Here is a 55,392-nt window from a genome sequence, read left to right as displayed (position 1 = left end):
TCCTGTTGCACGAGATCGGACACGCGCTCGGGCTCGAGCACGATCACGGGGTCGCCTTCCGAAGCGAGGAGACCGTCGTCGCGACGCCGATGCTCAGCAGCTACGCCTGGGATCCGGACTACGAACAGGATCGGTCGCGCTGTGGTACCGTCTATCCGTCGACGGCGGGACGTGATCGGGCGCTGAGTCTGACGTTCTCGACGTGTTCGAGACGGGAGCTCGAGTCCTACAGCGGCGGCTTGACGCTGTAGCTGGCCAGGAAGAGGCGAGGAGCCTACTCCTCGTCCGCTTCGTTCTCGCCGCGGGCGAAACTCCCCTGCTCGCCGGCCGACTCGTCGATATCCGGGGATGGCCCCTCGATGAGCGACTCGAAGTCGTCGGTCTCGTCGTACTGGTCGCGGTAGACCAGCGCCGCCCGCCCGAGCGACGTAATCTCGTAGAGCCCGGAGCGCTCGGCCGGACCGATCTTTTCGACGAGCCCGTAGTCCTCGAGCACCGGCAGACGGGTGTTGATGTTCTTGCGGCTCTTGCCGGTGTGGGCCGCCAGGTTGGTCGCGACGTTGCGTCCCTTGTCCTCGAGCTCCTCGAGGATCAGGAAGTCAGTTGGTTGTCGTAGTTTCACTCTCTGTCACGCTCGCATCTGCCACTATATTTCCAGTGGTGACTAATTCTTTCGACTCCGACCGATCGACCCGTCTGGAGTGACATATCGAACTTCCCAGCGTTTCTGGCCCCGCAAAAGCGGGTTCTCGGACGATTAGCTACCGACCATCAGAAGCCTGACTCGTCACAGCACTGGTCCGTTCCGAACCTGTTCGACGCCCGTCGTCGATACCCACTCGAGTAACGAAGCGACCTGTTCGGGCGAGCGGACGCGCCCCGATGCGGCCGTCGGCGCGTCGTCGCCGACGCGGACGCCGACGCCCCGGGGTTCGACGGTTCGAAACGCGGATTCGTCGGTGACGTCGTCGCCGATGTAGATCGGTACCGTCCCGTCCGAGCGGTCGGCGACGAGCATCCCGACGGCGTTTCCCTTCCCCCAGTCTATCGAGGGGCCGATCTCGAGGATCGCCTTCCCCGTCGAGAGCTCGAGGCCCTCACCGCCGAACCGGGAGACGGTCTCGCGGGTGAGTCGCTCGACCTGCGGTCTCGCGGGTTTGGGCACCGACCGGTAGTGGACCGTGGCGGTCAGGCGCTTGTTCTCGACGCGGGCGTTCGGAACCGGATCGAGGGCGATCTCGAGGGCCTCGCAGACGGCATCGACGCGCGCGGCGCGCTTTCGGGCGATCGGGTGGACCGCGACCGAATCGCCGCGCTCGAGTTCGAGGCCGTGGTTCCCCGCGTAGATCCGTGGTCCGTCGACCCGCTCGCGGACGTCGGCGAGCTCGCGCCCGCTGACGATCGCAGTCGTCACGTCCGGTTCGGCGGTGATTCTCTCGAGGACGTCGCTGACGGCTCGCGTCGGGGCGGCCTCGTCGGGATCGTCGACGATCGGCGCAAGCGTGCCGTCGAAGTCGAGACACAACAGGAGTTCCGTCGCCTCCTCGAGTCGCGTCCGGATTCGGGGTCGGAGGTCGTCGATCGGGTTCGGCTTCGTTCGCTGCTGTTGCATGTTATATCTGTGGGGTTCGCGCACCGGGATCGTCGTCGTTCGACTCGCTCGGGTCGTGCAGGCGTCGGATCGAGTCAAACTGGCTGTCCATCCACGCCTCGAGGTCGGCCTCGAACACGTCGGTCCGCATCGACCGCATCCGACGTCGTCGCTCGCTGGCCGGCATCGCCAGCGCGGTCTCGAGTTCGGCGGCGAACGCGTCGGTGTCGGTCGGATCGATCGTCACCGCGTCGGCGCCGAGGCGTTCGTGGGCGCCGGTTCGCTCGCTCAACAACAGGACGCCGTCGCCGTGGGGTGCACCCGGCGACGATTCGCTCGCGGGGCCCTCGCCGACGCAGGAGGCGACGAACTCCTGGGCGACGAGGTTCATCCCGTCCAGCAGCGGGCTGATGACCATGACGTCGGCCCGACGGTAGAGCCCGCAGAGGTTCTTCTGGGGGACGTACTCCTCGGTGTAGACGATCGGCTGCCAGTCGTCCGTTCCGAACCGACTGTTGATCCGGGTGACCTCGCTTCGAACGAGGTCGCCGAGCCGTTCGTAGGCCGGAATGCCGGTTCGGGAGAGCGTCGCCTTCTGGAGGAACGTGAACTCCTCGCGTCCATCGGGGTTGCGCTCGAAGAAGCGCTCGAGGGCGGCGAGGCGTTCGGGAATCCCCTTCGAGTAATCGAGGCGGTCGACGCCGAGTCCGAGCGTGACCTCGGGAGAGACGCCGAACTCCTCGAGCAACGCGTCCGGATCTTCGACTGCTCGGGCGTGCTCGTCGTAGGTTTCGGCGTCGATTCCCATCGCCGCGGTCGCCAGCCGGGTCGTCCCCTCGTCGTAGTCGACGAGCCACTCCTCGTGGTCGACGACCGCGCCGTCGAGGTACTGCTCGACGCACTCGAGGAACAGCCGCGCGTACCGATCGACGTGAAAGCCGAGCAGGTCGTTGCCGAGCAGCCCCTCGAGCAGCTCCTCGCCGACCGGACACTTGGCGAACGTCTCCGGCGTCGGCCACGGAATGTGCCAGAAGTGAGCGATCGTCGCGGCCTTCGGGATCCGCTCGCGGATCAGCCGCGGCGCGAGTCCGAAGTGGTAGTCCTGAATCCAGACGATCGACTCGGTGCTGGCGTGTTCGGCGACGGCGTCGGCGAACCGCTCGTTGACGGTTCGGTACCACTCGAAGTCGTTCGCCCAGTCGCTTCGTTCCTCGATCAGGTCGGGGAACTCGTGACAGAGCGGCCAGAGAACCTGGTTGCTGAACCCGTAGTAGTAGGAGTTGACCGCCTCCTCCGAGAGGTCGATTCGGTGGAGGGTGTAGGCGTCTTCCCCGGGCGGGACGGAGACGCAGTCGTTCGCGTCGGTGACCGCGAAGTCGGCCTCGCCGTCGCCCCAGGCGATCCAGGTGCCGTTGGCCTCCTGGACGACCGGGTCCAGTCCGGCGGTCAGCCCGCCGGCGGGCTCGTCGACGACGATGGATCCGTCGTCGCCCTCCGGCTGGGACTCGTACTCGTGGCGGTACGGCTGACGGTTCGAGACGACGATCAGCGACCCCGGACAGCCCGGATCGTCGTCATCGTCGTCCGTCTCGTCGGGGCGGCTCTCCCCGTCCACACGTCGCCCGTCGGTCCGTCCGTCGGGGCGGCTCTCCCCGTCCACACGTCGCCCGTCGGTCCGTCCGTCGGGCAGCCGGTGCTCCGTATTTCGCATTCGCTGAAGGGAAACAGGTCCCTAGCGGGTCGGTTCGCGGCTTGCACCTGCATGGGACTCTAATGCCCCCTAGTGTCGTTTCGGCCGGGAGACCCGTCACTACGCCGTCCGTTCGGCACCGTGACCCGAACGCTCTTTTCGGGACGCCCGAAACCCTCGAGGTATGCATTCCCCGTTCGACGCCCGCATCGAGGCCTGTCGGCGCCGGCTCGAGACTGTCGGCGCGGAGCTACTCGTCTGCTTTCCGAGCCCGAACCTCACTTATCTAACGGGGTTCGTCGAGTCGCCCTCCGAGCGTCACTTCCTGCTGTTCGTTCCACGAGACGGGGCGCCCGCGATCGTCGCCCCCGCGATGTACGAGGCACAGCTCGACTCTCTCGGCGTTCCCAACGTCAGACTCTGGGACGACGAGACGGATCCGTTGACCGTCATCGAGGACGTTCTCGAGGAGATGGTGCTCGAGAGCGCAAACAGTGCCAACGAGCCAACCGTGTTGCTTGACGACCGCATGTGGACGACGTTCAACCACGACCTGCGCTCGCTGCTCCCCGGCGCCGAGTTCGGTCTCGCGACTGTGGTCCTCGAGGAACTTCGCATCCGCAAGGACGAGACCGAGCTCGCGGCGCTTCGCCGGGCGGGCGCGATCGCTGACCGCGTCTCCCTCGAGATCAGATCCCGCGGCGATGATCTAGTCGGGACGACCGAGGCCGAACTCGCGAGCGAGATCGACTCGCTGCTGGCAGCGGAGGGCGGCGGGGAGCCCGCCTTCGAGACGATCGTGGCCGCGGGACCGAACGGCGCCCGTCCCCATCATCATCCCGGCAACCGCGAGATCGAGCGGGGAGAGCCGATCGTGCTCGATTTCGGCGCGTTCGTCGAGAGCGATCTCGAGGCGGGAACCGCTCGCTAACCGGGCGATCAGACCCGGACGATCGTCGTCGGTGAGCCCCCCGCCGAGTACGAACGGGTCCACGAGGTCGTCCGCGAGGCCCAGGGGGCAGCCGTCGAGGCTGTCGAACCCGGCGTCGAGGCCGGCGAGATCGACCGCGTCGCTCGCTCGATTATCGAAGAGGCGGGCTACGGCGATGCCTTCGTCCACCGCACGGGCCACGGCGTCGGCCTCGAGGTCCACGAGCCGCCGTACATCACCGCGGGCAACGACCGCGAACTCGAGCCCGAAATGGTCTTTTCCATCGAGCCGGGGATCTACCTCGAGGGCGAGTTTGGGGTGCGGATCGAGGACCTCGTCGCCGTCACCGACGAGGGCTGCGAGCGACTGAACGACTCGCCGCAGGGCTGGGAGAGTGGCAGGGACGTCGATCGATAGCAGTTATATTAGCACGGCTCTTCTGGCGTGAGAGTCGCGTTACGTACGGCTGAGAGACAGCGCAAGCAGTACTCACGCACCCATAATAACGAACACGACAATATAGGAAATCAGTCCGAAGACGGCGGTCGCTCCCATCCAAACAGCCACTATTAACGCTGCCTGTTTGCCAGTCATTTCCTCTCCATCGAGGAGTTCGCCAAATTGTGGTAACATCCCAGAGAAACTCAGTATGATGATTCAACGTATTGGTCGAATAGCGACGCCCAGAGGCGCTCGAGTGAACTGGCATAGAACGGTGGGGTGTTCCCGGCAGGGAGGTAGAATTTTGGTTCAGTGTCGCTGCCTCGGTCATCGGCACGGTGCTCATGTGCCATACCAACATGTACCGGTCGTACCCGCATTGGTCTCTCTCTTAATCGAATAATCCGTTTATATTGGGTCTGTAAGTGTCGTGAGCGAAAGGCACTGTATATTCAGCACAGACCAGCTATGAGTCACTTTGGTTCAACGAACTCTCCTGCGGTGGCGCGTGCTTGACGACGGCGAGCGCAGCGGGGCGTGAGCCGTCGTCCGAACCTACGCAAGGGATAAAGCGAGCGGAGCGCGGCGCTGTGCGCCGCGGCAATGCGAACGGCGGAAGCCGTGAGCAAAGCGAGCGAATCGGCTGGGGAGGGCGTGGCGAACCCCTGTGTTCGTGCGAACGGGACTGGTATCGTCGTCACTACCGCCAAAGCCCTTCCAGTCCCACCCGGCGGTGGTCAGTCAGGGCTGTAGACTCGAGTCGGTCGATCCACTCGTCGTGGTCCATAGGCGTCGCTCCGTCGAGCTGTCGGATCGGCGCTGGCCCTGGCTCAATCCGGAACCGTGGGTCGGCCGAGAAACGCTTAGGGGTATCGGGACCACACACTCGAGCGTGAGCGAAAATCGCGTCGTTCAGGGACGAATGGTCACGGCGAAGAAACTCGCGGAGCTGATCGAGGACGACTCCGTCATGGACGCCGAGGCGATCGAGGAGGCCGACAGGGAGTGTCCCGACTGCGGCGGGGACGTCCTCGAGGTCGGCTACATGCCGTCGGTGACGGAGTTCGTGACGGGGCGGAAGTGTCAGGACTGCGATTGGAGCGAGACGGATCGGGACTGAATCGACTGCATCTCGACGGGGTCGTTTCCTGACAGTGGCTATTCCAGGCCTTTCGCGACCGACTTCGATGGGTACGGTAAACGTTAAATAGAATACCTTCCGCTCGAGGGAGTTTCGAAAGGAAATGGATCGGCGACGGCGGTCCGCCCGGAGAGTTCAGGGCGTTCGAACGGTGATCGATCGTCTACGTCTTAGTGCGTCGTCTTTTTCTTTTCGTCCTTCTCGTCTTTCTTCTCCTTGTCCTTGCCGTTCTTCTTCTCGTCCTTCTTCGCTTTGTCGTCGTTCTTCTCCTTCTTCTCGTCTTTCTCCTCGCCGTCACCATCGCCGACCGCGCGCGCCTCGGTCACCTGGACGTTCTGGTTCGCCTGGTAGTTCAGCTGTTCGGCCGTCGCCTCGCCACAGCGGGTGGCGTAGGCGATGGCGCTGAACTGCTCGTTGACGTTCACCTGCTCGACGAACTGGTACTGGTCGATCCCGGCGGCAGCCTCCTCGAGATCGACGTCGCTGTCGCCGTTCCCGTAGGCTAGCGCCCAGGAACCGTCGTCGTTGGCGGCGGCGCCGTTGAGCACCGTAGACGCGCTGCAGCGTCCGTCGCTGACGCTCAGCCCCTCCGCGGTGGCCACCTGCGCGTTGAAGTTGCCCTGATAGCTCACCTGTCGGGCGGTCGCGTTGCTGTCTTTCTTGGCGAGGGCGATGGCGGCGTTCTGCAGGTTGATGTTCTCCTGGCCGACGCACTGGACCTGCGTGATCTCCGCCGATGCCTGGCCGTTCGACTGAGCCTTGCCGTCGTCGGTTCGCTCCACGGCGTCTTCCGGAAGCTCGCCCTCCATCTCGGCGCACTTGAGGATATCGTCGGGCGACCGGAAGCCGAAGCTGATCGCCGTCGCGTCGGCGGTCTGCTCGTTGACGTTGAGCTGGGAGCTCAGCTGGTAGGCCTCCGCGGTGCTGCACTCGCCGACGGCGATCGCGATGGCGACGCCCTGCTCGCTGACGTTGAGCTGGGAGACGTCCTGGATCTGCTCGACCGACGCCTCGGCTCCCTGTCGGTCACCCTCGCCGATGTTCGCCGCGACGGCCTCGGCGTGCTGGTAGTTCTCGTTTGCCTGCCAGCTACGCTGGTAGGACCGGGCGCAGCTCCCTTTCTCGGCGACCGCCATCGACGTGCTCTGGCTGTTGTAGTTGAACTGATCGACGGTCTGTTCCTGCTCGATCGTCGCGGTGGCGGACGCTCCGTTCTCGTAGGTGTCCTCCCTGGAGACCCAGCCGGAGAACGTCCGGCAGCCGGTCTCCTCGGCGAAGACGATGTGCACTCGACTGGGGTCGTAGAACGTCTCGTCTCGCGTCTCGTATGAGCTGTCTATCGACTCCGCGCTCGCATCCTGGACGTTGACGTTGTCCTGCTCGGTCTCCTGGACGGCCGTCGCGTCGGCGCCATCCATGGCGATGCTGACGGCGTTGCCCTGCTGGAGCACGTTGAGCTGGGAGACCTCCTGGTACTGGATGACGTTCGGGAGGGATTCCTCCGAGTCGCCGTTGATCTCGTCGCGGTGCTTGTCGACCCAGTCGCCGAGGTCCTTCTCGGACGAGTCGGCGCCAAAGATCAGGTACAGATCGTCGCCCTTGACGTCGTGCGTCTTCGCTTCCTCTTCCTTCTCGTCGTTCTTCTTCTCGTCGTCCTTACCCGTATCTGCATGCGTACGGGTGCTCGCGATCGAAAGCGTTCCGACGCCGAGTCCGCCCGCCGCGAGTCCTTTGAGATACCCTCTCCGCTTCATCGTGCCGCGGTTCGTGTTCTTTTCTGCCATAGCCCGGTTGGACCGATGAGCATATCACACTCTGTAATTGACCAGCTTCCGGGAATAATTGGCCATCTAACGGGTGTTGCAGCATCGAAACCGGCGAAGAATCTGGACAGGTCACGGATAATTATATACACCCATCGAGTCCGGCTCAGATCCGATCAACGGACATTGCACCGACGGAGCGACGGTGCTCGAGACGCTACATAAGCTCTCGAGCGGCCTCGAGCGCCACCGATGGCGACGCCGTCGGAGACGGAAGTCGATACGACCGGAATCCCCAGTCGAAAGGAATAATAGCTGCTGCTAGCTGTCAACAGACATGGGATACTCCGCAGTGGTGCTCGCGGCAGGGGAGGGGAGGCGACTTCGGCCGCTGACCACCCACCGGCCGAAGCCGATGCTTCCGGCGGCGACGAAGCCGATTCTCGAGCACGTCTTCGACGCATTAATCGACGCCGGCGTCACCGATATCACGGTCGTCGTCGGCTACCGCCGGACTCGGGTCCAGTCCGAGTTCGGCCCGAGCTATCGGGACGTGCCCCTGACCTACGTCACGCAGGACAAACAGCTCGGCAGCGGCCACGCGCTGCTTTCGGCCGAGCCGGCGATCGAGGGTGCAGCGCTCGTCGTCAACGGCGATCAGCTGATCGACAGCCGGATCATCGAGGACGTCATCGCGGCCCACGACCGCGAGTCGGCGACGGCGACGCTCGGGCTGGTCCGGCGGGCCGACGTCACCCGGTACGGCGGCGTCCTCCTCGAGGACGGTACGGTTACGGAGATCGTCGAGAACCCGCGGGACGATCGTGGCTATCAGCTCAACGCGGGTGTGTACGCCTTCGAGCCGGCGGTCTTCGAGGCGATTCGCCGGAGCGAACCCCGCGCCGGCGAGCAGTCGCTGGTCGACGGGATCGCGACGCTGCTCGAGGCCGACGAGGAGGTCCGAGGGGTCGTCTCCGAGGGAACCTGGATCGACGCCACCTACCCGTGGGATCTGCTTCGGATCGCCGACGACCTGCTTGAGGACGGCGAGGAGCGGCAGATCGCCGCGAGCGCGTCCGTCCACGAGGACGCAACGGTGGTCGAACCGGTCGTGATCGACGACGACTGTGTCGTCGGTCCCGGTGCGGTCGTCGGACCGAACGTCTCTCTGGGCGAGAACGTCACTATCGGCTCGAACGCGACGGTCGAGCGGTCGGTGCTCGACGCCGACACCCGCGTCGACAACGGCGCGACGATACGAGACTGCGTCACCGGACGGGGTGTCGGGATCGGTCCGAACTCGACGGTCGCCGGCGGCCCGGGTGACGTCGAGATCGGCGACCGCGTCCACCGGGAGACGATCCTCGGCGCGGTGCTGGCCGATCACGTTCGCGACATCGGTGGGGTGACCTACGAGCCAGGGACTGTCGTCGGCCACGGCGCGGTCTGTCACGGGGGGTCGACCGTCAGCGGAACCATCGTCGCCGACGCGGAGGTGTGGAGCTGATGTGCGGGATCATCGGCTACGTCGGCGCCGATCGCTCGAACGCGGCCGACGTCCTGCTCCACGGCCTCTCCCAGCTCGAGTACCGCGGCTACGACTCGGCGGGAATCGCGCTGGCCGACGGCAGACTCGACGTTCACAAGCGCCAGGGCGAGCTCTCGGCGCTCGAGAACGCGCTCGCGGGCGCCGAGATCGGCAACCAGACGACCGGGATCGGTCACACCCGCTGGAGCACCCACGGACCGCCGTCGGACCGCAACGCCCACCCCCACACGGACGCGGAGGACCGGGTCGCGGTCGTCCACAACGGGATCATCGAGAACTATCAGCGGTTGCGCGACGAGCTTTCGGCCGAGGGCGTCGAGTTCCGCAGCGAGACCGACACGGAGGTTATCCCGCACCTGATCGCCGGCTACCTCGAGGACGGGCTCGACCACGAGGCCGCGTTCCGCGCGACGATCGGTCGACTCGAGGGAAGCTACGCCGTCGCGGCCGTCTTCGCGGGCTCGGAGACGGTGTACGCCGCGCGCCACGAGTCGCCGCTGGTGCTCGGCCTCGCCGACGACGGCACCTACCTCGCCAGCGACGTCCCCGCCTTTATCGAGTTTACCGATCGAGTGATCTACCTCGAGGACGGCGAGTTCGCCCGGCTCGAGGGCGACGAGATCTCGGTCACCGATAGCGAGGGGCGGGTCGTCGAGACCTCGATCGAGACGATCGAGTGGGACCCAGAGGACGCCGGCAAGAGCGGCTACGACCACTACATGCGAAAGGAGATCAACGAGCAGCCGTCGGCGCTCCGGGAGTGTCTCCGCGGTCGGCTCGACGAGCTCAGCGGCCGGGTCACTTTGGAGGAGTTCGAGGGGTTCGAGCTGAACCCGCCCGTGACGTTCGTCGCCTGTGGAACCTCTTACCACGCGGCGCTGTTCGCCGCGCAGCTGTTCCGGGAGTGGGGCGTGCCGGCCCACGCCTACCTGGCCAGCGAGTTCGAGGCCGAGATGATGCCGATCGACACCGAGTCGGTCGTCGTCGGCGTCACCCAGAGCGGCGAGACCGCCGACACGCTGCGGGCGCTGCGAGAGGCCAACGCCGCCGGCGCGACGACCGTCGCGGTGACGAACGTCGTCGGGAGTTCGGCCGCCCGCGAGACCGATCGCGTCCTGTACATCCGTGCCGGACCGGAGATCAGCGTCGCGGCGACGAAGACGTTCGTGAGCCAGCAGGCCGCGTTGACGATGCTCGCCGCCGCGTTGAGCGACCACCGCTCCCGCGACCTGGTCCGCGAGCTGCGATCGGTTCCCGACCGAATCCAGTCCGTCCTCGACGAAGACGCCGCCCGCGAGGTCGCCTCGACGTACGCCGACGCGAGCGCCTACTTCTTCATCGGGCGAGGGTATCACTACCCAGTCGCCCTCGAGGGCGCGCTGAAGATGAAGGAGATCACGTACAAACACGCGGAGGGGTTCGCGGCCGGCGAGCTCAAACACGGGCCGCTCGCACTCGTCACCGAACAGACGCCGGTGTTTGCGATCGTCACCGGCGACGGTCGCCGCGCGGAGAAGACCATCGGGAACGTCAAGGAGGTCGAGGCTCGGGGGACACCGGTCGTCGCTATCACCGACGGCCGATCGGAGGTCGGCCGCTACGCCGACCACGTCCTCGAGGTGCCGCCGGCCGGCGAGATCACGAGCTCGATGGTCGCGAACGTCCAGCTCCAGCGAGTCGCCTACTGGACGGCCCACGAGCTGGGTCGGTCGATCGACAAGCCCCGAAATCTGGCGAAAAGCGTCACCGTGGAGTAGCAGGACCGTTTTCTCGCCCACAACGTGGGCGTTGCCAATAGAGAGGGCTAGGGTGTCATAGAACTGTTCTCATACCTCTCCTCGACTACCTGCCAGACGGCACGTATAGGCGGACCATGTATCATGTCGGACCACCCACTCGCTGCGGTGGCGCGCGCTGTCGACCGGCCGAACGTTAGTGAGGATGGTTGGCGACACTGTGCGAGGTCTTCGCGAGCCATGCGAGCGAACGGCTTGGAAGACGCAGCGCGTCTTCCAGTGGACGAACGAGCGCAGCGAGTGAGTCGGCTGGGGAGGGCGTGGCAATCCCCTGTGTTCGTGTGAGCAGGACCTGCTTCCGTAGAGATTATCACGAAAGCCCCTGTCCCCTTTCAGACCCACCCAGCGGTGGTCAGTCAGGGCTGCAGACTCGAAGCCAAACGTTCCATGTACAGACGTATGTAACGCGCGTTCATCCCCAGTACAGTTGCGTTCCATAGCGACGGACGCTCAGTACAGGCGAAGGCGGTACCACCGCGGTAGTATCACAAGCGCAGCACCCGCGAGCGACCAGCGGGAAGCGAGCGGCCCTTTTAGCGTAGATTTTTGCGCCGAGCGGTTCCGAACGCAGTGAGGAATCCCGAGGCGGAAAAAGGTACGTGGGCACCTCTACGTAACGGTTGGTTCACTGAAAGAAGGATGAGAGTATCCCCATGAGAATCGTTCTATGACACGCTTAGAGAGGGCTGTAAGGAGCCCGAGACGAACGCTCGAGCCCGACGCGACGCCGCGGGTCGGGTAAGGGGTCGACGGCACCCAGGGCGTTCGAGACCGCCGAAGCGCTCGAGTCGGGTACGCCAGTTACGCGCCCGCGAAGCGAGCCGCGGTCGAATCTGTCGGGCGAGACGACGACGAAGTACTATCGGCTCGAAAACGGTCGACGCCGTCGAGCGGGACTCGACGCGAGCGTCGAAACGGTCCGTTGGAGTCGGACATCGATCACACGGACGGTGCCGGGACCGCTCGTGCCCTAACGGTCGGTTGCCGGCAATCGTATTCCCCGCAGTTGCGTCGACCACCCATGCAGAGATAGTTCTGTCGGCGAGTTGAACGTCTTGAGAACAGGACAGAAGCGGCGTTCGACTCGGCGAGCCGTCAGTTCGAGTCGGGCGTCGAGCGATCGGGGAGGACGCGCTCGAGAAGCGTTCGGATCGCCGCGAGTCCGGGGTAGCCGTCGCGTCGCCAGACGACGAGTGCGACGGCCGCGAGGACGAACTCCGAGAGGAAGTAGGGGTCGCTCAGCGACTCGAGGAAGAGGGCGGTCACCGTCGGCGCGCCCGACTCGTAACCCTCGACCGGAAGTGCGGGCCACAGCAGGAAGCTCGGATCGGTCCCACCCCACAGCGCCGGCAGGGCGTCGACCAGCGTGTGCGAGATCGCGCCGAGTCCGAACGCGAACCCGTACTCGGGACGACCGTACCGCCGCGCGAGGAGGTAGACGCCGATCGAGACCGGGACCAGAAACAGCAGGGAGTGTGCGAGCGTTCGGCCCGTCGGGATCACGCCCAGGTACCACGCCAGGGGTTTGTCGATCAGGTCGGGGAACTGGGTGCCGACCAGGAGTGCGAGGACGGCGATCCCACCCGGGGATCGGTCGAACCGGGTCCGGGTCGCGAGCGCGTAACAGAGATAGCCGATAGCTACGTGTCCGAGCGGCCACATAGGTTCGAGCGATGGGGGCGACGCCTATAACGGACCTGATTCGGCTCAGGACTCGAGAGCTGCCACCGTCGCCGATCGACTCGCGTACCAGCCCGTGACGAGCGCGACGAGGATCCCGACGACGAGCGCAACGGCGAACCCGAGGACGAACACCTCGAGAGGCGTCCGGACGAGGCGTTCGAACCCGATGACATCCGTCGAGAGCCGGTTCAACCCCGCGGCGAGCACGGGCGTCGCGGCGACCCCGATCGATCCACCGAGGAGGCCGATGAGCGCCCCCTGCACGCCGATCGTCCCGGCCAGCAGCCCCCGAGAGAGGCCGATCGCCCGAAGCGCCGCCAGCGTCTCGCGTTGCTGGTAGGCGACCAGGGCGAACAGGTTCGCCGTCAGCACGACGCCGCCGACGGTCGCCAGCCCGACGAGCGCGATCCCGCTCGCGACGACGAGGTGTCGGTCGCCCACCATCGCGGCGAACTGGTCGTCGGCGGTGCGGACGTCGTAGGTCGGGTACTCGGCCCGAACGTCGTCGGCGAACGCCTCTCGGTCGGCGTCGTCCTCGAGGTTGAGCGTGACAAACGAGGCCCGGCTCGAGCCGGCGGTTCCGGTCATCGACTGCAGTTCGGGCAGTGGGATCGTCGCAGCCTCGGTCCCCAGGAACTGCGAGTAGTACGAGCCGACGCCGACGACGGTGTAGGCGTCGACGGCCTGGCGACTGGCGCCGACGTAGACGGTGTCACCGACCCCGACGTCGAACCGATCGGCAGTGACGGGATCGAGCACGACGACGCTCCCGCTCGAACGGCCCTCCTCGTCCGCGTCGGCGGTCATCGCGCCGTCGAACCCGTCGCCGTCCTCGAACTCGAAGTGGCCGTGGGTGCCCTCGACGCCGACGGCGGCGATCGGCTCGACGGCGTCGGGGTCGGTGCCGAGGTAGACGTCGTGCATCGCGACCGTCGAGACGTCGCCGACGCCCTCGTGCTCGCGGAGGTCGGCCGCGACGGTCGCGGCGTCGACAACCTCGTTCTCGCCGCCGGCCGCAGGGCCGCCGGTGATCCAGATATCTCGGCCGGCGTCGTCGAACTGCTCCTGGCCGGTTTCGACGACGCCGACTCCGAGGCTGGCGAGCAGCGTTACGGAGAGTACCGCGAGCACGACCCCGCCGACCGCGAGCGCGGTCCGGCCCGGGGAGTGACGAAGCTGGGCGAGTCCGAGGCCGACGACGGCACGGAGCCGGACGAGCCAGCGACGGCTCACCGTCCCACCTCCGCGAGAGCGTCGGTTCGGGCCGCGAGCGCGAGCGGGTACGGCAGGGCGACCAGCGTCGAGACGACGGCGACCGCCAACGCGTACGGAACCAACAGCGGGTGGAGGACCGCGACCGCCTCGGGAGCGACCGTCGCGGTCGCGAGCGCGTTCGTCACCTGGATACCGACGACGCCGAGGCCCACGCCAAGAACGGCGCCGGCAGTCGCGGTCGCGATCGTCGTCGTCGCGACGACCACCAGCCGGCTTTCGGTCGGGAACCCGACCGCACCCAGCATCGCGAGCGTCCGGCGATCGGCCTCGACTCGCATCCCTGCGGTGGTCGCTACCAGCAGTGAACAGACGCCAAGCGCAACGACCAGGGCGAGGGCACTCGTCGCGAGCGCGAGGCCGTCGCCGAACAACGCCCGAACGTCGGCGGCCCCATCGCTCTCGAGCGCGGCCTCGGGGTACGCCTCGGCGGCCCCCTCCTGGATCGCGTCGCCCTCGCCCCAGATCAACACCTCGTCGGCCAGCCCGCTCCCCTCGGTACCCGACAGCGACTGGAGTACCTCGAGGTGGACGAGCGCGACGGGCGGTTCGTCGTCCGGCCCGTCCTCGACGGCGCCGACCGTCGCCGACTCGCGGTACTCGGCGCCCTCGAGCACGAGTTCGTCGCCCGGTTCGACACCGAGTTCAGCGGCGGCGGCCCTCGAGAGGACGAGTTCGGCGTCGTCAGCGCCGGGAGGGTCTGGCTCGAGGCCCTCCGTCGGGAGTTCCGCCACCGTCGCCGGATCGGTACCGGGAACGGCGCCGACGAGCAGGAGATAGGTCGACCCGCCGGCTCCGGGGTGATCGGCCCGGATCGGCTCCCGGAACACGGGCGAGACGTGGTCGACACCGTCGCGGTCGGCGATCCGTTCGGCCCGGTCCGAACTCTCGCCCAGCCGTGGTGGTTCGACGCCGGTGACCGAGCCGTGAATATCGGCGTCGTCGGCCACGATCCGGGCGTCGGCGTCGTGGTCGGCCTCCCCGTCGTCGGCCAGCGCGAGCGCGACGCCGGTGACGAGCACGAGGTTCGCGACCGTCAGCGCGACGACGAGGATCGTCGCGAGCGTTCGACCACGCGCCGTCGTCAGCTGCGTCCGAACGAGCGTTACCGCGACCGCGAGCAGTCCCCACCATCGGCTCGAGCGCTGCGAACCCGTCCCGGAGTCGAGATCCCGTCCTGACATCGGTGGCGGTCGAGGGAGCCGTCGTCGCGTCGAGCGATCCGTGCGACGATCGACTCCCGTTTATACCGAGACAGCCGGGCGGGTCCCATTGTTTGGCTCTCGTTACTTTCCGGTTGTCGGAACCGACGTTCGTTCGGCTCGCGGAACGGCGATGGGTCGTTCCCTCACACGCGCTTGTTTCACCAACTCCCGGTTCGTGCGGGCCGACAACTCCCAGACGCCCGATACACTTATCGTGTCAAACGTTGACAATCACGGCGATGGTCGGAAAGCTCATCGCCCTCCTCACGCTCGCCCTCCTGTTGCTCTTTCTGGCCGGCGCACCCGCGGTCGCCGAGTTCGCGACCGCTCAGCTGTGCGGCCCGCTCGAGTCGATCGAGTGCTGAGGATCGGAGCGACGATCACGACCGCGAGGTGAAAGCCATTAGTCGGGTGCCGCCCGCGCGAGCGGGACGTCACCGGTATCGTCGAGTCTGCGCTCGAAGAACGCCCGGTTCTCGCGGATGCGTCGGTCGCTCCACTCCCACCACTCGAGCTCGAGCAGCCAGGATCTGATCTCCGGTGGAAACCGCCAGCCGATCCGGTCGGCCGGCACGCCCCCGACGATCGAGTACGGCTCGACGTCTCTCGTGACGACCGCCCCCGCGCCGACGACGGCGCCGTCCCCGATCGTCACCCCCGAGAGGACCGTCGCTCCCGTCCCGATCCAGACGTCGCTGCCGACCGAGATGGGGCCGTCGGCGGTCGGCGGGAGCTCGCTGTCGAGAACTTCCTCGTAGAGGCGGATCTGCATCGACGGCTGGTCGATCCGGTGGTTGGTCTGCTGGAAGGTGCTCTCGCGGGCGATCGCACAGAAGTTGCCGATTTCGACCTCGCCGACGAGATCGCAGTCGGGCTCGAGATTCGTCCGACGCCCGATGCTGACGTCGCCGTCGAGAATACAGCCCCGACTCAGCCGGGCATGCGGCCCGATATCCACCCGGTTGCGGAGCAGACAGCCGATCGAGATTCGGGCCGAGGGGGCGATCTCGAGCTCGGTGGCGTCGAAGTACCGATTGAGAAGCCCGTGGGTTACCGGCGGGTAGCCGAGAGCGGAGACCGATCGTTCGACAATGGTATCGAGACTCATGCGCGTAGACACCACCCGACGCGGTTCGGGATATAGTTTGTTCGAGTAGGTGGTAGAGTCAGCGATCGAGACCGTTCGCAGCCCTCGGCTACCGAGGGTAGGTGGCACCTGTCGACGTTTCGATCCGGAAACCGAGTCGGCAAAACCGGACAGACGGCGGCTACCGCGGGTCGACACCGATGCCCTCATTCAGGAGGGTGTTCCGGACGTCCGCCGTCCCCGGATCGTCCGCCTCGAGCCCGGATCCTCGGCCGAACGGTCGAAGCGAATCTGTCGAACGGTCCGGTTACCGTTACTATCGTCACAGTAACACCAGTCGGATAGCTGGGAGGTCGGTCCATAACAAACCGTGGTTCGGGGCTGGTCTCGGGTGGACCAATGGACCGACGAACCTATCTCGTGACCGCGACGGGAGCAGTCGTGGCGCTGGCCGGCTGTTCCGAAATGGGCGGGCCCGGCGAGACCGACGACGAGGACCACGACGACGGCGCGGCCAACGGCGACGACGACCATGACGAGCCGGAGACGGACGACGAGGAAACCGAGGAGGAAGAGACGGACGAGGACGACGACTACGACGACCTCGTCGGCACCTACGACGACTTCGAGGATCTCGACCCCTGGAGCGCGTTCCAGGACATCGGCTCGATCGAGGCCGACACGGAGCAGTACTACGAGGGATCGCAGTCGGCACGGCTCCTGCCCGATTCCGAGGATGGCCAGATCAGGGCGCGCCGCGAGACCGACGAGCCGATCGACATCCGGGGCGTGACCCCAGGGCTCGCCATGACCGCCTCCGACAGCGGAATGGTGTTGATCCAGCTCCAGGACGAGGACGGCGACTACGTCGAGTACAGCCAGCAGGTGATGGGAGATATGCCGCTGGCTCGGCACAACTTCGGCCTCACCCGCGTTCGCGGTGACCCCGATCTGGAGGAGATCATCGTCCTGCAGATCATTCGCTGGTTCGGCGAGCCTGCGGACGACGAGGACGAAGACGAGGACGTCGACGGCGAGGAGATGTGGGTCGACGACTTCCACTTCGTCCCTACCCCCGAGACGCCGACGGTGATGCTCCAGTTCCACGGCGGTTACGAGACCCACTACGAGGAGGCCCTGCCACGGGTCGCCCAGTACGACTTCCCAGCGACGGCGTTCGTACCGACCGACCGACTCCGGGCCGACCCCGCCGTCGAGGGCGACCGACTCACCGAGAGCCAGGTCGAGGAGCTCGCGGCGAACGGGTGGACGATCGGTTGCCAGACCGCGAACGGAGCGCAAGCGGGTTCGATCGACGAGGTCGGAGCCGAAGATGTTATCGTCGAACCCGCGGAGTGGCTCGAGGACGAAGGTTACGACGACGACGGCCGGTTCTTCGCGTTCCCCGGCTCACAGTACAACGAGGAGACGTACGAACTCGTCCAGGAAAACTACGATCTAGCCTTTGCGGGCCAGACCCAGTCCCAGGGGTACGCCGGCAACCCTCACCTCTGTTCGGTGGTCTCGAGCCCGAGCGGCGACGAGGGCGAGAGCCTCGTCGAGTGGACCGCGGAGATGGGCGGGATCACCTCGATCGGCTTCTACCAGCTCGAGGAGAGCGAAGCGATCGAGGGCCTCGAATCGACGCTGGCCGCCCTCGAGGAGTACTCGGGCGAAGTCGACGTGATCACGCCCGGCCAGATGGCCGACGACTACGTTTACTGAGCGCCTCGGCCTCGGCTTCAGGAAGATCACCGTCCCGTTCGTTCGTACTCGTCCCGCTCGAGCGTTCGCTCATTCCGGAGTGCTGGGGGCGTCGAGTGTTGACGCCACCGCGACGGCGACCGCGAGCGCGTACCCGCCGAGCTCGAGGCTCCAGTGGAACCCCCGCGTCGTCGACAGCAGCCGAACGGCGACCACCGCGAGCGCCGCGAGACCGAACGCCGCGTGGCTTCCCTCGAACCGAGTCGAACGACGCTCGAGCGCATACCACGCGCCGACGGCACCCAGCGCCGCGCCGACGGTCGAACTCAGCGTGAACGAAAGCGATTCGAAGGTCGAACCGTGATTTTCTGCGAAGCGAGCGCGGGTAAGGAAACTACTCCCGTGGCATCCGCAGCGTCAACAGCGTTCCGAGCGCGATGATCAGCGCCAGCAGGAGGTAGCCGGCGTCGAAGTAGCCCCGCTCGGCGACGACGCCGAACACGAGCGGTCCCGAGGCGCCGAGCACCGAAGCGCTCGAGCGAACCACACCCAGTCCCGTCCCCTGGATCTCCGGTGGGATGATCTCGGCGAGGTACGACTGCGTGATCGCGCCGGAGCCGAGCATCGTACTCGAGAGGACGGTGACGAAGACGAGTCCGACGAGCCCGTCGACGAACGGTAACAGCGCGAGACCGACGATCGACCCCAGCAGAACGAGCGGGAGCGAACCCCGAAGCCCGATGCGATCGTAGGCCACCCCGGCAACCGGCTTGACGACGACGCCGACCGCGAAGAAGAGACCGAACAGCCCTCCAGCCATCGTCGAGGACAGCCCCTTCTGCTCGACGAGGTAGGTCGGATAAAAGGCTGAGAACGTCTGCCAGACGAAAATAAAGAGAAAGAGGATCACGCCGATAATTGCGAGGACGGGGCTGCGGAGTTCGCCGATCACGTACCGCAGGCTCTCGCTCGAGCCGTCGTTGCCGTCCTCGAGGTCGGGATCGGGCGCCGGCAGCGTCAGCCAGATAACGACCGCGGTGATACAGAGCAGCGGCAGGACGAAGCCCAGGCCGAGCCGCCAGGCGACTGCGACCGCCAGCACGCTCGCGATCGGCGGCAGCACGGTCTGGCCGATATCGCCGGCTGCCATCGTGACGCCGAGCGCCCGCCCGATCCGATCTGGGTAGAGATCCGACAGCGCGGTGATCCGCGCGATCGGGTACTGCGAGAGCCCCAGCCCGACCAGCGCCGTCGCCCCGAACAGGGTCGCGGCGGTCGGCGAGAGGAGGACGACCGTTACCCCGACGACGACCATCGAGACGCTCGCGGTCAGCACGGACCGTTCACCGTGTCGATCTGCGAGCATCCCGCCGGGAACCTGCCCGATCGCGTAGCCCAGCCAGATCAGCGTGACGAGCAGGCCGGCCGTCGAGAGCGTGAGATCGAACTCGGCGCTGAAGTAGGGCAGCAAGACGGGATAGATCATGCGGGTGCCGTTCAGCAACCCCCAACCGAGCGCGATGGCCAGCAGCGTCTTTCCGGTGCCGCCGGCCCACAGCCCGACCAGTTCGCGTCGAATCGAATCCAGGCGACTCATTCGGCGTGTGCGTGGCAAGGCCGGTCCCGTTGAAACCGTTTTAGTTCGAGGCGGCGGTTGCTGATTCCGGGTTTGGCTTCGCGTGGTCGAGGACCGAAGACTGATCGATCGGCCCACTCGAGCCGAGACTCCCCGTGTGCGAAGTGAAACGGTACCACGACTGACTCCGGACACCCCCCGTGTGCGAGATGAATTTTCGGGGTCGAGCGCCGGCTCGATCGGCCAAAAAAGTCGAGCAATGCACGAATCTCCCGACACCCCGTGTGCGAGATGAATTTTCGGGGCGGCGGGCCAGATCATGCCGCTATCGGCGCTTCGGCCCGCCCTCCCCCCGTGTGCGAGATGAAATGTGCTTCGGTGTCGGAAGCTGCTTCGGTGTCGTGAGCTGGCGGCTCGAGCTCGAGCTAAATCGGGTCGGACTCAGGTTTCGTCGAAGAACTCGTCGATCTGTGCGTTGACGACGGACTGAATCAGCTCGTCCTCTTCCTCGATCTCCTCGAGTCGAAAGTCGGCCTGCAGCGTCTCGGCGACGACGGCCGGATCGTCGACGAAGGTGTACTCCTTGTGGACGCCGCTACCGTAGCCGCGGCCGCGTTTCTCCGAGGTGATGAAGTTGTACGTCTCGGCCTCGGTCATGTACCGAAGGTAGGAGTCACGGGACTTCTTGTCGGCGTCGAGTCGCTCAGTCAGATACTGGTAGACCCGGTAGGCGACGGTGCTCGGAATCGCGTTCAGGTTCCGCTCGGCGTGGACGGGCACGATCGCGGTAGCGTACAGGGAGAGCTTCTTTTGTGTCGAGAGTCCCTGCATCTGGGTCAGAGTGCGGTCGCGTTCGGCCTCCCGCTGGGCGTCGCGCACGTGGTCCTCGCGGACCGTCTCCTCACCCTGGCGGTTCGCGATCTCGCCGGCCTTCCGAAAGAGATCGATCGCCTTCCTCGCGTCGCCGTGATCCTGCGCCGCGAAGGCCGCGCTTAACGGAATGATCCCGGCCTCGAGGACGCCGTCCTGGTAGGCGTCGCGTCGGCGATCGAGGATCGCCTGGAGCTGGTTCGCGTCGTAATCCGAGAAGACCACGTCCTGTGGGTTGAACGAACTCTCGGCGCGGCCGTCGAGGTCCTCCATGAAGCGAGGGTCGTTCGTGAGCGCGGCGACCGAGACGTGGCCGTCGATCCGACCGAGCTGTGAGGCCCGCGAGAGCTGGTAGAGCAGTTTCGAGTAGGCGGGTTCGTCGTTGGGATCGCGCTGGCGACCGACCAGGAGGTCGACCTCATCGAGGATGATGATGACGGAGTCGAACTCCTCGCTCAACAGTCCGTACAGCCGGTTCAGCTTTCTGTCCGTCGAGACACCGCTCTCGGGGACGCCGACCTCGACGCCGGCCGTCGTCGCGGTGTTCTCGACGAGACGGTACACCGCCCGATCGTGGGACTTGATCGTCTGACAGTTGATCTGGATGACGCCGAAGCGATCGCCCTGAGCCTCCGCGAGTTCGACGACCTGCTCGCAGACGGCGTTGATGATCAGCGACTTTCCGGTTCCCGAAGGACCGTACAGCAACATGTTGGGCGGCCGGTTCCCCTGGAGCGCGGGCCGAAGGTAGGTGATGATGTCCTCGAGCTGTTGATCCCGGCCGACGATCCGGTCCTCGTCGATGACGGCGTCGGGGTCGAGCAGTCCCCGCTCCCTGAACACCGACTGCTGGACGCCATCCTGCAGTCGCCCCTTGATGGATTCCGAGAGGGAGTGACGATCGTCGCCGTCGGTCATACCGTGTCACTCGTACCGACTTCATAAATACGTGACGAGAACCGCGTGCGAGAGCAACGGTGCCACAACCGCCGTCGAGGGCGCCCGTACGACACGAGCACGCTTCGAGGCCGAAAACCGTGGGCGAGATTAAATACGGGGGTCGAACAGGGAAACTCGCGACTGAAAACAACATTTGGCGGGAATCTCTGTAGTCAGGAGGATTAAGAAGAGACGATCGGCGACGCTGCACTCGCTGTCGGTGAGACACCCCGTGTGCGAGATGAATTCTTCTCGGAAATGAGCGTGTGGGCTCGAGGGGGCCCACGTGCCGGATGAATTTTCGTTCCGCTCGTATCCTCTCCAGTTCGAGTGCGTATTCCGTGCACAGAGAGTTCGCGAACGACGGTCGTCACCGAACGACAGTGCGGTCACTGGACGGCAGTACGTGACCGCTCGTACGACATACGGCGAAAACGGGTGGACCACCGAGACGGAGTAGACAGGCGGACCGTCGGATATCGTGGACGATCAGATGACGGTGACGGCGGGAACGGACGAGCTGAGAGGAAGCGTTCCGTCGACCCCCTCCCCCCGTGTGCGAAATGAATTGGGGTCACGAACGGGGCGGGGTGGGGGGCGGTGACCGGGTGGTAGAAGAGAACGAGAAAACGGCGAATCGGGCGGACTTACGGCGCCAAGCGTCGAAATCACAGTGATCGCCGTCGGCTTCTCGATCGGTGCGATCGCTTCTCGGATGTCATGTGCCGGCCCACGAAGGACTCTAGTACCAGTGGTTTTATGTTCCTTCTGTAGGAACAGGTTCTGTACTGGGTCCCGATCGGCTCGAGAAGAAAACGACGCTTCGAGACCGATCGGAAGAGGCCGCGGAACCGTCGAACTCGTCCGTTCTCGCACGGCGATACTATCCACGTTGCTCCCAATGGGAGTCGATTACGCCGCCCCCTCTCCCCCGCCTCCGGTTTCGCACCCGATTTCATTTCGCACACGGGGGGAGGGACCGCCTATTCCTTACGTACTTTCAGTCCCCACGTCCACTCCCTTCCGACGCACTAACGGCTCCCGGCCAACGGTTCGAAGAAATCACACAACGAGCGGTCGACTCGATCAATCCGAACTGATGACGATCCTGTCGTCGATGTTCTCGATGCACTCGAGCGGCAGTCTGAACCGACCGTCGGCGTCGAGTTCGATCCGTCCGGGAATGTGGTCCTGTGGTTCGACGACCAGTTCCTCGATCGTTCCGGGCTCCGCACCCATGGTGATGTTCTCGAGCGTCCCGAAATCGGTGCCGTCGATGCCGACGATCGTCTTCCCCTGAAGCTGTCGTGCCAAACGGGTTGCCATACCCGTCGTTTCGCGGACTCCTACTAAACACCGTGGGATCGATCACAGTTTCCGAGAGCGGCCACGCTTCGGAGATCGACGAACTGACCGCTTTCGAATTATCGAAAGGAAGGAAGGCCCCCGACCGATGTCGGGGGGCACCACTGAACCACGATTGCGAACCAGCAACGGAATGTCGTCCAACGCGGGAGACACCTGGGATGCGCTGCTGGTCACGAAATATTACACTCGAGTACAAAAGTACCTCTCGGTTCGCGTCGGCGGAAATTCGTCGTCGCGAACGGACCCACAAATCGCCTCTGTTCCGGAATCTGTACTTCTCGCTGCCGCGACGAGCCGATCGAACCGACTCGGCAGTTCCTCGTATATAACTGTTGGGGACCGTGTGATGACTCGTCAGCCCTGCCTTGGTTTACAGGTGGATGGCACCCGTCGACTCGAGTATGACAGTGAATTACACTCGCCGACAACTGCTCGGTGGACTGTCCGCTGCGGGGGCGGCGGCCCTGGCCGGCTGTACCGGTTCGACGCCGTTCGTCGGTCGACGCCTCGCAGACGAAGAGACGATCGATCCCGAGGACGCCGAATCGATCGCGATCACCGGCTCGGTCGGCGACCTGACGGTTACCGGCGCCGACCGCGATACGATTCGGCTGGATATCGAGAAGCAGTCCAGCTCCGTTCGGACCGATCTCGAGGCGCTCCGCCTGGAGTCCGCCCGGGAGGAGGACCTCCTCGAGTTCCGGGCCGAGTACGACGGCGAAACGGGCTGGTTCGAGAGCGAGCCGGCGATGGATCTCGACGTCGCCCTCCCCGACGGGCTGTCGGTCGATCGCCTGCTCACGGGAACCGGTCGGGTCACCGTCGCCGACGTCGGCGGGGATCTGGAGGCTCGCTCGAGCACCGGCAGCGTCGAGATCAGGAACGTCGACGGGACGGTCGTCGCCGAAACGAGCACGGGAAGCATCGACGTCGCGGACGTCGACGCCGTCGGAAACCTGACCGCGAGCACCGGGAGCATCGAGGCCGCGGTGCCGGCGATTGACGGCGACACCGCGATCACGGCGAGCACCGGTAGCGTCGAAGTCGCGCTCTCGCCGACCATCGACGCCGACCTCGAGGCCCGAACCAGCACTGGCAGCCTCGAGATCGACGACGACGGACTGGAACTCGAGGAGTACCGCCGCGAGAACGACCGCGTCAGCGCCGTCGTCGGCGAGGGCGGTCCGCGGCTCCGGATCGAGACGAGCACGGGAAGCGTCGAGATCTCGACGCTCGAGGAGTAGAGAACCTGACATCCCTCCACGGATAGCGACGAAGGACGTCACCAGTGAAGGAAAACGACAGGGGTCTCTCCAGAAAGTACCGAGCGCAGTCTTAGCACAGAGTAGCAATCAGTAGAACGGATTTCAGTACAGGCCAAGTGGGTCCCGCTGTAAATTGAGGATATTGACTTTCATCAAGAGAAGCGCACGAATCCAGCCCTGTACTTATCAACTCTCGTCTGGGAAGGAAGAAATAGACTTAGGAGTGTGAGTACCAGTCCACCCCAGAGTAATATATAGTGAATATTTGTAACAGCAGCAGTGGTGGAGTTCGTACTAACTATCCAAAACCCACCTACTATCGAGAGATGTAGCCAACGAGACTGAGGTGTATTCCGATCATGTCAGAAACTATTCACATTAGGTAGAAATTCTTTGTGCTTCAAAACTATCTCTTTGACAGGAATTGTAGTGTTCCGTTCGCAGTCTTTAGGTAACGAGTCCCGTCGTCCGGCCAAGACGCCGTCGAGCAGCGGATAGCCAATTTCCCACCGCAAAGCGGGTCGATTCCGCACCCGTTCTTGGCTCTCTCACATCTCGCTACGACCCTCGAGCAGCGACGCGGCGACGACGGCCGAGACGCGACCGAGGAGGTTCGCGAGGTACAGCGTCCCGAGGCCGACGAGGAGCCCGCCTATCGCGGCCCCCAGCGCTTGCGGAAGGGTTTCGATCGTGATCGGCTCGCCGAGGCCGGCGTACACCACGAGGTCGGTTCCGTAGACGAAGGGCGTGACCAGCAGGCTCGTTGCGAGCGAGACGCCGACGACGAGGGCGACGAAGCCGACGATCCCGAGCAGGATCTTCCAGCCGAGATACACCGCGCCGAGCCAGGTCTCGCGTCCGAGCACGAGCCGCTTCAGGAACGTGGCGATCCCGTCATCGGTCGGCGGAAGGGACGGCGTAACGTCGACGGTGAGCAGTCCTCGAGTGAGGGCGCCGTCGAGCCAGGCGAGCGCGACGACCGACAGCAGCGTGGCGACCAGCGCGATCGGCCCGAGCAGCGTGAGGCTCAGTCCGACGGTCATCGAGAAGCCGACGGTGATCGCGACCAAGTAGGCGATCCCGAGCGGGAACGCGAGCAGGACGTAGGCGAGCGATCGGTACGTCCAGGGGTCGATCGGTGCGACGCGAAACGGACGGCTTCCCCTCCCGCTCGACGAGTCGGTCGGTACGACTCCGCCGGAGCCGGCGGCATCGGATCGGTTGGATGGCATACGAACGGATCAACGGCTCCCGAGGCGGTAAAACGGGGTCGCAGGCTGTCGGCTCGACGATCGTGCGAAACAGTTTTGTACTAGGTTCCCTCGAGCGAGTAGAGGATCGCTATCAGCCCCGCGATAGTTACCCAGAGGACGCCGAGCAGGCTGGCGGCGTCCGACAGCGAGAGCAGCGGGGCGAGCCCGTAGCTGACCGCGACCGGGCCGGCGGCGATCAACGCGATCCCGATCGAGAGGTAGAACATCGCGAGGCTGTCGTTGCGACGATACCCACGGTAGGCGTAGCCGGCGACGACGAGCCCGACCACCGCGGTCGCCAGCGCCGTCGCGAACAACACCGTCGCGGGTTCAACGGCGACCATGGATCACCCCCAGAATCACGACGAGCCCGAGCAGTTGGCAGGCGGTGACGATCGTCTCCTGCCAGACGATCGCCACGCTCCCGACGTTCGATAGTGCGAGGCGCAACAGCATCGGGACGGTCGTCAGCAACACGAGTCCGACGCCCAGCAGGAGCATCGCCCGCCCGCCACCGGCGCGGTGGCCGCGGTAGAGCCGCAGCGCCAGGTACACCGACAGCAGCGTCGCGAGCACGAGCGAGAGAAACACCAGCGCGATCACGGTCGGGGAGCCTCCGACCGTCGACAGGGGAGTGCTCTCGACTATCGATCCGAACCCGGTCCAGGCCGGCAGCCACCGCTCCGAGGCCGAAGCGAACTCGAGGACCGGTGGATGTGCTCGCGGACTCATTTGAACCCCTCGTAGAGCCTGGTGAAGCGGTCGGCGGCCGATTCCTCTCGTTCGATCTCGACGTCGTACCCCTCATCGGCGAGGCGGATCCGAACTTCCCGAAGCCGGGCCGCGTACACCTTGTGGTGGTGGCCGTCCGGATCGAGCTGCTGGTGGACCTCGAGCAGGTCGGCCTCCGTGAGTTGCTCGACGCGTCGGTAGATCGTCGAAGGATCGGCGTCGCAGGCGTCGCTTAGGGCCCGGACCGACTTGGGCTCTGTACGGGTGCGGACGAGGATCGTCTTGGCGTAGTCGTCGCCGAGGATCTCGACGACATCAACCTCGCCGTCGTCGGCCATCGAGGGGTGGTACTCGGGCCAGAACAAAAGCTTGTCTCCCATCCGACACCATTCTCGAGCGTATTCGAGTACTGTGAGCCTGGCCGATTCGAAGCGGATCCGATCCGAAGGTGGTTGCTGACCGGGCCGAACGTTTATTTTTCCGCGCCGGGGAGTCATCCTCGAGATGGCGTCTCCGACGGCCGAGCGACTCGACCTCGGCGCCGACCGACTCCGTGGCGGACTTCGGTGGTTCGTCTCGGTCCCCGTCCGACAAGAGACGTACCGCCGTCTGGGCTACCTGCTGCTCGCCTTTCCGCTCGGGATCGCGTACTTCGTCTTTCTCGTCGTCGGCCTCTCGGTCGGAATCAGCCTCTCGATACTGGTCGTCGGGCTTCCGATGCTGGCGGTCGTGCTGGGGGCGACGCTGCTCGCGGCCCAGTTCGAACGCTGGCTCGTCACGCGCTTGCTCCCGATCGAGATCGACAGCAGCCGTCGACTCGAGGGCGACCGACGCCGGGATCGAGCGTTCGACTTGCTGACCGATCTCCGGACCTGGACGCCGTTCGTCTACCTTCCGTCGGTGTTCCTCCTGGGTCTGGTTTCGTTCGTCGTGCTCACGACCGGGCTGTCGACGGCGCTGGCAATGATATTCGTGCCACTGTACTACGACCAGCCGGGGTTGTACGTGGGGGTCGTAACCGATCGGGCACCCGAGTTCCACCAGACCGTCTACCTGGCGTGGAACCAGCTGCTGGTCGGGTTCGAGGCGGTCCTTACGGTCGGCTACTGGGAGATCACGACGCTTCCACAGGCGATCGTCGTCGCCGGCGGCGGCCTCCTGCTTGGCCTGCTCACCCTCCACGCGCTTAACGGACTGGCCTGGCTGTTCGGTCGGTACGCCAAGCTCTTACTCGAGGGCGGGTACGACGTGACCGCGCTGATCGATTCCTCCTGACCGCGCAGATCACGTTCTCCCGCTCGCCGGATCTCGCCCGCTCGAGAAACCCTTATGCGGATCCGATTCTCGAGGCGGCTACTGCTCGTTCCGTCGCTCTCTCGTAGTAGCCGGATCTTCTACAATAGCTACCTCAGTTAGGGTAGCTAAGCTACAATAGGTAGCTACCGCACTTGCCGCTGCTACCCGAGTCTACCGAACTCGCGAGGCGGAGACGAGTCCCCGCTCGAGAAGGGCACCGTTCACCGACCGACGTTTCGACGAACCGACTCGCTCGCGAGCGCACCGAACCGCATATCGACTCCGTCCGCGACGGCCGAAACGCCGTTGTTGTGCAAGCCTCAGACTCATTGATCGGTCCGTTGACGGTTCAGTATGGCATCACTCGAGTCGACACAGGAGCGGACCCGTTCCGAAATCGCCGCGTACCTCCGACAGTTCGCCGACGAACTCGATCCGGATACGCGATCGGATACCACCGAGCGCGGCGGGAACACCGCCGAGACGGTCGGAACCGGGTCGACGGGGACGGCCGGGACCGGAGCCGGTACTGGATCCGATGGAGCGGACCGTCGAGCCGACGGTACCGAGACCGGAGACCGCGCCGGAAGTGTCGGGGACAAGGTTACGGTAATCACTGGAAACGAGAGTGCGACGATCAACCCGCCGCAGACGTGTTCGTTCGACGTCGCGGTCGACACCGACTCCGACCTGCTCGACACCGGTGCCGAACGGAGCACGACGTTTACGATCCGGTGGGACGCCGACCACGTCGAAGCCGACGACGAGCTACGCGTCGAGTAGTCGCCGAAACGCCGCCGGCCGCTTTTCGTCCGACGACCGAGTTACACTCGAGAGAAATCGTAGCGATGAGAGCGGTTAGCAGACCTCGTGGCGTTCGTAGAACCGGCGAACGCGCTCGTCAGCTAGCAGCGGGCCGTTGATCTGCATCGCCTTGAGTCCGGGGTGATCGTTCGCTTCGATAACCTTGAACGAGCCCTCGTCGTCGGTGAGCACGAGGTCCCAGCCGACGTACGGGAGCATCGGGTGGCTCGAGGCCAACTCGAGAACTCGCTCTCGGATCGTCTCCCAGGCGGGAACCTTCGTACCCTGGATCCGCGTTCCGGTTTCGGGATGGTGGGTGTGCCACTCGAGGCGGTCGCTCTCGTAAGGAAGCTGTGCGGCCGGTCCGAGTTCGCCTGTTTCGACGTCGATTTCGGCACTGAGCCCGCCCTGCGAGAAGTTGTCCATCGAACCGGATAGGTCGGAGCCCATCCGCTGGATCGCGGCCGCGATAAACGCCTCCTCGGCGTCGTCGTCGTACATTGTGAGCACGCGGATCGTGTTCGGCGTCTCGGGGTAGAGAGCGGCCGCGTACGGCCCCTGCTCGACGTGCTCGCAGACGAGGTAGTTCTCGAGGTCGTCGACCCGAGCGACGAGGGCGCCACGATCGTAGTGCTCGCCGTTGACCTCGTAGCCGCTCTCGGTCCGCGAGCAGAGCAGGACGTTCTCGCCGCCGCCGCCACGGATCCACTTGAGAACCAGCTTCCCCTCCTCGGCGAGCCGATCGGCGACCCACGCACCGGCCTCGTGGCGAGCAGCGGTCCTCGAATCGACCGCCGGCTCGAGCGCCGCCGTTCCGTCGCCGGCGACCGCCGCGGGTGCCGGCTCGCGGGAGTCGTCGAACTCGTGGAAGAGGCCGCCACGGACGAGTCCGTAGACGACCGTGCGGTGGTCGCCGTAGGCCCGCATCAGCCAGTCGAAAAACAGCTTGTTCGAGAGCGCGACCGACCACGTCCCGTTGAGGTTCTTCGTCCGGACGAACCGCTGATAGTCGCTGACGAACGCCTCCGGGTCGTGGCGCTCGAAGTCGTAGATAACGCCGGCCCTGCTCAGGAAGCCGCGCCGCCAGAGGGCGAGCCGACGCGGGAGCGACTGCGAGTACGACGAGGAGTTCCGTTCAGTGTCGACGAGGTCCTGGACTCCCTTCGCCGTGAAGTAGTAGTCGCGAACGTTCATACCATTCCCTGCCGATCACCCGGTGTGAACGTTGCGTTTGTCTCCCGGTAACGGTTGAACCGACGACATCACGCTCCGGAGAACCGGCGCCCGGAGAGCACGCTTCATACGGTTTACTGTACGTCAGTACCGGCGTAACCGCGGCCCGTGGGGCGGTTGGGCCGGGACATCGGTACAGCAATCCGTATCAGTATTCAGTTCCCTGTCGTGCTCGCTGACCCGCCTCGATCGGGTGTTTCACCTTCCGAACGTTCGTGATCAGGTCCGCACGATCCTCGAGATAGGTCGGTTCCTCGTGGCTGCCCGACAGCACCAGCTCGAGGCCGTCGGGTTTGGCGTCGAGCAGTCCGAGGACGTCGTCCTCGCCGATCAGCCCGCGATCGGCGGCGTACAGCACCTCGTCGAGGATCAGCATGTGGACCCCCGCCTCGGGGTCGGCTGCGAGGTCGAGCGGTGCCGAGAGGTCGGCGTCGTCCGCCGCCGCGAGCAGCTCGCGGGCGCGCTCGAGGCCCGCTTCGGCCTCCGCCTGGTGGTCTGCGTCCTCGCTGCCGTCGGCCATCCCGTGCCAGCCGTAGTGACCGAGGTTCTCGTAGCTCATCCCCGGCAGCGCATCGATCGCGTTGTACTCGCCGCGGACTGCGTCGACGCTCGAGGCGCCGCCCTTCATGAACTGAAGCAGGTGGACGCGGTAGCCGTGGCCGGCCGCACGCATCCCCATCCCGAGCGTGGCGGTCGTCTTCCCCTTGCCGTCGCCCCACCAGACCTGGACGAGCCCGAACTCCTCGGGCGCCGCGGGTTCGATGCGTTTGGCTTCGGGAGTCCGACCCGCTCCCGGCGTGTTCTCGAGGACGTCCTGAGAGTCGTCGCTCATACGCTGGTTCTGGAGCGCCGGCTACATGTAGCCACCACATCCAGGATGGCCGACCAAACGTGTCTTTAGGCTCCACTTCCAAGTCGGGTGTACCCGTATGCCACTCGAGTTCTCCTCGTCGGACGATGCCCCCTCGCGCGAGCACGTCTTCGGCGTGCTAACCGACGACGACTGTCGGGCGATCATCGCGACCCTCGAGGAGCCACGGACGGTCGCGGAGACCGCCGAGGAGATCGACCGTCCCCTCTCGACGACCTACCGGAAGCTCGATCGACTGACCGAGGCGGGACTGGTCAGGGAGACGGTCGGGGTCGGCCGGAGCCGAAGCCGAAAATCCCGGTACGTCGCGGACTTCGATCGGGTCGCGATCGGGCTCGACGACGACCGATCGCTCCGCGTCGACGTCGAGAACTCGAGCGATCCGCTGGTCGGCCTCTGGACGCAGGATTCGTGAACCGATCGAGGTACTGTTTCGAACGACTCTGGGGAGAGTCATCGCTCGCTCGAGACCACTCGCCCGTCGCGGAGCGTGACCACCCGGCCGGCCACAGCGAGGGTCTCGGCGTCGTGAGAGGCGACCAGCATCGCCCGGTCCCGACCGATATCGGTCAGCGCCTCGAGCACCGTCTCGCCGGTCGCGGTGTCTAGCTCGCCGGTCGGCTCGTCCGCCACGACCACGTCGGGGTCGGTCGCCAGCGCCCGCGCGATCGCGACCCGCTGTCGCTCGCCCCCGCTCAGTTCGCCCGGCAGGTGCATCACCCGATCCTCGAGGCCGACCCGCTCGAGCAGTCGCCTCGCTCGCTCGCGTCGTCGCCCCTTCGGAACGCCTGCCTGCACCAGCGGAAGCGCGACGTTCGCCCGCGCGGACAGCGCGGGGAGGAGGTGAAACCGCTGGAAGACGATCCCGACACGTTCGCGCCGGAGGCGGGTCCGCCGCCGGTCCGACAGCGCCGTCACGTCGGTTCCGTGTAGCGCGACCGTCCCAGCCGTCGGCACCAGCAGCCCGGCGACGGCGTGGAGGATCGTCGACTTCCCGCTCCCGCTCGGCCCCTCGAGGCCGACGATCTCGCCGGCGTCGACCGACAGCGAGACCTCCTCGAGCGCCGTCACCGTTCGATCCGACCGGGAGCGGAACCCGCCTCCGGTCCCGTACTTGTGGCTCACGCTCTCGAGCCGGACGGCCGCCGTCGGTTCACCCTCGTCGGCGCAGTCCAGTGTTGGCGATGCGCTCTCTCGAAGCGCTCGGTTGCTGATCGTCACGGAGTCTCGCAGGGGTCGACGGCGCCGCGGTGTATTGTTTCGGTGCGGCTTCTGTATCGCAAGGAGTGGTTTACGACCCGGCGTCTGACTCGATCTCCGTACCGGCCACCGAACGGAGGGCCCCACCGCTCTCCGGCGTTTGAGCGGACAGCCGTCGGTATCGAGCCGAAGGCTCCCCCTACTCGTTGAGACGAGTGGCTTCGAGAACGGAACGGACGCGACGCTACGCGCTGTAGTCCGGCGACTGGACCTCGATCGCCCCGGAGACATTCTCGAGCTGTTCGCCGACCGTCGCCACGAGGTCGTTGTCTGGCTGTGCGGTTGCGACGTCTTCCGGACACCGAGTTTGCCGACTGTCATACGGATCGACTCACGCCGCCAGTCCTTGTGACGCCACGGCATTCGAGTGGGCGCAAGACCGACACGGTACGGAGCGGCCGCCGGCCCTCTGTTTCCGGCGGTTGACCGGCGAAACACGTCGGATCGGACGGCCGGATGCTGCGGGGGTAGTGTTTACGGTTGGTGGGTGCCTAGCCGGACCATGCGAGTCCCAAAACAGCTCCGAGACGGTCACACCGAGGATGCGGTCGTCCGCGAAATCGAGGACGAGAACGGCAACGTGATCACCGTCGACTTCGGCTCCGACGCCGCCGACATGTCCGTCGACGTCGTCGACGAGACAGTGATCGTCGTCATGGACGACCGACAGTTCCAGTTCGATCTGCCCGCCGGCGCGACCGAGGTGTCTGCGAACAACGGGATCCTGACGATCTCCGAGTGACGGGCTGCAGACGGTCGGTGTCCCTCGATCGACCGCGTCGCTCGAGTCTCAGTTCTCGGGCGTCGCCTTCGCGGCGAACTTCTCGCGGACCTTCTCGACCTTCGGCGCCGCGTGCATCGAGCAGTAGGCGTCGTTGGGATTCTTTTCGAAGTAGTTCTGGTGGTACTCTTCGGCCTCGTAAAAGGTGTCGAGCGGCTCGATCTCGGTGACGATCCCCTCGTAGAGCCCCTCGTTTTCGAGCTCCTCGGCGAAGGCTCGGGCGGTCTCGAGCTGGTCGTCGTCGTGGGCGTAGATCGCCGAGCGGTACTGGCTGCCGACGTCCGGCCCCTCCCGATCCTTCGTGGTCGGGTCGTGGATCGTAAAGAACACCTCGAGCAGGTCCTCGTAGGCGATCGTCTCGGGATCGTACTCGAGCTGGACGACCTCCGTGTGGCCCGTCGACCCCGAACAGACCGCCCTGTAGGTTGGGTTCTCGGTATGACCGCCGGCGTACCCCGACGTGACCGATTCGACGCCCTCGAGTTGCTCGAACGCCGCCTCGACACACCAGAAACAGCCGCCGCCGAACGTGGCTCGTTCCATGGACGGTCGTAGGGAACGAGCGCGCAAAGACTTGACGGGGCCGGGTTAGCGCTCGGCCGTCCGCCAGGTCAACAGCGCTCCCTCGCCGACGCGCTCGAGACGCTCGAGCTCGAGGGTGGGAAACTCCGCGACGAACCCCTCGCCGTCGGCTAGCGTCGGGGCGTCCCTGCCACCGATCACCTTCGGACCGACGAACACCCGCAGTTCGTCGACGAGCCCGGCTTCGAACAGCGAGAAGATGAGTTCTCCGCCGCCCTCGACCATGATTCGCTCGAGGCCCTGTCCCTGTAGCGTCGCGAACGCCCGTAGGAGATCGACGCGGTCGTCGCCGGCCGTGATCAACTCGGCACGATTCGAGAGATCCATCCGATCGTCGACCATCGCCCGCTCGCTCGTACAGACGTAGGTCGTCGCCGCATCGTCGAGGACGGCCGCGTCCAGCGGGGTCCGCCCCGTCGAGTCGACGACCACGCGGGCGGGGTGAGCCGGCTCGCCCCGATCGCGTCGGTCGGCGATCAGCGACTCCTCTTTGACCGTGAGGTGGGGGTCGTCGGCGAGGACGGTGCCGACGCCGACGACGACGGCGTCGCTGTCGGCCCGGAGGCGGTCCATCCGCGCGAAGTCCTCGTCGCCGCTGATGGCGATCTGTTCGCGGCGTCTCGAGGAGAGCTTCCCGTCCGCGCTCATGGCGGCGTTGACGACGACGTGCATACCTCCTGTGGGAGGCGGCTCCTAAAGAAGGCGTGGATCGGGACGTTTAGACGGGTCGCTCGAGGGGGCACGGTAGCGACGGTCGACAGAGTACAATAGGTACCTAAACCACCTACCTTACCTAGCTCACTTGAAATAGATACAATAGGTAGATTAGATATCGGCTCGGTGGACGTCCGACCTCGTTATCGAGGGAATGAATCTCCATCCGAAAGTGTACACGCAAGTCCGGCAGAAACTCGAGGTGCTCGGCGACTGACCGTTCCCCGCTACCGGTCCGTCACACGCCCCGTCGCGGATCGTCGCTCGAGCCGAGCAGAATCCGGTACACGACGTACCCCACGAGCAGCGCGAACCCGAACGTGGCGACGGTTTCGGCGAACCAGATGACGGCGTACAGCGCCCGCGTGAGGATCCGCACGGCGACGAGACCGCCGAAGATCAGGGCGACGAAGGCGAGTCCGCCCAGCGCCGCGCCGATACGTTCCATACCCGACGTTCACGAACCGACGGGATGAACGTACCGTTTGCTCGCCGTCTCGAGGGCCCCCATCCGGGTTTCACTTCCGGTGCGTTCCGGGAACGCTTTTTAAGCCCCCGACCGAAGTGCCGGTGATGGAACTCGACGATCATGCCGAGGAGCTCGCCTCCGACCTCGGTGTCGACAAAGAGGAGGTCAAATCCGACCTGCAGAACCTGGTGGAGTACAGCGTCCCGGTCGACGAGGCCAAACAGAGTCTGCGCCGAAAGTACGGCGACGGCTCGAGCGGCGGGGGCGGAACCCCCTCGGCGAAGAACGTCGCCGACATCACTCCCGAGGACGGCTCCGTCACCGTCACGGGAACCGTCCTCACGGCGGGGAAGCGCTCGATCCGCTACCAGGGAAGCGACCACGTTATCGTGGAAGGCCAACTGGCCGACGAGACCGGACGGATCGACTACACCGCCTGGGAGGACTTCGGCTTCGAGGCGGGCGATACGATCACCGCGGGCAACGCGGGCGTCCGCGAGTGGGACGGCGAACCCGAACTCAACGTGGGCGAGAGCACCGCGCTCTCCTTCGAGAGCGACTCCCTCGAAATCTCTGACGAGATTTCCTACGAGATCGGCGGCGAGGCCGAACTCACCGACCTCGAGGCGGGCGACCGAGCCCGAACCCTCGAGGTCGCGGTTCTCGAGTGCGAGCGCCGGACGATCGACGGCCGCGACGGCGAGACGGAGATCCTGAGCGGCGTCCTCGGCGACGAGAGCGGTCGACTGCCCTTTACGAACTGGGATCCGGTCCCCGAGATCGAGGAAGGCGCGTCGGTCCGCATCGAGAACGCCTACGTCCAGGAGTTCCGCGGCGTCCCCGAGGTCAACGTCTCAGAGTTCTCGCGAGTCTCCGCGCTCGAGCGAGAGATCGACGTCGGCAGCGACGCGACGACGATGGACGTCGGCGAGGCCGTCCGCACGGGCGGGATCTACGACGTCGAACTCGTCGGCAACGCGATCGCGATCCGGGACGGCTCGGGACTCATCCAGCGCTGTCCGGAGTGCTATCGCGTGATCCAGAAGGGCCAGTGTCGAACCCACGGCGACGTCGACGGGATCGACGACCTGCGGGTGAAGGCGATCCTCGACGACGGGACGGGGACCGTCACGGCCATCCTCGACGACGAGCTGACACAGCAGGTCTACGGCGGGGACCTCGAGGACGCCCTCGAGGCCGCCCGCGAGGCGATGGACCAGGAGGTCGTCGCCGACGAAATCCGCGAGAACGTCGTCGGCCGCGAGTACCGCGTGCGGGGTCACCTCTCGGTCGACGAGTACGGCGCCAACTTAGACGCCGAAACCTTCGAGGAGAGCGACGACGACCCGGCCGCGCGTGCGACGGCCTTTCTCGAGGAGGTGGACGCATGAGCGCGAACGGCGACGAGAACGGCGAGGAGATCCCCGGACGGGAGATCGCCTACCGCCTGTTCGCCGCCGAGTACGACGATGCCTCGCTCTCGTATGCCGAAAGCGACGAGGAGCGAGCGCCCAACTACGTGATCACGCCGACGGGTGCGCGGCTCAACCGTGTGTTCGTCGCGGGCACGCTCACCGAGGTCACGTCGGTCAACGACGAGATGGTGCGGGCTCGCGTCGTCGACCCGACGGGCGCGTTCGTCGTCTACGCCGGCCAGTACCAGCCCGACGAGCTGGCAACCCTCGAGTCGATCGAGCCGCCCGCGTTCGTCGCCGTCACCGGGAAGGCCCGAACCTTCCAGCCCGACGACGCGGACCGGGTCTACACCTCGATCCGACCCGAGTCGATCGCGACGATCGACGCCGACACCCGCGACCGCTGGGTCGTCAGCGCCGCCGAGCAGACCCTCGAGCGGATCGGCACCTACGCGGCCGCGACGAGCCTCGATGCGGACGGCGACGCCCTCGCCGACGCGTTGGCCGAGGACGGCGTCGAGTCCGGCCTCGCCGACGGCATCCTGCTCGCGAGAGACCACTACGGGACGACGCCGGACTACCTCGCCGCGCTCCGCGACTGTGCGCTCGAGGCCTGCGAGGTCGTCGCGGGCGAGCGCGACCAGGTGAGCGGCCTCGCGCTCGACCCCGACGGCTCGAGCCCGGAGTACGGGGCGACGTTCGACTCGCTGTCGGCCCTGGCTTCGATCGAGCCCGACGAATCCGCCGTCGCGACGGCTGCCGAGGACGACGCTCCCGACCCCGCCGAGGTAACTGCGGGCCAGGACGAGCCGGAACCGGTGGCGACGGCCACGGCCGACGAGTTCACCGCGAGCGAGGATGTCCCGACCGACGCCGCCGGCGAGGATCCGGCGTTCGACGCCGACGAGTCCGACGCTCCCGACCCGAGCGAGGTAACCGCCGGTGAGGACGAACCGGAGTCGATGACGACGGCGACTGCCGACGAGTTCGCCGCCGCTGAGGAGGTTCCGGCTGACGCGGAGACGAACGTCGAAGGCGAGACCGACATCGGTAGCGACGACCCGTCCGCGGAACCCGAAGCCGCGACCGAGACCGCCGATCTCGAGTTCGACGACGTCGAGGCCGACGAGTTCGGAGCCGACGACGAGCTCGAATCGCCGTCCGAGATCGACGAGAGTGACGACGACGAGCTCGGTGACTTCGACGGCGGCGGGATGTATGAGATGGACGACGACGAGCGCGAACAGCTCGAGGAGGAGTTCGGCGCGGAGTTCGCGACCGGTACGGAGATCGACGACCCCGGCGAGAACGATATCGACGTCCCCGAGCCGGACACTGACGCCGATGGCGGCGCCGGAACCGAGGAGGAACTCGGTGAGGCACCTGGTCTCGAGTCGGAGACCGAACCGGATCTCGAGCCCGAGCCCGAGCCCGAGCCGGAGGCGGACGCCCCCTCCAGGGCCGACGAGCCGGACACCGACGACGGGAGCGATGCGGACGACGAGTCCGAACCCGCTGCGGTCGACCTCGAGGCGGCGGTCGTCGAGACGATGTCCGAACTAGACGACGGCGACGGCGCGGACCGGTCCACGGTCGTCGAAACGGTCGCGTCCGAAACCGGCGTCGACGAGGGCGCCGTCGAGGACGCCATCGAGGAGGCCCTGATGGGCGGGCAGTGTTACGAGCCCGCCGACGGGACGCTGAAAGCGATCTGATCGGACGATGGGGGACGACGCGAGCCGCCCGGAGCCGACCGTCGAACCCGTCCCCGGCGAGCCGGCCGCCGTCGCGACGGTCGGCGACGAGCGCGCGCTGTTGCTCGCGGACTACCACGCCGGCTACGAGGCCGGCCTGCGCGTCGAACGCGGCGTCGACGTCCCCAGCCAGGCGCCGGACCGCCGCGAGCAACTGCTCGCACTGCTCGAGCGAACCGGCGTCGACCGGCTGGTCGTCCTCGGCGACCTGATGCACTCGATCGGCGACCCCGGCAGCGCCGAGCGCGGCGAGCTCGAGGTGCTGTTCGAGTCGCTCCCGTCGACGATCGAGACGACGGTGGTAAAGGGGAACCACGACGGCGGGATCGAGGACTGGGTCGGGGACGCGACGGTGGTTCCGGGCGCCGGGACGGCGATCGGGTCGATCGGCGTCTGTCACGGCCACACCTGGCCCGCGCCGGCGGCTCTCGAGACCGACGTGCTCTGTCTGGGCCACGAACACCCCTGCGTGCGCCTCGAGGACGAGGTCGGCGGCAGCCAAGTCGAATCGGTGTGGCTCCGCGGTCGGATCGATCCGGAGCCGTTTCGGGACCGAGCAGAGTACGCGGCCCTCTCCTGGTTCGACGGAGGAACGCCCCCGCGAATGATCGTGCTGCCGGCGTTCAACGACCTCGTCGGTGGCACGTGGGTGAACGTCCCGGGCCAGTCGTTTCTCTCGCCGTTTCTCCCCGACGGGCTCGCGGCGGGCGAGGCGTACCTGCTCGACGGCACCCGACTCGGCCCCTACCGCGACCTCTAGCAACGCCGATCCCAGCGACTGGGAACGCCCGGAACGGGTAGTACCGACCCGCCGCAAACGACGGCTATGAGCGACGCCGCTACCCGGGCGCTCGACCGACCGCTCCGTCTCGTCGGGACCCGAACGACGACCCTCGACGGGACCGGCCTCGCCGCGCTCGAACACCGGAGCCGCGAGATCGAGATCGTCTGTGCCACGGGCGACCGTTCATCGAACGCTGACGGGGGGTGCCGATTCCGACCTTGCTCGAGTCGGCCGCGGCGCCGCCGGAGACGACCCACCTGCTCGTCGACTCCCGGGACGGGCTCCGAGCATGCGTCGCCGTCGAGGACGCCCTCGGGGGACTGCTCGCGGTCGCGAAGGGCGGCCGCCCGCTCTCGACGGTCGGGGACCACGCGACGCGGTTCGTCGTGCCCGGCGTCGACGGCGTCCGGACGGTCAAGGGCGTCGCGCGCGTCGAGGCGGCGACGCTCGCTCCCGGCGAGGATCCCAAGTCATACGAACGATGGGGGGAAGGCGGACGAGCACATCGGCGGCCAGCGCATGTAGGCCGAATCGCCATGTCTCGGCCGCGGAAAGGGTGGCGTATGTCGCTCGAAACGTACCGACTCGAGGTTCGAGAGTCAGACGCAGGTCTCGACGCAGACGTCTACGACAGCGAGGAACTGATCGCGGAGTCGACCCACGTATCCTACGACGACTTCGACGTCGAGAGTCCGGATCGCGACGGAGACGTCTCCCGGAGCGAGGACGTGACGGCCGACGTCACGGAACTCGACGTTCAGGTCCAGCGAGACGACGCCGGCTTCGCGTTCGAACTGCTCGGCGACCGGGAGACGCTGGCGACGGTCCGAGTCGACGACGAAGAGTAGCCGCTTACGCGCGTTCCGTTTTCGATCTGATCTCGTCGTCCTCCCGCCACTGGTAGTACCGATACTCCTCGCCGTCGATCGTCATCGTGGACACCGTGGCCCGCTCTGGGACGCCGTTCGGGTACGCGTCGTCGTTCCCGTCCGACGGGCGAGACTCCGCCCAAGTCGCAAGCGCGTCGGCGTGCTCGGCGACGGTCCGGATCGTCTCGGGATCGGAGTCAGCGAGGGCCTCGAGGACTGCGCGTAGCTCCGGCTCGAGGTCGTCGGGAGGCGTCGGTTTATCGGACGGCTCCATCGTTGAACCCGTTCGGTCGCGACCCTAAAAAACGCGAAGAATCGGCAGCCGTCGGTGGTCGCCGCTCAGTACTTCTCGAGGTAGCGCTCGAGCTCCCAGTCGGAGACGTCGATGAGGTACTCCTCGAACTCCTGGCGCTTGGCCTCGACGAACTTCTCGGCGATGTGTTCGCCCAGTGCGTCGTAGACGACCTCGTCCTCCTCGAGGGCGTCGACGGCCTCGCCGAGATTCGACGGCAGCGTGTCGATGCCGTACTCCTCGCGTTTCTGCTCGTCGAACTCGTAGATGTTCTCGCGAACCGGGTCGGGACAGTCGAGGTCGTTCTCGATCCCGTCGAGACCCGCGTGGATCATGGTCGCGATCGCGAGGTAGGGGTTACACGAGGGGTCGGGCGAACGAAGTTCGACGCGCGAGGCGGCGGGAACGCGGGCGGCGGGCTTGCGGATCAGCGCCGAGCGGTTGCGGTCCGACCAGGCGACGTACACTGGGGCCTCGTAGCCGGGAACGAGACGCTTGTAGCTGTTAACCGTGGGGTTCGCGACGGCCGTGATCGCCGGCGCGTGCTCGAGAACACCGGCCGTGAACGCGTGGGCCTCGTCGCTCAGGTTGAACTCATCGTCCTCGTCGTGGAAGGCGTTCTCGCCGTCTTCGGTGAACAGCGAGATGTGGGTGTGCATCCCCGACCCGTTGACCTTCGGGATCGGTTTCGGCATGAACGTCGCGTGGTAGCCGTGCTGGGCGGCGATCGCCCGAACGACGGTGCGGAACGTCCCGACGTTGTCAGCGGTGGTGAGGGCGTCGTCGTACTCGAAGTTAATCTCGTGTTGACCCTGTGCGACCTCGTGGTGGCTCGCCTCGACCTCGAAGCCCATGTCCTCGAGGCCGTAGATGATATCGCGGCGAACGTCCTGGGCGAGGTCCTTCGGTGCGAGGTCGAAGTAGCCACCGTGGTCGTTGGTTTTGGTCGTCGCGTGACCGTCCTCGTCCTCCTCGAACAGGAAGAACTCCGGCTCGGGTGCGGCGTTGACGGTGTAGCCCATCTCCTTGGCGCGGTCGAGGGCTTGCTTGAGGATATACCGTGGATCGCCCTCGAACGGTTCGCCCGTCGAGGTGTCGATCACGTCACAGATCATCCGTGCGGCGGCGCTGTCCTCCTTGTCCCTCCAGGGGAGGACGGCGAACGTCTCGGGGTCGGGCTTGAGGCGCATGTCCGACTCCTGAATGCGGACGAAGCCCTCGATCGAGGAGCCGTCGAAGTAGATCCCTTCGGTAAAGGCCTTCTCCGCCTGGCGGGCCGGAACGGAGACGTTCTTCACCGTGCCGAGAATGTCCGTAAACTGCAGGCGGAGGAAGTCGACGTCCTCCGATTCGATCTGGTCCAGTACGTCCTGCTCTGCTGTGGTCAGGTTCCCATCTGACATTTTCTACTCGGCTTCTCCAACGGATCCCACTATTAAAGCTCTACTGTTGTGGGCGAATATACTCGAGTCGAAACAGAGTTGGACAATCGTAATTTTCGCCCGTCGTCAGGCGGGGATCGGGTCGAAAGACGGCGGGGAATCGGAGGGAAAAGCTTCGAACGTCGAACCGATACCGATGATCATCGGTCCTCACGGTGTTCCGAAGGTCCCGTCGAGGCCCGCGCTCCGACGCCGACGCTCGCCCGCCAGACCGAGACCGAGGTCCTGACGACCCGGCTCCACGCCTCGACGGGGCTGGGATCGTCGTTCCCGCGGGCTCGCTCGTCGAGAACAGTTTCGCAGTCCGGACAGACGAGCGCGATCTCCTCGCCTCGCGGTTCGCGAACCCAGTCACCACCGACGGGGCTTGCGTGGTTACATCCCCAGCAGTACAGCGTCGTCTTCCGCCCATCGGGCGGCTTCCGGTCGTGACTGATACTCATTGCGAGCCAGTAGGGGATCGACGCGTAAAGCCCCTTTTCTCAATGATCGTTCCTTCCACTAATCCGGGCGAATTTGTCACACGAACTCGTCCGCCAGCCGGTTTCTGAGTGACGGACGTTCACACGAATTCGATTCTTCCGCCCGAACGGTCAGCGGGCATGTTGTTCACGTCGTGTCGACTTCGAGCGTCGACCACTGGCGCTACCGGTTTCAGTCCCGAGCGTCTACCTGTGGTATGGACGAGTCATCGAAACCGGCGCGTCTCGAGGACGGCGAGGACCTCGAGACGTTCGTCGACGAGCACGAGGTTGCCCTCGTGGAGTTCTACACAAAGGGTTGCGAGCGGTGCAACGCGATGGTGCCAGTGCTCGGAAACGTCGCTCGCGTCACCGACGTCTCTATCGCCCTGCTCAACCCGGGCAACGACATCACGCTCGTCGATCGGTTCGACATCCGCTCGGTGCCGACGCTCGTGTTGTTCGAAGACGGCGATGAAATCGGGCGGCTTGCCGAGGGATTCGTACAGACTGACGCCGTCGTCTCCTTCCTCGAGGAGCGTGTTCCCAAGACCGTCGCGGAGTGAGGCCGGGAAGCTACGAGTCGTCCTCGGGCTCGAGATCGCTCGGATCGACTTCGCCCGCGAGATACCGCTCGCCGAGGTCGCTGATGTCATACATTCCCATCGCGTGTTTCGTTACGAGCCCGTACTTCGCGAGTTCGCGACACCGGTAGGCGACCTGAGGGGCGCGGGGCTCGACTTCCTCGGCGAGCTGGTCGGGCATGAAGATCTCCTCTTCCTGGAGCAGTCGGAGGAGTTCCTCGTCGACCGGATGCATCCATTCGGGGCTGTCGTCGGTCATCGCTACCCCGAGGTCGGTCGCCAGAGGCAGTAAATGACACGGAGTTCCCGTCGCCGATCGAGTAGGATCGAGGACGGCTGCGTGCGGTCTGGGTTTCGGGCCGGGACTACGGGCGTCGAGAGACCGCGACGGCGATCGCAGCCAGCGCGACCACGGTGGCGCCGACGCCGAAGCCAGGCAGTCCGTCGGCGTCGTCGCCAGTGCCGTCATCGCTCCCGTCGTCGTCGCTCGTCTCGTCGTCTCCGTTGACACCATCGTCGTCGCCGGCATCGTCCCCGGACGACTCGTTCGACTCGGAGCTGTCCTCCGTGGTCGACTCGGTCCGCTCCTCGGGTTCGTCGCTCGAGTCGTCGACCTCGCCCGCCAGCTGGAGTACGACGACGGCCTGTCCGTGCGAGCCGTCAGTCTTGTACGTCCAGCCACCGCCGGCTTCCTCGTAAGACTCGGCGTCCTCGATCGGATCGACGTCGCTGTCCCAGGCCTCGTGTGCCTGCTGGATGTAGCCGACGAGCTCGATGTTATCGGCGTGTTCGCCGTCGATCTCGACCTCACCGTACTCGATGGTTCCGTCCTCGGGCTGGCCGTGCATCTCGATGCAGTGGGAATCCAGATAGCCGTCACCCTGCGGGAGCTCCTCGTTCGTCCCGAACTGGTCGGCGTCGAGCGGTCGATCGTAGTTGTCGGTCAGCGAGTACTCGACGACCATCGGGTCCGCACCCGAGTGCCACTCGAGTTCGTCGCCGGTCGGCACGGTCGCGGTCGTGTTCGGGACGCTCTCGCCGACGATCGGCTCACCCGCTTCGTTGAGCAGGGTCACACAGATCTTCCCTGAGCCATCCCCGAGGTACGGACTTCGGTACTCGTCTCGGGGATTGATATAGCTGATCCAGCTTCCGTCGGGTGCGGCCGCCTCGTAGTACTCATCGCCCGGCTCCGGGACCGGCATCTCGGTGGCGGGCTCGGAGACGCCGGTCGTCGACGACTCTACGGCGTTCGTCTCGAGGTCGTCGCCGCTCGAGGCGTCGTCGGAGCCGACGGCGGCAGTTCCGCCGACGAAAAGTGCCGCGACTAGGACACCCGCGAGTACTGCAAGGATGCCGAGAACGACGACGGTCCGGCCGTCGCGGCTCATCGGCTCCCCCGTTCTCGTCGTCCGCTCGATTCCGCTTCGGAACCGGTCGTCGAGCGAATAACTATCGTTCTAAGAGACTGTAAGTATTTATTAAATGTCATCCAATTATACGATTTCGAGAATGCCTGTATAGCTTTCGGCCCCTAAACTAGCCTTAAGTGTCTGATAGGGCGAATCAACTGGCTGCTAGCAGGCTTGCTCTCGCGGGCCGAACCGACTTACTGACACCACCGATAAGATGGTCAGTGAGTCTCCGATACCTCCGGAAAGCGGAATTGAACGATCGACCGGAGCCGCCCGCGGCCGACCGATCGCTCGGCGCCCGAGCCGTCGGGCTGGCGATCGTCGGCGTTGGGGCCGTCCTGGCCGCCGGTGCGGTCGCCCGGCGTCTCGAGTCGAGCGGGCCGTCCGCCGTCGCCGACCGTGTACGGCACCGTCGGGGGCGGTCGACGCCCCGAGGCGAATCCTCGTCGGATCGGACCGACGACACCGAACCGATCGACGACGAGCGGCTGAACGCAGACGTCGCCGACGAGCGACGCTCGAGCGAGGCGATCGACGAGTGGGCGACCGAGAACGTCCAGGAGGAGCCGGCGACGCCCGGGGAGCTCTCCCTCGACGAGGATCTCGCCGAGGAGCTCCGGAACGACGACCGGGAGGAGTGAGGGAGAGCAGCGGCCGCCCGGCCGTCAGCGAGGACGAAGAACGTGGCGCTTATCCGCCCTACGTCCGTAGACGCGCCGATGACTGAGGGAGACGTCGCCGCCTTCACGCACCTCGGCTCGACGGTCCGCGGGGCGCTTTCCGAGCGCGGGTTCTCGACACCGACGGCACCCCAGCGACTGGCGATTCCGCCGCTGTCGGCCGGCGAGAACACGCTCGTAATCGCGCCGACCGGGAGCGGCAAGACCGAGACGGCGATGTTACCCGTCTTCGACCATCTCGTTGGGGACCGTCCCGAGGGGTTCGGTGCGCTCTACGTCACGCCGCTGCGGGCGCTCAACCGCGACATGCGCGAGCGCCTCGAGTGGTGGGGCGAGTACCTCGATCTCGAGGTCGCGGTCCGCCACGGCGACACTACACAGTACCAGCGGAGCAAGCAGGCCGAGGACCCGCCCGACGTCCTGGTGACGACACCCGAGACGCTCCAGGCGATGCTCACCGGCGAGCGACTGCGGGAAGCGCTCGAGGACGTCTCCCACGTCGTGATCGACGAGGTCCACGAACTCGCGGCCTCCAAGCGGGGCGCACAGTTGGCGATCGGACTCGAGCGGCTACACGATCTCGCCGGCAACATGCAGCGGATCGGGCTCTCGGCGACCGTCGGCGATCCCGACTCCGTCGGGCAGTTCCTGACGGGCGGTCGGGCCTGCGAGATCCGCGAGATCGACGTTGGGAGCAACGTCGACGTCACGGTCCGCAACCCCGAAATCACCGAGGAGGACGAGAACCTGTCCGGCAAGCTCGTTACCGACGCCTCGACGGCGAGTCACGTCCGGCTGATCCGGAATCTCGTCGACGAACACGAGTCGACGCTGATCTTCGTCAACACGCGACAGACCGCCGAGGCGCTGGGTTCGCGGTTTACCGAACTCGACTTGCCGATCGGGATCCACCACGGCTCGCTCTCGAAGGAGGCCCGGATCGACGTCGAGGACCGGTTCAAGGCCGGCGAACTCGACGGGCTGCTCTGTACGTCCTCGATGGAGCTGGGGATCGACGTCGGCCGTGTCGACCACGTGATCCAGTACCAGAGTCCCCGGCAGGTCGCCCGCCTGCTCCAGCGGATCGGTCGCGCGGGCCACCGCCAGGACGAGGTCTCGAGCGGGACCATCGTGACGACCCGTCCCGATGACACGTTCGAGGCGCTGTCGATCGCCCGACGCGCTCGAGACGGGGAGGTCGAACCCGCCGCGATCCACGAGGGCAGCCTCGACGTGGTTGCCAACCAGCTGCCGGCGTTCGTCCAGAGCCGCGGCGACACCCGCCTCGAGGAGGCCGTCGAGACGATCACCCGGGCGTACCCGTTCCGGGACGTCACCGAGGAGACGATCCGCGAGATCCTCGGCGAACTGCACCGCAACCGGATCGTCTGGTTCGACGAGAGCGAGGATCGCCTCGAGACCACCGGCGGCACCTGGCAGTACGTCTACGCGAACCTCTCAATGATCCCCGACGAGGAGACCTACGAGGTCCACGACATCGCCTCCGGAGGGCAGATCGGCACCCTGGACGAGCAGTTCGTCGTCAACTTTGCCCAGCCGGGTGAGGTGTTCATCCAGCGCGGCGAGATGTGGCGCATCGCTGAGATCGACGACGACGAGGGCCGGGTGAAGGTAAGCCCGATCGAGGATCCCGCCGGCGAGGTGCCGTCCTGGATCGGCCAGGAGATCCCGGTTCCCGCGGCGGTCGCCGGCGAGGTCGGCGAGATCCGTGCCGTGGCCGAACCGCAACTAAAGCAGGGCGCCGACGCCGCCGCGGTCGGCCGCGAGCTCGCGGGTCGGTATCCCGCCGACGAGCACACGCTCACCGAGGCCTGTTCGCAGCTCGCAGACCACGTCGAGAGCGAGGCGCCGATGCCGACGGCTGACCGGCTCGTCCTCGAGCGCCAGGGCCGGACGCTCGTCCTCAACGCCCCCTTCGGCCACAAGACAAACGAGACGCTCGGCCGAATCCTTTCGTCGCTGCTGGGCCAGCAGGCCGGCTCCTCCGTCGGTCTCGAAACCGATCCGTACAGAATCGAACTCGAGGTACCGACGTCGATCGCAACGAGCGACGTGCTGGCGGTGCTCGAGGACACCGACCCCGACCACGTCGGCACGATCGTCGAACTCGGACTCAAGGGGTCGGACGCACTCGCCTTCCGGCTCGCCCAGGTCTCGGCGAAGTTCGGCGCGCTCAAGCGTTGGCAGGGCTCCGGCCGGATGTCGAACGAGCGCCTGCTCAAGGCCCTCGAGGACACGCCGATGTACGACGAGTCGATCCGCGAGCTGTTCCACGAGGATCTGGACGTCACACACGCCGGCCGCGTGCTCGAGGCGATCCAGTCCGACGAACTCGAGCTGTCCACCCATCGGGGTCACACTCCCGTCGGGATGGGCGGTCGCTCGTCCGGAAAGGAGCTGCTCGCGCCGGAGAACGCCGACGCGAGCGTGATCGAGACGGTCAAGGAACGGATTCGGAACGACCGCGTTATCCTGCTGTGTACGCACTGCCACGAGTGGAAGGTGAAGACGAAGGTCGGCCGCGTCGCCGACCAGCCCGAGTGTCCCGAGTGTGGCTCGACCCGGATCGCGTCGCTGAACCCGTGGGCCGACGAGGTCGTCCAGGCCGTTCGGGCCGAGGAGAAAGACGAGGAACAAAAGGAGATGACCGAACGAGCGTTCCACAGCGCCAGTCTGGTCCAGAGTCACGGCAAGCAGGCCGTGATCGCGATGGCCGCCCGCGGGGTCGGCCCGCACAACGCGGCCCGGATCATCAGCAAGCTCCGAGAGAACGAGGCGGATTTCTACCGGGACATTCTCTCGAAGGAACGCGAGTACGCCCGCACCCAGTCGTTCTGGGACTGATCGACCGAGGTCGCGATCGTCGGCTCGGTCTCCGTTTCCGGCAACGGCCTTATCCGCGAACCGACTTGATTTCCTGCCCATGGACTCGAGGTCTCCCGACGAGCCCGTCGAGAACGCGACGTCGCCGTCGCGGTCGGCCGGTACCCGCCTTTCGCTGCTCGAGAGCGCGGACGTTCCGAGCGTCCGACTGACGCCGGCGGGGATGATCGACGACGTCACCGAGGCGTTCGCCTCCCTATCGGGCTACGACCGCTCGGAGCTGGTCGGGAAGCCGTTCTCGGCGCTTCTGGATAAAGAGGGCGCATCGCCCGAGAGGACACTGATGGAGGAGGATCGGGCGTCGCTGTCGACGACGGGTTCGGTGCTGACCCGCTCGGAAACCGTCGTCGACGTCGAGATCCGCCTCGAGCGAGTGCCGGCGAGCGAGTCCGACTCGGAACCGGGCGTGGTCGCGATCGTCGACCCGCGGCCGACGCGGGAGGCGACGGCCGAACCGACCTACGGACGGACGTTCGAGGCACTCGCCGACGCGCTGCCCGACGGGATCATCGTCCTCGATGCGGAAGATCCGGTACGCGAACCCCGCAGTCGAGCGGATCCTCGGCTACGATCCCGAAGCGCTCGTCGGCGCGAGCAAGGTCGATATCATCCCGCCCCGGCTCCGCGAGCGCCACCTCAAGGCCCTCGAGCGCTACCTCGAGACCGGGGAACGGAACCTCGACTGGACCTACGTCGAACTCCCGGGTCAGCACCGCGACGGCCACGAGGTCCCCCTCGGGGTCTCGCTCAACGACTTCTTCCACAACGGCGACCGCTACTTCGTCGGCCTCTTCCGGGACGTCTCGCCCCGAAAGGAGGTCGAGGAGACGCTGACTGCGAAGGTCGCCCAGCTGGAGTCGGTCGCCTACCTCAGCCGGTACGCCCTCGAGAACGGAGACGTCGACGAGCTGCTCGCGAAGGCGACCGACCTCGTCGTCGCGGCGCTCGACGTCGAGTGCTGTGCCGTCCTCGAGACCGACGCGACCGGCTCGCGGAGTCACGACGCGAGCTTCCGCGTCCGGGCCACCACCGGCTGCGGCGACGCGCTCACCGAGGGCGAAACTGCGTCGCCGTCGCCGACCGACTCGCTGGCCGCCGCCGCAGCACGTGACGGGGACGGCCCGATCGCGGTCGAATCGTTCGAGACCGACGATCGCTTCGACGGGACGCCACTGCTGTCGAACCGCGGTGTCCGCAGCGGTATCGGTGTCGCTATCGGACCGGCCGCCGACTCGTGGGGTATCCTCGCGGCCTACGACGACCGGCCCTGCGAGTTCGCCGATCACGACGTTGACTTCCTCGACAGCGTCTCGACAATCCTGGCCACCGCCCTCGAGCGTCGGCGCTACGAGCGTCGGCTCAACGAGATGGTTCGGGAGCTCGAGGCCTCGAACGAGCGGTTAGAGCAGTTCGCCTACGCGGCTTCCCACGACCTTCAGGAGCCGTTACGGATGGTCTCGAGCTACCTCGGTCTGATCGAGAGCCGCTACGCGGACGACCTCGACGGCGACGGCGAGGAGTTCATCGAGTACGCCGTCGACGGCGCCGACCGAATGCGCGAGATGATCGACGGCCTGCTCGCGTACTCCCGGATCGATTCGCAGGGCGACCCGTTCGAACCCGTCGAGCTCGAGACCGTCCTCGAGGACGTGCTGGCGGACCTGCAGGTGATGATCGAGTGCCACGACGCCGAGATCACGGCCGAGTCGCTGCCGACGGTACAGGGCGACGCCAGCCAGCTTCGGCAGTTGCTCCAGAACCTCGTGTCGAACGCGATCGAGTACAGCGGCGACGAGCCGCCCCGCGTCCACGTCGGCGCCGACCACGCCGGGGATCGGTGGGAGATCGCGGTTCGCGACGAGGGGATCGGGATCGACCCCGACGAGCAGGGGCGCGTCTTTGAGGTGTTCCAGCGACTACACAGTCACGAAGAATGCGAGGGTACGGGGATCGGGCTCGCGATCTGCCGGCGGATCGTCGAACGCCACGGCGGATGGATCCGCGTCGACTCCGAGCCCGGCGAGGGCGCGACGTTCACGTTCACGCTTCCCGCGACCGAATCCTGACCCGTCCGTAACGACCATACGACTCGCTCGCATGGCTCGAGGTATGAACTTCGCCCCCGGGGCCTGGAAGTACGCGCTTCCCCCCTTGCTCGCCGCACCGTTCGCGTTGCTGTTCAGCGTCGCGGCCAGCGTCGCAGCCCTCCTCGCGGGGGTCGCGACGCTCGCCTTCTTCCGCGACCCCGACCGAAACCCGCCGCCGACGGGTGTCGTCGCCCCCGCAGACGGGACTGTCTCGGTGTTGCGCGAGGAGGAGGGCCACGTCCGCCTGGGGATCTTCATGAACGTCTGGCACGTCCACGTCGTCCGCACACCCTTCGAGGGCCGGGTAATCGATGTCGAACACGTCTCCGGCGCGCATCGTCCGGCGTTCTCGAAGGAGTCCGAACGCAACGAGCGGGTCCACGTCGAGTTCGAGACCGACTCGCCGCACCTCCCCGACCTCGAGGTCGCCGACGACACCGACTCGAGCATCGACCGGAACGCCGCCGCCTCGACGGTCACCCTCATCGCGGGCGCGTTCGCCCGTCGGATCTTCCCCTACGTCGAACCCGACGACGACCTCGGGCGCGGACAGCGTCTGGGCCACATCGCCTTCGGCAGCCGCGTCGACCTCGTCTTTCCTCCGGGCGTCAACCGCGAGGATATCACCGTCGAGCCAGGCGACTCGACGACTGCCGGCGAAACCGTCGTCGTCGAACCGGCCGAGGACGCGCTGCTCGACACGGGACTCGAGAGCTCGGAGTACGAATCCGACGATGGAGACGCCGCGGCCGCACCCCCGTAGCGAAACGCCTACTCCGAACGCTCGGTCGACCGCGGGTCGTCCAGAACCTCCGTCGCGTCGTTCATGGCGCGAAGGTCGGGTTCCGCGCAGGAACAGCACTCCCCCTTCTCGTTTCCGATCGGCCGTATCTCGCCGTCGGCGTCGATCCGGACCGCGATCGCGTCACCGCAGCGCTCGCAGATCGCCGCCGCCCGTTCGACCCCGTTCTCCGAGTCAGTCATCGCGATCGCCCTCTTGATCGATCATCACGATTATACCGATTCGATAGGGAGCCGCAAAACGATCCTTTCGGCTATTCCAGGCAATATAAAACGGGGAGCGTTTTCCGGTCACTCCGCGGCGGTGACGAGCGTCTCGGCGGGGCGCCGCCGGGTCGAAAACGGCCTCAGCCGGACGCGGTCGTCTCCTCGCGCGCTGCCTCGAGGTGCCGACGCTCGATCAGCACCTCGTCGGCCCGCTCGTTGGCCTCTTCGGGGTCGTAGGCCGTCGCGACCTCGCGGATCGCCTTCATCGACGCCGTCCGAACCAGCGCCTCGAGGTCGGCGCCGGTGTACCCCTCGACCTCGGCCGCTAGCTCCGCGAGGTCGACGTCGTCGGCCAGAGGCTTGTCGCCGGCGTGGACCGCGAGGATCTTCTCGCGGGCCTCGAGATCGGGCTCTCCAACGAGGACGTGCGTGTCGAGCCGGCCCGGTCGGAGCAGGGCGGGATCGATCTGGTCCTTGCGGTTCGTGGCGGCCAGCACGACGAGATTCGGGTTCTCGCGCATCCCGTCGAGTTCCGTGAGCAGCTGGCTCACGACCCGCTCGGTGACCTCGTTCTGGCCCGCACCCCGAGCCGCGGTGATGGCGTCGATCTCGTCGAAGAAGACGATCGACGGCGCGGCCTGGCGAGCCCGCTCGAACACCTTACGGATCGCCTTCTCGGACTCGCCGACGTAGCGGTCGACGATCTCGGGGCCGTCGACCCGGACGAAGTTGACGTCGGTCTCGCCGGCGAGCGCGCGGGCGAGCAGCGTCTTTCCCGTTCCGGGCGGGCCGTACAGCAGAACGCCCGAGGGCGGCTCGGTGTTCGTCTCCTCGAACAGTCGATCGTAGGTCAGGGGCCACTCGACGGACTCCCGGAGCGTCTCCTTCGCGCCCTCGAGCCCGCCGACGTCCTCGAAGTCGGTACCGGGCGACTCGGCGACGTACTCGCGCATCGCGGAGGGCTCGACGGAGGCGAGGGCGGTGTCGAAGTGAGCTCTCGTCACCTTCGGATCGCGGTTCCACTCCTCGCGGTCGTCGGTGTCGGCGGGTCGCTCCCGGATCGCGGCCATCGCGGCCTCGCTGGCGACCGCATCGAGGTCCGCGCCGACGAACCCGTGTGTTCGGCGGGCGATGGTGTCGACGCTGACGTCGTCGGCAAGGGGCATTCCGCGGGTGTGGACCTCGAGGATCTCCCTGCGGCCCGTCTCGTCGGGAACGCCGATCTGAATCTCGCGGTCGAAACGACCGCCCCGGCGCAGGGCGGGGTCGATCGCGTCGACGCGGTTCGTCGCGCCGATGACGATCACCTCGCCGCGGGCGTCGAGCCCATCCATCAGGGTCAGCAGCTGGCCAACGATGCGGTTCTCGGCGCCCTCGTCCTCGCCGCGAGCGCCCGCGATGGAGTCGATCTCGTCGAAGAAGATGATCGTCGGCGCGTTCTCGCGGGCGCGTTCGAACACCTCCCGGAGCTGTTCTTCGCTCTCGCCTTTGTACTTCGACATGATCTCGGGTCCCGAGATCGTCTCGAAGGAGGCATCCACTTCGTTCGCGACCGCACGGGCGATCAGCGTCTTTCCTGTTCCTGGCGGCCCGTACAGCAGAACGCCCGAGGGCGGCTCGACGCCGAGTCGCCGGAACAGTTCGGGTTCCGACAGCGGGAGTTCGATCATCTCCCGGACCTGCTCGAGCTCCTCGTCCAACCCGCCGATGTCCTCGTAGGTCGGCCCCGTCGTTCCCTCCGCCGAGACCGAGTCGCCCTCCACGTTCTCGCTCGAGGCGCCCGAGCTCGCGTTTCGAGGGCTGTTGCCGGCCGAACTCGCTCGAGTTCCGGGATCGGCGATCCGAACCGTGGTCGTACTCGAGATCCGGACGTCGCCGGTGGGCGTCGTGTCGACGACGGTAAACGGGTTCTGGCTGACGCCCTCGATCCGGATCTGCTCGCCGGCTCGGACGGGCCGGTTCCGGAGCTTCTGGGCCGCGTTGCGCTCGGCGACCTGCCGTTCCCCGTCGGTGATCGACGGCGGGGGCGACAGCGTGATTCGTGTCGCCTCCTGAATCGTGGACGTGTCCTTCGGGCGAACCGCGACCGTGTCGCCGACGTGGACACCGGCGTTCGCGCGCGTGTCGCCGTCGATCTGGATTGCGGTCTCGGGGACCGAGGGATCGGCGGGCCACATCTTCGCGACCGTGGTCTTCTCGCCCTCGATCACGACCGTGTCCCCGCTTAAAACCCCCAGCTCCCGGCGTGCGCGTTCGGGGATCCGCGCGACGCCCCGGCCGGCGTCGCGTTTCTCGGCTGCCCGAACCGATAGCCCCACTGCGTCAGCGTCGGACCCACTCATGTGAGGTGATTTCGCGTCCGTGCTCTTGAGAATTGTCCTCGAGCCGACGGGACCGTCGGCCGCTGCCGGAGAAACGCCTTTGGGGATCCGTATCACATCTCCGGGCATGGTGGTCCAGACCGAACGGGACGACGCCACCTGGTTCGAGTGTGAAACCTGTGGGCTGCTGTTCGACGAGCAGTCCGACGCGACGGAACACGAGAAACACTGCGACGGTAGCGATCCGTCGTACATCCAGTGAAGCGAACTGGCGTCCGCCCGAGCCGCTGACGGCGAGGGCCCGCTACTCGAGACGGTCGCGGTGGTCGGCCGCGAGCTCTCGAGCCTGCTCCAGCGTGTGCGTCTCCGTCCAGCGGACGCGGTCGCCGTCCCCGTAGGCGAGCGCCGTCTTGAGTTCGTCTCGCAACACGCCGTGGTCGACCGCGAGAACGGTTCCGGAGCCGTCGCCGAGTTCGTAGACGCCGGGACGGTCGGGCGCCCGGGCGACGGCGTCCCGATCCAGCTCTCGCCAGGACTTCTGTAAGGGCATCAGTCGACCGCCTCCACGAGTTCGTACGCGTGTTCGCTCATCTCGTCCTCGGCGAAGACGAAGACGCGGCCGTCGACCGTCGACGGCTCCGCCTCGACCTCGATCGCGTAGGCCGTCGTCGACACCGTCACGCCCGGGAACAGCACCTCCTCGTCGTCCCCCTCTAGCATCACCCGGCCGACGCCGGTCGACTCGAGGATTTCTGCCTGGGTGTTGCGGTCGTTGACGTAGGTCATGACGCCCTCGACGCCGTCAGGATCCGTGACCAGGACGTGAACTTCCTTCCCGGGGGGCGTTTTCACCGACCGCTCGACGGGTTTCGGCGGGCCGTGGTAGAAGACGTCCCGCCCGTCGAGGTACTCGACGACGACGCCGCCCTCGACGAAGTCGACGCCGATCGTACTGGGTGCGACGTTGCTGCGCTGGCTCATACGTCCGGTTCGGTCGCGCCGGAGAAAAACCGTACGTTCGCGGGTCCGGTCGCCTCCCGGAGACCGAACCGGAGCCACTACTCGCCGTGATCGCCAGCCTAAATACGGCCCGGGCGAGAGGGGTCGGTATGGATGGCCGGGCTGTTGCGCCGGCGGCCGGAACCGTGCTGAACGCGCTCGCGACCGGTCGCGGATCGGCGTTCGCGATCGATCTCGAGACGACCGCGTCGGTCGAGCTGACGACCGACGGTGAGGTCGTCGGCACCGTCGCCGACCGGCCCGAGGCGGACACCGGGCTCATCGAGCGCTGCGTCGAGCTCGCGCTCGAGGAGTACGCCGACGCCGCGGGGCTCACCGGCGACGTCGGCGGTCGGGTTCGAACGGGCAGCGAGGTCCCGATGGCCGCCGGGCTCAAGAGCTCGAGCGCCGCCGCCAACGCGACGGTGCTCGCGACCCTCGACGCCCTCGAGATCACCGACGCCGTTGACCGGATCGACGCCTGCCGACTCGGCGTGCGGGCGGCCCGCGACGCCGGCGTCACGGCAACGGGCGCGTTCGACGACGCCAGCGCGAGCATGCTCGGCGGGGTGACGGTCACCGACAACACGAACGACGAACTGCTCGCCCGCGAGGAAGTCGACTGGGGCGCGCTCGTTTACACCCCACCGGAGCAGGCCTACAGCGCCGACGCCGACGTCTCGGCCTGCAAACGGATCGCGCCGATGGCCGAACTCGTCGAGGAACTGGCCCTCGAGGGCCGCTACGGCGAGGCGATGACGGTCAACGGCTTTGCGTTCTGTGGCGCTCTCGAGTTCCCGACGGGGCCGATGCTCGAGGCGATGCCCGACGCCGACGGCGTCTCGCTGTCGGGAACCGGCCCGAGCTACGTGGCCGTCGGCGACCGGGAGACGCTCGAGGAGATCCGGGAGCGGTGGGACGAACGGGACGGAACGACACGATTACTGGCGACGCGAACCGACGGGACACGAACCACATGACACCCAACGAGACCGACACGGACGAGGCCGAGACGACGGATCGAGCGCCCGAAGAGATGGATCTCGACGAACTCCGCGAGGAGATCCAGACGATCGACCGCGAGATCGTCGAGCTGATCGCCCAGCGAACCTACGTCGCGGACACAATCGCAGCGGTCAAAGACGAAAAAGGGCTGCCGACGACCGACGAGAAGCAAGAAGAGCAGGTGATGGACCGAGCGGGCCACAACGCCGAGCAGTTCGACGTCGACGCGAACCTCGTGAAGGCGATCTTCCGGCTGCTGATCGAACTGAACAAGGTTGAGCAAAGGGATAGTAGATAGCACTAATCGAGTTTCTAAGCTCGTGTAACGCCCAATAACCGATTAGAAATCTTCCGGTTGCTGTTCAGTTGGTTCGTGTTGAACGGTTTGAGCAGTAGACCGATCACCAGAACCAGCGGACACTACACGTGCGAACACACCGTTAGGAGGACGACTCTTATTTTGGAGATTCACAGAGTGCGATACGTACTTCATCGTTAGAGACACCGAATATCACGACGTTCAAGCCGTGTTGTTCAGCGATGTTCTGTATGCTTTCCGGGGTATTCTCCGAGTTAGCACTCACAGTGTTACTACCCGGTAGGGAGTCGCAAATCCGTATCAAGAATGGCTGGTTCTCACGCATCAGTTGCCCCTCGCGTTTAATCTCACCGACCACCCATCTCCGGATAGACCCGGTACAGCGGTCTCCCCGCTGTCGAACTCGAAGCCAGCATAGCCCGCATCCTGAAGTTCTTGCTTCACTCGCTCCCAATCCGTCATTGGTTGTCTAATTGGACGATAGTAGTGATAACTCCTTGCTCTGTACTGATCGGTGAATGTCAAGCCAGCCTCTCGATTGACAACTATCGTTCGTGCGAATGTATGGTGGATTTTGTTGAGTTGAACAAAGTAGAGCAGCGTGAGAATCGGTAACAAACGACACTAATTTCACGGATCTACTACCGTTTCTCTTAGCCAATAGCTCCAGCGTTCGGACGCCGAAATACCTACAGTAACATGCGAGTAATACAAGCGTATGTCCGAAGCGGCCACAAACAACGGCGACGACGAGATCGTCACGGTAAATTTCAAGGTCACACAGTCGTTTCTCAACGAGATCGAAGACACGTGGCAAGGACGAGGATTCAACAGCCGTAGCGAATTTATTCGGTATACCCTACGCGATGCCGTCGAACACCCCACGTTCGACCGCGATGAACTCGTTGCACTCCTCCAAGCCGACGAAGATGTCCGTGAACAACGGACGATGAGTGCCGAAGAAGCACGCGAACGATTCGGCACTGACGGGACGAATGAGTGACGGCGAGTGGACGTGGGAACTCGCATCGAAAGCACAGGACGATCTCACCGCTCTCAATTCGAACGAACAGCAGCGCATCATCGACAAACTCAACGAAATCATCGATTCTCCGTGGCGTGACCCACCAGACCATCCGTCTTTAGCTAAGCTCAGCAGTAATATCGGAGTTGTAATTATGCACGAA

The 55,392-nt window shown here is 65.9% G+C and carries 54 protein-coding genes and 4 pseudogenes (1 of these 58 only partly in view); 27 read left to right on the top strand and 31 right to left on the bottom strand.

The annotated features are described in order from the left end of the window. A protein-coding gene (locus tag QA600_RS10765) for a hypothetical protein (RefSeq protein ID WP_278291937.1) crosses the window boundary here: on the top strand, window positions 1–251 show its 3' portion. The gene continues 562 nt to the left of window position 1, outside the view; only the last 251 of its 813 coding nucleotides appear in the window; the start codon falls outside the window, past its left edge; its stop codon occupies window positions 249–251. Between the two features lie 23 nt (window positions 252–274). Here QA600_RS10765 and QA600_RS10760 read toward each other — a convergent pair whose 3' ends face one another. The 3 genes from QA600_RS10760 to QA600_RS10750 form a co-directional block, all read right to left on the bottom strand. Continuing rightward, a complete protein-coding gene (locus tag QA600_RS10760) occupies window positions 275–622 on the bottom strand; it encodes a winged helix-turn-helix domain-containing protein (RefSeq protein ID WP_278291936.1) in 348 nt (115 codons plus the stop codon). 165 nt (window positions 623–787) lie between these two features. Then, the gene (otsB, locus tag QA600_RS10755; protein ID WP_278291935.1) at window positions 788–1,612 is read right to left on the bottom strand and encodes a trehalose-phosphatase; all 825 of its coding nucleotides are present in this window, start codon (window positions 1,610–1,612) and stop codon (window positions 788–790) included. 1 nt (window position 1,613) lies between these two features. Then, window positions 1,614–3,302 carry a trehalose-6-phosphate synthase gene (locus tag QA600_RS10750; RefSeq protein WP_278291934.1) on the bottom strand — a complete coding sequence of 563 codons (1,689 nt, stop codon included), beginning with the start codon at window positions 3,300–3,302 and terminating at the stop codon, window positions 1,614–1,616. A 163-nt stretch (window positions 3,303–3,465) separates the two neighbouring features. Between QA600_RS10750 and QA600_RS10745 the strand changes: the two are divergent. Both QA600_RS10745 and QA600_RS10740 read left to right on the top strand, forming a co-directional pair. Further along, window positions 3,466–4,629 (top strand): annotated as a pseudogene (locus QA600_RS10745) (Xaa-Pro peptidase family protein). Window positions 4,630–5,545: 916 nt separating this feature from the next. Further along, window positions 5,546–5,773, top strand: a complete 228-nt coding sequence (locus QA600_RS10740; protein ID WP_278291933.1) for a DUF5795 family protein — start codon at window positions 5,546–5,548, stop codon at window positions 5,771–5,773. Between the two features lie 191 nt (window positions 5,774–5,964). Here QA600_RS10740 and QA600_RS10735 read toward each other — a convergent pair whose 3' ends face one another. After that, window positions 5,965–7,578, bottom strand: a complete 1,614-nt coding sequence (locus QA600_RS10735; protein ID WP_278291932.1) for a hypothetical protein — start codon at window positions 7,576–7,578, stop codon at window positions 5,965–5,967. A gap of 316 nt (window positions 7,579–7,894) precedes the next feature. On the opposite strand from QA600_RS10735, the gene QA600_RS10730 reads away from it, so the two are divergent. Together QA600_RS10730 and glmS are read left to right on the top strand one after the other, a co-directional pair. Continuing rightward, window positions 7,895–9,064, top strand: coding sequence for a sugar phosphate nucleotidyltransferase (locus QA600_RS10730; RefSeq protein ID WP_278291931.1), 1,170 nt, complete (start codon window positions 7,895–7,897; stop codon window positions 9,062–9,064). Further along, window positions 9,064–10,863: a glutamine--fructose-6-phosphate transaminase (isomerizing) gene (gene glmS, locus QA600_RS10725; protein ID WP_278291930.1), complete on the top strand. Its 1,800-nt coding sequence runs from the start codon at window positions 9,064–9,066 to the stop codon at window positions 10,861–10,863. Before QA600_RS10730 ends, glmS begins: the two co-directional genes overlap by 1 nt. Before the next feature lie 1,134 nt (window positions 10,864–11,997). Here the strand turns inward: glmS and QA600_RS10720 are convergent. Genes QA600_RS10720 through QA600_RS10710 form a run of 3 tightly spaced genes read right to left on the bottom strand, consistent with a single transcriptional unit; the run spans window position 11,998 to window position 15,041 of the window. Next, window positions 11,998–12,564 (bottom strand): metal-dependent hydrolase, encoded by a 567-nt coding sequence (locus tag QA600_RS10720; protein ID WP_278291929.1) that lies wholly within the window; start codon window positions 12,562–12,564, stop codon window positions 11,998–12,000. Window positions 12,565–12,609: 45 nt separating this feature from the next. After that, complete coding sequence (locus QA600_RS10715; RefSeq protein WP_278291928.1) at window positions 12,610–13,818, bottom strand: ABC transporter permease; 1,209 nt, start codon at window positions 13,816–13,818, stop codon at window positions 12,610–12,612. Beyond that, a complete protein-coding gene (locus QA600_RS10710) occupies window positions 13,815–15,041 on the bottom strand; it encodes an FtsX-like permease family protein (protein WP_278291927.1) in 1,227 nt (408 codons plus the stop codon). The genes QA600_RS10715 and QA600_RS10710 overlap by 4 nt, the downstream gene beginning before the upstream one ends. A 260-nt stretch (window positions 15,042–15,301) precedes the next feature. Between QA600_RS10710 and QA600_RS10705 the strand changes: the two genes are divergently transcribed. Then, a complete protein-coding gene (locus QA600_RS10705; RefSeq protein WP_278291926.1) occupies window positions 15,302–15,427 on the top strand; it encodes a hypothetical protein in 126 nt (41 codons plus the stop codon). Window positions 15,428–15,465: 38 nt separating this feature from the next. Here QA600_RS10705 and QA600_RS10700 read toward each other — a convergent pair whose 3' ends face one another. Further along, window positions 15,466–16,170 carry a DapH/DapD/GlmU-related protein gene (locus QA600_RS10700; protein WP_278291925.1) on the bottom strand — a complete coding sequence of 235 codons (705 nt, stop codon included), beginning with the start codon at window positions 16,168–16,170 and terminating at the stop codon, window positions 15,466–15,468. Between the two features lie 378 nt (window positions 16,171–16,548). Between QA600_RS10700 and QA600_RS10695 the strand changes: the two genes are divergently transcribed. Beyond that, window positions 16,549–17,874: a polysaccharide deacetylase family protein gene (locus tag QA600_RS10695; protein WP_278291924.1), complete on the top strand. Its 1,326-nt coding sequence runs from the start codon at window positions 16,549–16,551 to the stop codon at window positions 17,872–17,874. Between the two features lie 69 nt (window positions 17,875–17,943). Here the strand turns inward: QA600_RS10695 and QA600_RS10690 are convergent, their stop codons facing one another. From QA600_RS10690 to QA600_RS10675, 4 genes are all read right to left on the bottom strand, one after another. Then, window positions 17,944–18,069: a hypothetical protein gene (locus tag QA600_RS10690; protein ID WP_278291923.1), complete on the bottom strand. Its 126-nt coding sequence runs from the start codon at window positions 18,067–18,069 to the stop codon at window positions 17,944–17,946. A 178-nt stretch (window positions 18,070–18,247) separates the two neighbouring features. Beyond that, a complete protein-coding gene (locus tag QA600_RS10685; protein ID WP_278291922.1) occupies window positions 18,248–19,450 on the bottom strand; it encodes an MFS transporter in 1,203 nt (400 codons plus the stop codon). Between the two features lie 420 nt (window positions 19,451–19,870). Next, window positions 19,871–21,217 (bottom strand): orc1/cdc6 family replication initiation protein, encoded by a 1,347-nt coding sequence (locus QA600_RS10680; protein WP_278291921.1) that lies wholly within the window; start codon window positions 21,215–21,217, stop codon window positions 19,871–19,873. Window positions 21,218–22,324: 1,107 nt separating this feature from the next. After that, the gene (locus QA600_RS10675; protein WP_278291920.1) at window positions 22,325–22,564 is read right to left on the bottom strand and encodes a PRC-barrel domain-containing protein; all 240 of its coding nucleotides are present in this window, start codon (window positions 22,562–22,564) and stop codon (window positions 22,325–22,327) included. Between the two features lie 443 nt (window positions 22,565–23,007). On the opposite strand from QA600_RS10675, the gene QA600_RS10670 reads away from it, so the two are divergent. Beyond that, the gene (locus QA600_RS10670) at window positions 23,008–23,850 is read left to right on the top strand and encodes a DUF4097 family beta strand repeat-containing protein (protein WP_278291919.1); all 843 of its coding nucleotides are present in this window, start codon (window positions 23,008–23,010) and stop codon (window positions 23,848–23,850) included. Between the two features lie 569 nt (window positions 23,851–24,419). Here QA600_RS10670 and QA600_RS10665 read toward each other — a convergent pair. The 4 genes from QA600_RS10665 to QA600_RS10650 all read right to left on the bottom strand — a co-directional run bounded on the left by QA600_RS10665 (window position 24,420) and on the right by QA600_RS10650 (window position 26,194). After that, window positions 24,420–25,103, bottom strand: a complete 684-nt coding sequence (locus QA600_RS10665) for a sensor domain-containing protein (protein ID WP_278291918.1) — start codon at window positions 25,101–25,103, stop codon at window positions 24,420–24,422. A gap of 80 nt (window positions 25,104–25,183) precedes the next feature. Beyond that, entirely contained in the window at window positions 25,184–25,468 is a 285-nt protein-coding gene (locus QA600_RS10660) for a hypothetical protein (protein ID WP_278291917.1), read from the bottom strand. Further along, the gene (locus QA600_RS10655; protein WP_278291916.1) at window positions 25,455–25,856 is read right to left on the bottom strand and encodes a hypothetical protein; all 402 of its coding nucleotides are present in this window, start codon (window positions 25,854–25,856) and stop codon (window positions 25,455–25,457) included. Before QA600_RS10655 ends, QA600_RS10660 begins: the two co-directional genes overlap by 14 nt. Continuing rightward, a complete protein-coding gene (locus QA600_RS10650; RefSeq protein ID WP_345782025.1) occupies window positions 25,853–26,194 on the bottom strand; it encodes a helix-turn-helix domain-containing protein in 342 nt (113 codons plus the stop codon). The genes QA600_RS10655 and QA600_RS10650 overlap by 4 nt, the downstream gene beginning before the upstream one ends. 166 nt (window positions 26,195–26,360) lie before the next feature. On the opposite strand from QA600_RS10650, the gene QA600_RS10645 reads away from it, so the two are divergent. Both QA600_RS10645 and QA600_RS10640 read left to right on the top strand, forming a co-directional pair. Beyond that, window positions 26,361–27,131: a sensor domain-containing protein gene (locus QA600_RS10645; RefSeq protein WP_278291914.1), complete on the top strand. Its 771-nt coding sequence runs from the start codon at window positions 26,361–26,363 to the stop codon at window positions 27,129–27,131. Between the two features lie 375 nt (window positions 27,132–27,506). Further along, window positions 27,507–27,935, top strand: a complete 429-nt coding sequence (locus QA600_RS10640; protein ID WP_278291913.1) for a hypothetical protein — start codon at window positions 27,507–27,509, stop codon at window positions 27,933–27,935. Window positions 27,936–28,010: 75 nt separating this feature from the next. On the opposite strand, the gene QA600_RS10635 is transcribed toward QA600_RS10640, so the two are convergent. Then, window positions 28,011–29,150, bottom strand: coding sequence for a sugar-transfer associated ATP-grasp domain-containing protein (locus QA600_RS10635; protein ID WP_278291912.1), 1,140 nt, complete (start codon window positions 29,148–29,150; stop codon window positions 28,011–28,013). 187 nt (window positions 29,151–29,337) lie between these two features. Beyond that, entirely contained in the window at window positions 29,338–30,021 is a 684-nt protein-coding gene (locus tag QA600_RS10630) for a cob(I)yrinic acid a,c-diamide adenosyltransferase (protein ID WP_278291911.1), read from the bottom strand. Between the two features lie 97 nt (window positions 30,022–30,118). On the opposite strand from QA600_RS10630, the gene QA600_RS10625 reads away from it, so the two are divergent. Next, the gene (locus QA600_RS10625) at window positions 30,119–30,475 is read left to right on the top strand and encodes a helix-turn-helix domain-containing protein (protein WP_278291910.1); all 357 of its coding nucleotides are present in this window, start codon (window positions 30,119–30,121) and stop codon (window positions 30,473–30,475) included. A gap of 38 nt (window positions 30,476–30,513) precedes the next feature. Here QA600_RS10625 and QA600_RS10620 read toward each other — a convergent pair whose 3' ends face one another. Then, window positions 30,514–31,275, bottom strand: a complete 762-nt coding sequence (locus QA600_RS10620; RefSeq protein ID WP_278292063.1) for an ABC transporter ATP-binding protein — start codon at window positions 31,273–31,275, stop codon at window positions 30,514–30,516. 547 nt (window positions 31,276–31,822) lie between these two features. On the opposite strand from QA600_RS10620, the gene QA600_RS10615 reads away from it, so the two are divergent. Then, window positions 31,823–32,062: a hypothetical protein gene (locus QA600_RS10615; protein ID WP_278291909.1), complete on the top strand. Its 240-nt coding sequence runs from the start codon at window positions 31,823–31,825 to the stop codon at window positions 32,060–32,062. Window positions 32,063–32,110: 48 nt separating this feature from the next. On the opposite strand, the gene msrA is transcribed toward QA600_RS10615, so the two are convergent. The 3 genes from msrA to QA600_RS10600 form a co-directional block, all read right to left on the bottom strand. Next, window positions 32,111–32,644 (bottom strand): peptide-methionine (S)-S-oxide reductase MsrA, encoded by a 534-nt coding sequence (msrA, locus tag QA600_RS10610; RefSeq protein ID WP_278291908.1) that lies wholly within the window; start codon window positions 32,642–32,644, stop codon window positions 32,111–32,113. A 45-nt stretch (window positions 32,645–32,689) separates the two neighbouring features. Further along, on the bottom strand, window positions 32,690–33,355 hold the full coding sequence (locus QA600_RS10605) for a 2,5-diamino-6-(ribosylamino)-4(3H)-pyrimidinone 5'-phosphate reductase (RefSeq protein ID WP_278291907.1): 666 nt from the start codon (window positions 33,353–33,355) through the stop codon (window positions 32,690–32,692). Window positions 33,356–33,635: 280 nt separating this feature from the next. After that, window positions 33,636–33,845: a hypothetical protein gene (locus tag QA600_RS10600; protein WP_278291906.1), complete on the bottom strand. Its 210-nt coding sequence runs from the start codon at window positions 33,843–33,845 to the stop codon at window positions 33,636–33,638. Window positions 33,846–33,970: 125 nt separating this feature from the next. Here QA600_RS10600 and QA600_RS10595 point away from each other — a divergent pair, with 125 nt between their 5' ends. The 5 genes and pseudogenes from QA600_RS10595 (at window position 33,971) to QA600_RS10575 (ending at window position 38,667) form a co-directional block, all read left to right on the top strand. Continuing rightward, entirely contained in the window at window positions 33,971–35,257 is a 1,287-nt protein-coding gene (locus QA600_RS10595; RefSeq protein WP_278291905.1) for a Single-stranded DNA binding protein, read from the top strand. Next, entirely contained in the window at window positions 35,254–36,996 is a 1,743-nt protein-coding gene (locus QA600_RS10590) for a hypothetical protein (protein WP_278291904.1), read from the top strand. The genes QA600_RS10595 and QA600_RS10590 overlap by 4 nt, the downstream gene beginning before the upstream one ends. A gap of 7 nt (window positions 36,997–37,003) precedes the next feature. After that, window positions 37,004–37,795, top strand: coding sequence for a metallophosphoesterase (locus QA600_RS10585; RefSeq protein ID WP_278291903.1), 792 nt, complete (start codon window positions 37,004–37,006; stop codon window positions 37,793–37,795). Window positions 37,796–38,022: 227 nt separating this feature from the next. After that, window positions 38,023–38,202: pseudogene (locus tag QA600_RS10580) on the top strand (molybdopterin-binding oxidoreductase); the annotation flags it as partial. Between the two features lie 180 nt (window positions 38,203–38,382). Then, window positions 38,383–38,667: a hypothetical protein gene (locus tag QA600_RS10575; protein ID WP_278292062.1), complete on the top strand. Its 285-nt coding sequence runs from the start codon at window positions 38,383–38,385 to the stop codon at window positions 38,665–38,667. A 4-nt stretch (window positions 38,668–38,671) separates the two neighbouring features. Here the strand turns inward: QA600_RS10575 and QA600_RS10570 are convergent, their stop codons facing one another. The 3 genes from QA600_RS10570 to QA600_RS10560 all read right to left on the bottom strand — a co-directional run bounded on the left by QA600_RS10570 (window position 38,672) and on the right by QA600_RS10560 (window position 40,865). Further along, the gene (locus QA600_RS10570) at window positions 38,672–38,962 is read right to left on the bottom strand and encodes a hypothetical protein (protein ID WP_278291902.1); all 291 of its coding nucleotides are present in this window, start codon (window positions 38,960–38,962) and stop codon (window positions 38,672–38,674) included. A gap of 65 nt (window positions 38,963–39,027) precedes the next feature. Beyond that, on the bottom strand, window positions 39,028–40,383 hold the full coding sequence (glnA, locus tag QA600_RS10565; protein WP_278291901.1) for a type I glutamate--ammonia ligase: 1,356 nt from the start codon (window positions 40,381–40,383) through the stop codon (window positions 39,028–39,030). A gap of 179 nt (window positions 40,384–40,562) precedes the next feature. Beyond that, window positions 40,563–40,865, bottom strand: a complete 303-nt coding sequence (locus QA600_RS10560; RefSeq protein ID WP_278291900.1) for a hypothetical protein — start codon at window positions 40,863–40,865, stop codon at window positions 40,563–40,565. A gap of 236 nt (window positions 40,866–41,101) precedes the next feature. On the opposite strand from QA600_RS10560, the gene QA600_RS10555 reads away from it, so the two are divergent. Then, window positions 41,102–41,449, top strand: coding sequence for a thioredoxin family protein (locus tag QA600_RS10555; RefSeq protein WP_278291899.1), 348 nt, complete (start codon window positions 41,102–41,104; stop codon window positions 41,447–41,449). Between the two features lie 10 nt (window positions 41,450–41,459). Here the strand turns inward: QA600_RS10555 and QA600_RS10550 are convergent, their stop codons facing one another. Then, the gene (locus tag QA600_RS10550; RefSeq protein WP_278291898.1) at window positions 41,460–41,726 is read right to left on the bottom strand and encodes a hypothetical protein; all 267 of its coding nucleotides are present in this window, start codon (window positions 41,724–41,726) and stop codon (window positions 41,460–41,462) included. Between the two features lie 106 nt (window positions 41,727–41,832). After that, window positions 41,833–42,858: a PGF-CTERM sorting domain-containing protein gene (locus tag QA600_RS10545; RefSeq protein ID WP_278291897.1), complete on the bottom strand. Its 1,026-nt coding sequence runs from the start codon at window positions 42,856–42,858 to the stop codon at window positions 41,833–41,835. 245 nt (window positions 42,859–43,103) lie between these two features. Between QA600_RS10545 and QA600_RS10540 the strand changes: the two genes are divergently transcribed. The 4 genes and pseudogenes from QA600_RS10540 to QA600_RS10525 all read left to right on the top strand — a co-directional run bounded on the left by QA600_RS10540 (window position 43,104) and on the right by QA600_RS10525 (window position 49,316). Continuing rightward, on the top strand, window positions 43,104–43,523 hold the full coding sequence (locus QA600_RS10540; RefSeq protein WP_278291896.1) for a hypothetical protein: 420 nt from the start codon (window positions 43,104–43,106) through the stop codon (window positions 43,521–43,523). A 78-nt stretch (window positions 43,524–43,601) separates the two neighbouring features. After that, window positions 43,602–46,427, top strand: a complete 2,826-nt coding sequence (locus tag QA600_RS10535) for a DEAD/DEAH box helicase (protein ID WP_278291895.1) — start codon at window positions 43,602–43,604, stop codon at window positions 46,425–46,427. 79 nt (window positions 46,428–46,506) lie between these two features. Then, a pseudogene (locus tag QA600_RS10530) lies at window positions 46,507–48,532 on the top strand (ATP-binding protein). Window positions 48,533–48,575: 43 nt separating this feature from the next. Next, window positions 48,576–49,316, top strand: coding sequence for a protein sorting system archaetidylserine decarboxylase (locus tag QA600_RS10525; RefSeq protein ID WP_278291894.1), 741 nt, complete (start codon window positions 48,576–48,578; stop codon window positions 49,314–49,316). Between the two features lie 8 nt (window positions 49,317–49,324). On the opposite strand, the gene QA600_RS10520 is transcribed toward QA600_RS10525, so the two are convergent. Further along, window positions 49,325–49,537 (bottom strand): hypothetical protein, encoded by a 213-nt coding sequence (locus QA600_RS10520; protein ID WP_278291893.1) that lies wholly within the window; start codon window positions 49,535–49,537, stop codon window positions 49,325–49,327. A 164-nt stretch (window positions 49,538–49,701) separates the two neighbouring features. After that, window positions 49,702–51,903, bottom strand: a complete 2,202-nt coding sequence (locus QA600_RS10515) for a CDC48 family AAA ATPase (protein ID WP_278291892.1) — start codon at window positions 51,901–51,903, stop codon at window positions 49,702–49,704. A gap of 106 nt (window positions 51,904–52,009) precedes the next feature. On the opposite strand from QA600_RS10515, the gene QA600_RS10510 reads away from it, so the two are divergent. Continuing rightward, the gene (locus tag QA600_RS10510) at window positions 52,010–52,144 is read left to right on the top strand and encodes a hypothetical protein (RefSeq protein ID WP_005559003.1); all 135 of its coding nucleotides are present in this window, start codon (window positions 52,010–52,012) and stop codon (window positions 52,142–52,144) included. Between the two features lie 42 nt (window positions 52,145–52,186). Here the strand turns inward: QA600_RS10510 and QA600_RS10505 are convergent, their stop codons facing one another. Beyond that, window positions 52,187–52,432, bottom strand: a complete 246-nt coding sequence (locus QA600_RS10505; protein WP_278291891.1) for a hypothetical protein — start codon at window positions 52,430–52,432, stop codon at window positions 52,187–52,189. Beyond that, window positions 52,432–52,863 (bottom strand): DUF5796 family protein, encoded by a 432-nt coding sequence (locus tag QA600_RS10500; protein WP_278291890.1) that lies wholly within the window; start codon window positions 52,861–52,863, stop codon window positions 52,432–52,434. The genes QA600_RS10505 and QA600_RS10500 overlap by 1 nt, the downstream gene beginning before the upstream one ends. 128 nt (window positions 52,864–52,991) lie before the next feature. Here QA600_RS10500 and QA600_RS10495 point away from each other — a divergent pair, with 128 nt between their 5' ends. The 4 genes and pseudogenes from QA600_RS10495 to QA600_RS10480 form a co-directional block, all read left to right on the top strand. Then, window positions 52,992–53,861: a shikimate kinase gene (locus QA600_RS10495; protein WP_278291889.1), complete on the top strand. Its 870-nt coding sequence runs from the start codon at window positions 52,992–52,994 to the stop codon at window positions 53,859–53,861. After that, complete coding sequence (locus tag QA600_RS10490; protein WP_278291888.1) at window positions 53,858–54,184, top strand: chorismate mutase; 327 nt, start codon at window positions 53,858–53,860, stop codon at window positions 54,182–54,184. Before QA600_RS10495 ends, QA600_RS10490 begins: the two co-directional genes overlap by 4 nt. 739 nt (window positions 54,185–54,923) lie before the next feature. Further along, window positions 54,924–55,208, top strand: coding sequence for a ribbon-helix-helix domain-containing protein (locus QA600_RS10485; RefSeq protein WP_278291887.1), 285 nt, complete (start codon window positions 54,924–54,926; stop codon window positions 55,206–55,208). Beyond that, window positions 55,201–55,392: pseudogene (locus tag QA600_RS10480) on the top strand (hypothetical protein); the annotation flags it as partial. The gene QA600_RS10485 and the pseudogene QA600_RS10480, both read left to right, overlap by 8 nt.

The organism is Natronococcus sp. A-GB1, assembly GCF_029688845.1.
GTDB lineage: Archaea > Halobacteriota > Halobacteria > Halobacteriales > Natrialbaceae > Natronococcus.
Note: the sequence above shows the minus strand (reverse complement) of the source record. Positions and strands in the feature narration are given on the sequence as shown.

Excerpts from the sequence above, each read along its gene's own strand:
- QA600_RS10505 (WP_278291891.1), bottom strand. The coding sequence starts at position 52,432 with ATGCCCTTACAGAAGTCCTGGCGAGAGCTGGATCGGGACGCCGTCGCC.
- QA600_RS10520 (WP_278291893.1), bottom strand. The coding sequence starts at position 49,537 with ATGACTGACTCGGAGAACGGGGTCGAACGGGCGGCGGCGATCTGCGAG.
- QA600_RS10695 (WP_278291924.1), top strand. The coding sequence starts at position 16,549 with ATGGACCGACGAACCTATCTCGTGACCGCGACGGGAGCAGTCGTGGCG.
- QA600_RS10600 (WP_278291906.1), bottom strand. The coding sequence starts at position 33,845 with ATGGAACGTATCGGCGCGGCGCTGGGCGGACTCGCCTTCGTCGCCCTG.
- QA600_RS10730 (WP_278291931.1), top strand. The coding sequence starts at position 7,895 with ATGGGATACTCCGCAGTGGTGCTCGCGGCAGGGGAGGGGAGGCGACTT.
- QA600_RS10535 (WP_278291895.1), top strand. The coding sequence starts at position 43,602 with ATGACTGAGGGAGACGTCGCCGCCTTCACGCACCTCGGCTCGACGGTC.
- glnA (WP_278291901.1), bottom strand. The coding sequence starts at position 40,383 with ATGTCAGATGGGAACCTGACCACAGCAGAGCAGGACGTACTGGACCAG.
- QA600_RS10490 (WP_278291888.1), top strand. The coding sequence starts at position 53,858 with ATGACACCCAACGAGACCGACACGGACGAGGCCGAGACGACGGATCGA.
- msrA (WP_278291908.1), bottom strand. The coding sequence starts at position 32,644 with ATGGAACGAGCCACGTTCGGCGGCGGCTGTTTCTGGTGTGTCGAGGCG.
- QA600_RS10615 (WP_278291909.1), top strand. The coding sequence starts at position 31,823 with ATGCGAGTCCCAAAACAGCTCCGAGACGGTCACACCGAGGATGCGGTC.
- QA600_RS10705 (WP_278291926.1), top strand. The coding sequence starts at position 15,302 with ATGGTCGGAAAGCTCATCGCCCTCCTCACGCTCGCCCTCCTGTTGCTC.
- QA600_RS10500 (WP_278291890.1), bottom strand. The coding sequence starts at position 52,863 with ATGAGCCAGCGCAGCAACGTCGCACCCAGTACGATCGGCGTCGACTTC.
- QA600_RS10750 (WP_278291934.1), bottom strand. The coding sequence starts at position 3,302 with ATGCGAAATACGGAGCACCGGCTGCCCGACGGACGGACCGACGGGCGA.
- QA600_RS10550 (WP_278291898.1), bottom strand. The coding sequence starts at position 41,726 with ATGACCGACGACAGCCCCGAATGGATGCATCCGGTCGACGAGGAACTC.
- QA600_RS10635 (WP_278291912.1), bottom strand. The coding sequence starts at position 29,150 with ATGAACGTTCGCGACTACTACTTCACGGCGAAGGGAGTCCAGGACCTC.
- QA600_RS10710 (WP_278291927.1), bottom strand. The coding sequence starts at position 15,041 with ATGTCAGGACGGGATCTCGACTCCGGGACGGGTTCGCAGCGCTCGAGC.
- QA600_RS10570 (WP_278291902.1), bottom strand. The coding sequence starts at position 38,962 with ATGGAGCCGTCCGATAAACCGACGCCTCCCGACGACCTCGAGCCGGAG.
- QA600_RS10555 (WP_278291899.1), top strand. The coding sequence starts at position 41,102 with ATGGACGAGTCATCGAAACCGGCGCGTCTCGAGGACGGCGAGGACCTC.
- QA600_RS10485 (WP_278291887.1), top strand. The coding sequence starts at position 54,924 with ATGTCCGAAGCGGCCACAAACAACGGCGACGACGAGATCGTCACGGTA.
- QA600_RS10700 (WP_278291925.1), bottom strand. The coding sequence starts at position 16,170 with ATGAGTCTCGATACCATTGTCGAACGATCGGTCTCCGCTCTCGGCTAC.
- QA600_RS10645 (WP_278291914.1), top strand. The coding sequence starts at position 26,361 with ATGGCGTCTCCGACGGCCGAGCGACTCGACCTCGGCGCCGACCGACTC.
- QA600_RS10665 (WP_278291918.1), bottom strand. The coding sequence starts at position 25,103 with ATGCCATCCAACCGATCCGATGCCGCCGGCTCCGGCGGAGTCGTACCG.
- QA600_RS10625 (WP_278291910.1), top strand. The coding sequence starts at position 30,119 with ATGCCACTCGAGTTCTCCTCGTCGGACGATGCCCCCTCGCGCGAGCAC.
- QA600_RS10650 (WP_345782025.1), bottom strand. The coding sequence starts at position 26,194 with ATGGCCGACGACGGCGAGGTTGATGTCGTCGAGATCCTCGGCGACGAC.
- QA600_RS10640 (WP_278291913.1), top strand. The coding sequence starts at position 27,507 with ATGGCATCACTCGAGTCGACACAGGAGCGGACCCGTTCCGAAATCGCC.
- QA600_RS10660 (WP_278291917.1), bottom strand. The coding sequence starts at position 25,468 with ATGGTCGCCGTTGAACCCGCGACGGTGTTGTTCGCGACGGCGCTGGCG.
- QA600_RS10510 (WP_005559003.1), top strand. The coding sequence starts at position 52,010 with ATGGTGGTCCAGACCGAACGGGACGACGCCACCTGGTTCGAGTGTGAA.
- QA600_RS10680 (WP_278291921.1), bottom strand. The coding sequence starts at position 21,217 with ATGACCGACGGCGACGATCGTCACTCCCTCTCGGAATCCATCAAGGGG.
- QA600_RS10515 (WP_278291892.1), bottom strand. The coding sequence starts at position 51,903 with ATGAGTGGGTCCGACGCTGACGCAGTGGGGCTATCGGTTCGGGCAGCC.
- QA600_RS10670 (WP_278291919.1), top strand. The coding sequence starts at position 23,008 with ATGACAGTGAATTACACTCGCCGACAACTGCTCGGTGGACTGTCCGCT.
- QA600_RS10655 (WP_278291916.1), bottom strand. The coding sequence starts at position 25,856 with ATGAGTCCGCGAGCACATCCACCGGTCCTCGAGTTCGCTTCGGCCTCG.
- QA600_RS10495 (WP_278291889.1), top strand. The coding sequence starts at position 52,992 with ATGGATGGCCGGGCTGTTGCGCCGGCGGCCGGAACCGTGCTGAACGCG.
- QA600_RS10735 (WP_278291932.1), bottom strand. The coding sequence starts at position 7,578 with ATGGCAGAAAAGAACACGAACCGCGGCACGATGAAGCGGAGAGGGTAT.
- QA600_RS10605 (WP_278291907.1), bottom strand. The coding sequence starts at position 33,355 with ATGCACGTCGTCGTCAACGCCGCCATGAGCGCGGACGGGAAGCTCTCC.
- QA600_RS10630 (WP_278291911.1), bottom strand. The coding sequence starts at position 30,021 with ATGAGCGACGACTCTCAGGACGTCCTCGAGAACACGCCGGGAGCGGGT.
- otsB (WP_278291935.1), bottom strand. The coding sequence starts at position 1,612 with ATGCAACAGCAGCGAACGAAGCCGAACCCGATCGACGACCTCCGACCC.
- QA600_RS10525 (WP_278291894.1), top strand. The coding sequence starts at position 48,576 with ATGAACTTCGCCCCCGGGGCCTGGAAGTACGCGCTTCCCCCCTTGCTC.
- QA600_RS10590 (WP_278291904.1), top strand. The coding sequence starts at position 35,254 with ATGAGCGCGAACGGCGACGAGAACGGCGAGGAGATCCCCGGACGGGAG.
- QA600_RS10685 (WP_278291922.1), bottom strand. The coding sequence starts at position 19,450 with ATGAGTCGCCTGGATTCGATTCGACGCGAACTGGTCGGGCTGTGGGCC.
- QA600_RS10560 (WP_278291900.1), bottom strand. The coding sequence starts at position 40,865 with ATGAGTATCAGTCACGACCGGAAGCCGCCCGATGGGCGGAAGACGACG.
- QA600_RS10545 (WP_278291897.1), bottom strand. The coding sequence starts at position 42,858 with ATGAGCCGCGACGGCCGGACCGTCGTCGTTCTCGGCATCCTTGCAGTA.
- QA600_RS10595 (WP_278291905.1), top strand. The coding sequence starts at position 33,971 with ATGGAACTCGACGATCATGCCGAGGAGCTCGCCTCCGACCTCGGTGTC.
- QA600_RS10575 (WP_278292062.1), top strand. The coding sequence starts at position 38,383 with ATGTCGCTCGAAACGTACCGACTCGAGGTTCGAGAGTCAGACGCAGGT.
- glmS (WP_278291930.1), top strand. The coding sequence starts at position 9,064 with ATGTGCGGGATCATCGGCTACGTCGGCGCCGATCGCTCGAACGCGGCC.
- QA600_RS10720 (WP_278291929.1), bottom strand. The coding sequence starts at position 12,564 with ATGTGGCCGCTCGGACACGTAGCTATCGGCTATCTCTGTTACGCGCTC.
- QA600_RS10585 (WP_278291903.1), top strand. The coding sequence starts at position 37,004 with ATGGGGGACGACGCGAGCCGCCCGGAGCCGACCGTCGAACCCGTCCCC.
- QA600_RS10675 (WP_278291920.1), bottom strand. The coding sequence starts at position 22,564 with ATGGCAACCCGTTTGGCACGACAGCTTCAGGGGAAGACGATCGTCGGC.